50 protein-coding genes and 1 other RNA gene (1 of these 51 only partly in view) are annotated in these 55,989 nt (G+C 68.2%); 29 read left to right on the top strand and 22 right to left on the bottom strand.

Translation table 11 applies throughout. The features are described 5' to 3' along the window. Positions 1 to 508 precede the first annotated feature (508 nt). Positions 509 to 1,531, bottom strand: coding sequence for a LysR family transcriptional regulator (locus IC535_RS05110; protein WP_228885241.1), 1,023 nt, complete (start codon positions 1,529 to 1,531; stop codon positions 509 to 511). Positions 1,532 to 1,903: 372 nt separating this feature from the next. Here IC535_RS05110 and IC535_RS05115 point away from each other — a divergent pair, with 372 nt between their 5' ends. From IC535_RS05115 to IC535_RS05135, 5 genes are all read left to right on the top strand, one after another. After that, complete coding sequence (locus IC535_RS05115) at positions 1,904 to 2,677, top strand: SDR family NAD(P)-dependent oxidoreductase (RefSeq protein WP_228885240.1); 774 nt, start codon at positions 1,904 to 1,906, stop codon at positions 2,675 to 2,677. Between the two features lie 91 nt (positions 2,678 to 2,768). Next, positions 2,769 to 3,986, top strand: coding sequence for an efflux RND transporter periplasmic adaptor subunit (locus IC535_RS05120; RefSeq protein ID WP_228885239.1), 1,218 nt, complete (start codon positions 2,769 to 2,771; stop codon positions 3,984 to 3,986). Between the two features lie 106 nt (positions 3,987 to 4,092). Continuing rightward, complete coding sequence (locus IC535_RS05125) at positions 4,093 to 7,263, top strand: efflux RND transporter permease subunit (protein WP_228885238.1); 3,171 nt, start codon at positions 4,093 to 4,095, stop codon at positions 7,261 to 7,263. 25 nt (positions 7,264 to 7,288) lie between these two features. Continuing rightward, complete coding sequence (locus IC535_RS05130; protein ID WP_228885237.1) at positions 7,289 to 8,026, top strand: SDR family oxidoreductase; 738 nt, start codon at positions 7,289 to 7,291, stop codon at positions 8,024 to 8,026. Beyond that, positions 8,020 to 9,450 carry an efflux transporter outer membrane subunit gene (locus tag IC535_RS05135; RefSeq protein ID WP_228885236.1) on the top strand — a complete coding sequence of 477 codons (1,431 nt, stop codon included), beginning with the start codon at positions 8,020 to 8,022 and terminating at the stop codon, positions 9,448 to 9,450. The genes IC535_RS05130 and IC535_RS05135 overlap by 7 nt, the downstream gene beginning before the upstream one ends. A 165-nt stretch (positions 9,451 to 9,615) precedes the next feature. Here IC535_RS05135 and IC535_RS05140 read toward each other — a convergent pair whose 3' ends face one another. Together IC535_RS05140 and IC535_RS05145 are read right to left on the bottom strand one after the other, a co-directional pair. Next, positions 9,616 to 9,999, bottom strand: a complete 384-nt coding sequence (locus IC535_RS05140) for a VOC family protein (RefSeq protein ID WP_228885235.1) — start codon at positions 9,997 to 9,999, stop codon at positions 9,616 to 9,618. A gap of 76 nt (positions 10,000 to 10,075) precedes the next feature. Continuing rightward, on the bottom strand, positions 10,076 to 10,942 hold the full coding sequence (locus IC535_RS05145) for an endonuclease/exonuclease/phosphatase family protein (RefSeq protein WP_228885234.1): 867 nt from the start codon (positions 10,940 to 10,942) through the stop codon (positions 10,076 to 10,078). 287 nt (positions 10,943 to 11,229) lie between these two features. Between IC535_RS05145 and IC535_RS05150 the strand changes: the two genes are divergently transcribed. Together IC535_RS05150 and IC535_RS05155 are read left to right on the top strand one after the other, a co-directional pair. Beyond that, the gene (locus IC535_RS05150) at positions 11,230 to 11,766 is read left to right on the top strand and encodes a GNAT family N-acetyltransferase (RefSeq protein WP_228885233.1); all 537 of its coding nucleotides are present in this window, start codon (positions 11,230 to 11,232) and stop codon (positions 11,764 to 11,766) included. Positions 11,767 to 11,851: 85 nt separating this feature from the next. Then, positions 11,852 to 12,163 carry a hypothetical protein gene (locus tag IC535_RS05155; RefSeq protein ID WP_228885232.1) on the top strand — a complete coding sequence of 104 codons (312 nt, stop codon included), beginning with the start codon at positions 11,852 to 11,854 and terminating at the stop codon, positions 12,161 to 12,163. 65 nt (positions 12,164 to 12,228) lie between these two features. Here the strand turns inward: IC535_RS05155 and ssrA are convergent. The 4 genes from ssrA to smpB all read right to left on the bottom strand — a co-directional run bounded on the left by ssrA (position 12,229) and on the right by smpB (position 14,316). Continuing rightward, positions 12,229 to 12,631: a transfer-messenger RNA gene (gene ssrA / locus IC535_RS05160) on the bottom strand. Between the two features lie 239 nt (positions 12,632 to 12,870). Further along, positions 12,871 to 13,227 (bottom strand): hypothetical protein, encoded by a 357-nt coding sequence (locus IC535_RS05165; protein ID WP_228885231.1) that lies wholly within the window; start codon positions 13,225 to 13,227, stop codon positions 12,871 to 12,873. Positions 13,228 to 13,387: 160 nt separating this feature from the next. Further along, entirely contained in the window at positions 13,388 to 13,813 is a 426-nt protein-coding gene (locus IC535_RS05170; protein ID WP_228885230.1) for a GNAT family N-acetyltransferase, read from the bottom strand. After that, complete coding sequence (smpB, locus tag IC535_RS05175; protein WP_228885229.1) at positions 13,813 to 14,316, bottom strand: SsrA-binding protein SmpB; 504 nt, start codon at positions 14,314 to 14,316, stop codon at positions 13,813 to 13,815. Before smpB ends, IC535_RS05170 begins: the two co-directional genes overlap by 1 nt. A 61-nt stretch (positions 14,317 to 14,377) precedes the next feature. Here smpB and IC535_RS05180 point away from each other — a divergent pair, with 61 nt between their 5' ends. After that, a complete protein-coding gene (locus tag IC535_RS05180; RefSeq protein WP_228885228.1) occupies positions 14,378 to 14,806 on the top strand; it encodes a type II toxin-antitoxin system RatA family toxin in 429 nt (142 codons plus the stop codon). A gap of 3 nt (positions 14,807 to 14,809) precedes the next feature. Beyond that, a complete protein-coding gene (locus tag IC535_RS05185; RefSeq protein WP_228885226.1) occupies positions 14,810 to 15,067 on the top strand; it encodes an RnfH family protein in 258 nt (85 codons plus the stop codon). 17 nt (positions 15,068 to 15,084) lie between these two features. On the opposite strand, the gene IC535_RS05190 is transcribed toward IC535_RS05185, so the two are convergent. After that, positions 15,085 to 15,480, bottom strand: coding sequence for an outer membrane protein assembly factor BamE (locus IC535_RS05190; protein ID WP_228885225.1), 396 nt, complete (start codon positions 15,478 to 15,480; stop codon positions 15,085 to 15,087). Positions 15,481 to 15,583: 103 nt separating this feature from the next. Here IC535_RS05190 and fur point away from each other — a divergent pair, with 103 nt between their 5' ends. After that, on the top strand, positions 15,584 to 15,991 hold the full coding sequence (gene fur / locus IC535_RS05195; protein ID WP_228885224.1) for a ferric iron uptake transcriptional regulator: 408 nt from the start codon (positions 15,584 to 15,586) through the stop codon (positions 15,989 to 15,991). Positions 15,992 to 16,159: 168 nt separating this feature from the next. Here fur and IC535_RS05200 read toward each other — a convergent pair whose 3' ends face one another. Further along, the gene (locus tag IC535_RS05200; RefSeq protein WP_228885223.1) at positions 16,160 to 17,401 is read right to left on the bottom strand and encodes an SGNH/GDSL hydrolase family protein; all 1,242 of its coding nucleotides are present in this window, start codon (positions 17,399 to 17,401) and stop codon (positions 16,160 to 16,162) included. Between the two features lie 97 nt (positions 17,402 to 17,498). On the opposite strand from IC535_RS05200, the gene IC535_RS05205 reads away from it, so the two are divergent. Then, entirely contained in the window at positions 17,499 to 18,416 is a 918-nt protein-coding gene (locus tag IC535_RS05205) for a LysR family transcriptional regulator (RefSeq protein ID WP_228885222.1), read from the top strand. 124 nt (positions 18,417 to 18,540) lie between these two features. Here IC535_RS05205 and recN read toward each other — a convergent pair whose 3' ends face one another. Continuing rightward, entirely contained in the window at positions 18,541 to 20,202 is a 1,662-nt protein-coding gene (gene recN, locus IC535_RS05210) for a DNA repair protein RecN (RefSeq protein WP_228885220.1), read from the bottom strand. 125 nt (positions 20,203 to 20,327) lie between these two features. Between recN and hrcA the strand changes: the two genes are divergently transcribed. From hrcA to IC535_RS05240, 6 genes are all read left to right on the top strand, one after another. Further along, positions 20,328 to 21,395: a heat-inducible transcriptional repressor HrcA gene (gene hrcA, locus IC535_RS05215; protein WP_228885219.1), complete on the top strand. Its 1,068-nt coding sequence runs from the start codon at positions 20,328 to 20,330 to the stop codon at positions 21,393 to 21,395. A gap of 83 nt (positions 21,396 to 21,478) precedes the next feature. Further along, positions 21,479 to 21,994: a nucleotide exchange factor GrpE gene (gene grpE / locus IC535_RS05220; RefSeq protein ID WP_228885218.1), complete on the top strand. Its 516-nt coding sequence runs from the start codon at positions 21,479 to 21,481 to the stop codon at positions 21,992 to 21,994. A gap of 156 nt (positions 21,995 to 22,150) precedes the next feature. Beyond that, complete coding sequence (dnaK, locus tag IC535_RS05225) at positions 22,151 to 24,079, top strand: molecular chaperone DnaK (protein WP_228885217.1); 1,929 nt, start codon at positions 22,151 to 22,153, stop codon at positions 24,077 to 24,079. 161 nt (positions 24,080 to 24,240) lie between these two features. After that, positions 24,241 to 25,374: a molecular chaperone DnaJ gene (gene dnaJ / locus IC535_RS05230; RefSeq protein WP_228885216.1), complete on the top strand. Its 1,134-nt coding sequence runs from the start codon at positions 24,241 to 24,243 to the stop codon at positions 25,372 to 25,374. Positions 25,375 to 25,674: 300 nt separating this feature from the next. Then, complete coding sequence (pdxY, locus tag IC535_RS05235; RefSeq protein WP_228885215.1) at positions 25,675 to 26,583, top strand: pyridoxal kinase; 909 nt, start codon at positions 25,675 to 25,677, stop codon at positions 26,581 to 26,583. Beyond that, a complete protein-coding gene (locus tag IC535_RS05240) occupies positions 26,580 to 27,689 on the top strand; it encodes a prephenate dehydrogenase (RefSeq protein WP_228885214.1) in 1,110 nt (369 codons plus the stop codon). Before pdxY ends, IC535_RS05240 begins: the two co-directional genes overlap by 4 nt. A 147-nt stretch (positions 27,690 to 27,836) precedes the next feature. Here the strand turns inward: IC535_RS05240 and IC535_RS05245 are convergent, their stop codons facing one another. From IC535_RS05245 to IC535_RS05265, 5 genes are all read right to left on the bottom strand, one after another. Then, positions 27,837 to 28,031: a hypothetical protein gene (locus IC535_RS05245; protein ID WP_228885213.1), complete on the bottom strand. Its 195-nt coding sequence runs from the start codon at positions 28,029 to 28,031 to the stop codon at positions 27,837 to 27,839. A 69-nt stretch (positions 28,032 to 28,100) separates the two neighbouring features. After that, a complete protein-coding gene (locus IC535_RS05250; protein ID WP_228885212.1) occupies positions 28,101 to 29,867 on the bottom strand; it encodes an ABC transporter transmembrane domain-containing protein in 1,767 nt (588 codons plus the stop codon). Continuing rightward, positions 29,860 to 30,468 (bottom strand): IMPACT family protein, encoded by a 609-nt coding sequence (locus IC535_RS05255; RefSeq protein WP_228885211.1) that lies wholly within the window; start codon positions 30,466 to 30,468, stop codon positions 29,860 to 29,862. Before IC535_RS05255 ends, IC535_RS05250 begins: the two co-directional genes overlap by 8 nt. A 42-nt stretch (positions 30,469 to 30,510) precedes the next feature. Continuing rightward, entirely contained in the window at positions 30,511 to 31,449 is a 939-nt protein-coding gene (locus IC535_RS05260) for a hypothetical protein (protein ID WP_228885210.1), read from the bottom strand. Beyond that, entirely contained in the window at positions 31,446 to 31,964 is a 519-nt protein-coding gene (locus tag IC535_RS05265; protein WP_228885209.1) for an RNA polymerase sigma factor, read from the bottom strand. Before IC535_RS05265 ends, IC535_RS05260 begins: the two co-directional genes overlap by 4 nt. Positions 31,965 to 32,207: 243 nt before the next feature. Here IC535_RS05265 and IC535_RS05270 point away from each other — a divergent pair, with 243 nt between their 5' ends. Continuing rightward, complete coding sequence (locus IC535_RS05270) at positions 32,208 to 35,087, top strand: bifunctional diguanylate cyclase/phosphodiesterase (protein ID WP_429000332.1); 2,880 nt, start codon at positions 32,208 to 32,210, stop codon at positions 35,085 to 35,087. 1 nt (position 35,088) lies between these two features. On the opposite strand, the gene IC535_RS05275 is transcribed toward IC535_RS05270, so the two are convergent. Both IC535_RS05275 and IC535_RS05280 read right to left on the bottom strand, forming a co-directional pair. Further along, entirely contained in the window at positions 35,089 to 35,682 is a 594-nt protein-coding gene (locus tag IC535_RS05275) for a TIGR00730 family Rossman fold protein (protein ID WP_228885208.1), read from the bottom strand. Between the two features lie 182 nt (positions 35,683 to 35,864). Next, the gene (locus IC535_RS05280) at positions 35,865 to 37,361 is read right to left on the bottom strand and encodes an aminotransferase class III-fold pyridoxal phosphate-dependent enzyme (RefSeq protein ID WP_228885207.1); all 1,497 of its coding nucleotides are present in this window, start codon (positions 37,359 to 37,361) and stop codon (positions 35,865 to 35,867) included. A gap of 210 nt (positions 37,362 to 37,571) precedes the next feature. Here IC535_RS05280 and queA point away from each other — a divergent pair, with 210 nt between their 5' ends. The 6 genes from queA to fabV all read left to right on the top strand — a co-directional run bounded on the left by queA (position 37,572) and on the right by fabV (position 44,929). Beyond that, on the top strand, positions 37,572 to 38,639 hold the full coding sequence (gene queA, locus IC535_RS05285) for a tRNA preQ1(34) S-adenosylmethionine ribosyltransferase-isomerase QueA (protein WP_228885206.1): 1,068 nt from the start codon (positions 37,572 to 37,574) through the stop codon (positions 38,637 to 38,639). Positions 38,640 to 38,705: 66 nt separating this feature from the next. After that, complete coding sequence (gene tgt, locus IC535_RS05290) at positions 38,706 to 39,836, top strand: tRNA guanosine(34) transglycosylase Tgt (protein ID WP_228885205.1); 1,131 nt, start codon at positions 38,706 to 38,708, stop codon at positions 39,834 to 39,836. Between the two features lie 148 nt (positions 39,837 to 39,984). Beyond that, complete coding sequence (gene yajC, locus IC535_RS05295) at positions 39,985 to 40,329, top strand: preprotein translocase subunit YajC (protein ID WP_228885204.1); 345 nt, start codon at positions 39,985 to 39,987, stop codon at positions 40,327 to 40,329. A gap of 61 nt (positions 40,330 to 40,390) precedes the next feature. Continuing rightward, complete coding sequence (gene secD, locus IC535_RS05300) at positions 40,391 to 42,244, top strand: protein translocase subunit SecD (protein WP_228885203.1); 1,854 nt, start codon at positions 40,391 to 40,393, stop codon at positions 42,242 to 42,244. A gap of 15 nt (positions 42,245 to 42,259) precedes the next feature. Next, entirely contained in the window at positions 42,260 to 43,237 is a 978-nt protein-coding gene (gene secF, locus IC535_RS05305) for a protein translocase subunit SecF (RefSeq protein WP_228885202.1), read from the top strand. A 432-nt stretch (positions 43,238 to 43,669) separates the two neighbouring features. Beyond that, positions 43,670 to 44,929: an enoyl-ACP reductase FabV gene (gene fabV / locus IC535_RS05310; RefSeq protein ID WP_228885201.1), complete on the top strand. Its 1,260-nt coding sequence runs from the start codon at positions 43,670 to 43,672 to the stop codon at positions 44,927 to 44,929. 52 nt (positions 44,930 to 44,981) lie between these two features. Here the strand turns inward: fabV and IC535_RS05315 are convergent, their stop codons facing one another. Together IC535_RS05315 and IC535_RS05320 are read right to left on the bottom strand one after the other, a co-directional pair. Next, positions 44,982 to 46,187: an MFS transporter gene (locus IC535_RS05315; RefSeq protein WP_228885200.1), complete on the bottom strand. Its 1,206-nt coding sequence runs from the start codon at positions 46,185 to 46,187 to the stop codon at positions 44,982 to 44,984. Then, a complete protein-coding gene (locus IC535_RS05320; protein WP_228885199.1) occupies positions 46,184 to 47,425 on the bottom strand; it encodes an MFS transporter in 1,242 nt (413 codons plus the stop codon). Before IC535_RS05320 ends, IC535_RS05315 begins: the two co-directional genes overlap by 4 nt. Positions 47,426 to 47,557: 132 nt before the next feature. Between IC535_RS05320 and IC535_RS05325 the strand changes: the two genes are divergently transcribed. Beyond that, positions 47,558 to 48,154 carry a TetR/AcrR family transcriptional regulator gene (locus IC535_RS05325; RefSeq protein ID WP_228885198.1) on the top strand — a complete coding sequence of 199 codons (597 nt, stop codon included), beginning with the start codon at positions 47,558 to 47,560 and terminating at the stop codon, positions 48,152 to 48,154. Positions 48,155 to 48,235: 81 nt separating this feature from the next. On the opposite strand, the gene IC535_RS05330 is transcribed toward IC535_RS05325, so the two are convergent. The 3 genes from IC535_RS05330 to IC535_RS05340 form a co-directional block, all read right to left on the bottom strand. Beyond that, a complete protein-coding gene (locus IC535_RS05330; protein WP_228885197.1) occupies positions 48,236 to 50,308 on the bottom strand; it encodes a GGDEF/EAL domain-containing response regulator in 2,073 nt (690 codons plus the stop codon). 90 nt (positions 50,309 to 50,398) lie between these two features. Beyond that, positions 50,399 to 51,583, bottom strand: coding sequence for an NAD(P)/FAD-dependent oxidoreductase (locus tag IC535_RS05335; RefSeq protein WP_228885196.1), 1,185 nt, complete (start codon positions 51,581 to 51,583; stop codon positions 50,399 to 50,401). Then, on the bottom strand, positions 51,580 to 52,131 hold the full coding sequence (locus IC535_RS05340; RefSeq protein ID WP_228885195.1) for a YaeQ family protein: 552 nt from the start codon (positions 52,129 to 52,131) through the stop codon (positions 51,580 to 51,582). The genes IC535_RS05335 and IC535_RS05340 overlap by 4 nt, the downstream gene beginning before the upstream one ends. 41 nt (positions 52,132 to 52,172) lie before the next feature. Between IC535_RS05340 and IC535_RS05345 the strand changes: the two genes are divergently transcribed. The 4 genes from IC535_RS05345 to IC535_RS05360 all read left to right on the top strand — a co-directional run. Next, positions 52,173 to 53,081, top strand: coding sequence for a pseudouridine synthase (locus IC535_RS05345; RefSeq protein ID WP_228885194.1), 909 nt, complete (start codon positions 52,173 to 52,175; stop codon positions 53,079 to 53,081). Between the two features lie 376 nt (positions 53,082 to 53,457). Continuing rightward, complete coding sequence (locus tag IC535_RS05350) at positions 53,458 to 53,667, top strand: cold-shock protein (RefSeq protein ID WP_006451993.1); 210 nt, start codon at positions 53,458 to 53,460, stop codon at positions 53,665 to 53,667. Positions 53,668 to 53,817: 150 nt separating this feature from the next. Continuing rightward, positions 53,818 to 54,510, top strand: a complete 693-nt coding sequence (locus tag IC535_RS05355) for a glutathione S-transferase (RefSeq protein WP_228885193.1) — start codon at positions 53,818 to 53,820, stop codon at positions 54,508 to 54,510. A gap of 37 nt (positions 54,511 to 54,547) precedes the next feature. Beyond that, positions 54,548 to 55,989: the 5' portion of a protein adenylyltransferase SelO gene (locus tag IC535_RS05360; RefSeq protein WP_228885192.1), read on the top strand. The gene runs 124 nt beyond the window's last position; 1,442 of the gene's 1,566 nt are visible here — the first part of the coding sequence; its start codon is at positions 54,548 to 54,550; its stop codon lies beyond the right edge, outside the window.

The raw sequence follows: 55,989 nt of genomic DNA on the forward strand, positions 1-55,989 counted from the left end.
GCCGCAGGCCGAAGCAGAATGCCGCCCTTGCAGGCGGCATTCTCGTGGGTACCGGCCGTTGGCCGGTACGTCATGAACGCATCGGCCCGTTCGCGCGGCGTGCCGACCAACGGTCGGCACCTACCAAAACGACAGCGTTACTGACGCAACGCTACGGCCGCAGGCCGAAGCAGAATGCCGCCCTTGCAGGCGGCATTCTCGTGGGTACCGGCCGTTGGCCGGTACGTCATGAAGGCATCGGCCCATTCGCGCGGCGTGCCGACCAACGGTCGGCACCTACCGCGCCGCCACGATGCCGCCCTTGCAGGCGGCATTCTCGTGGGTACCGGCCGTTGGCCGGTATGTCATGAACGCATCGGCCCGTTCGCGCGGCGTGCCGACCAACGGTCGGCACCTACCGCGCACACCGGCACCACAATGCCGCCTTTGCAGGCGGCATTGTGGTGGGTACTGGTTGTCGGCCGACCACCGCTTTCCGGCAGGTGTCGACCGTTGGTCGGCACGCCGCTCAACCCGCGGTAACAGTCTCCAGGATCCGCTTGCCGGCGGCCTGCATTTCCGCTTCGGCCTGGCTGCTCTGCTGCTTGGCGAACTTCGCATTCGGGCACTGCGCCAGCATGTAGTTGGCGTCGAAGTCGAGCTTGGCCACCAGGAAGTCGACGAAGGCGCGCACCTTCGGCGAGACCAGCCGGCCGCCGGCGAACACCGCGTTGAAATCCACTTCCGGGCCGGTCCAGCCGGCCAGCACGCGGCGCACCATGCCCGATTCGACGAACGGCTTGGCCATCACATCGCCGGTCAGCAGCAGGCCTTCGCCGCACACCAGCGCACCGTTCAACGCAGACGGATCGTTGGCCACCAGCAACGGATTGACCGGGAAATCGCGCAGCTCGCCGCCATTTTCGCCCAGTTGCCAGAAGAAACGGTTGTTGTTGAGGTTGCGTGCCTTGCGCATGGCCAGGATGCGGTGGAACTGCAGCTCATCGGGGTGCAGCGGTTCGCCGTAGCGTTCGATGTAGGCCGGGCTGGCGAACACCTGGGTACGCAGGCTGCCCAGCTTGCGCGCCACCAGGTTGGAGTCGGGCAGGGTGCCCACGCGCAGGGCCAGGTCGGCCTCGCCGGCGATCAGGTCCAGCTTCTCGTTGCCCAGGTGCATGTCCAGCTGGATTTCCGGGTACTGCGCATGGAACTCGCCCAGCAACGGTGCGATCCAGGTGATGCCGATCGAATAGGGCACGGTGAAACGCAGCCAGCCGCGCGGGCCGGACTGCAACTGGTTGACCGCGCCTTCGGCTTCTTCCAGTTCGCGCGCGATGCGCTGGCAATGCTCGTGGTAGACCGAACCGGCCTCGGTCAGGCCCAGCCGGCGGGTGGTCCGGTGCAGCAGGCGGGCGCCAAGCCGGGTTTCCAGTTCCTGCACCTTGCGGCTGACCGTGGTCTTGGGCAGGCCGAGCGCATTGGCGGCGGCGATGAAGCTGCCTTGCTCGACCACTTTGACGAAGATCAGCGTGTCGTTGAGATCGTGGGCCATGACGGAGTCCGATGTCGGGGGAGGGGGAGCGGTAGGGTGCCCGAAAGATTGTGCCGGGGACGGGACGATTATTCCCCTTAATCAGGACTAATCAAGTGGGAGTTTGAGGACTAATCTGGCGCCATTCCCGAATTGAAGGACGACAACCATGTGGTTGCGGAACATTCTTGGCCGTGTACTCAGCGGCCGCAAAGCCCCTCTGGACCTGGCCATGACCGTAGAGAAGCGTGCTCCGCGCTTCTCCCACAAGGCTTTTGGTGAGTTCACCCCGCCCGCCAACCTGCAGCGCGGCGGCAGCCTGCGCCTGGGTGCCCGCCATGGTGACCGACTGGGTCGGATTGGGATTATCCCGGCGACGGGAGTGAAAGTCCCATGAGTGGGATGCTGGCCCCGGAGGTACTGGTGCTGGGCGGCACCGGCGCCGTCGGCCAGGGCATCGTGGCCGCCCTGCTGGAGGCCGGCAGCCCGGTGCTGGTGGTCGGCCGCGACCCCGCGCGGCTGGCCGCCCTGCAGGACCAGTTCGCCGATGAGCCGGGCTTGGAAACCCTGCTCGGTTCGCTCGGCGACGATGGTTCGGCGCGTACCGTGGCCGAACGCCTGCTGCTGCGCCGGCGCACGCTGGCGGCGGTGGTCGATGCGATGGGCGGGCCGTACAACCGTGGCCGGGTCACCGACCGCAGCGGCGATGCGCTGCTGCAGGCGCTGCAGGCCGACGTGATGCCGCACGTGCATGCCGGCCGCCATCTGCTGCCGTTGTTGCGCGCGGGCAAGCAGGCGCGCCGTTACGTGCTGGTCGGCGGCCCGGCCGGCTACAAGCCGTGGGCCGGCCACGGCGAGTCGTCCATCACCATGTCCACCACGCGCATGTACGCGCAGGTGCTGCACCAGGAAGCGCAGGCGCTGGGCGTGCGCGCGCAGATGCTGGAAGTGTGCAACCCGGTGTGCACCCCGGCCAATGCGGCCAATGCCTGCATCGAATGGCCCAGCGCGCTGCTGGTCGGGCGCCGCGTGGTTTCGCTGCTGGACAACTGTACGGACAACCGCGCCATCGTGCGCTGCGACGCGCGCGATGCCGAACTGCCGCGCGGGCTGCTGCACCTGGACTGGCCTCCCCCGACGTCGCGCGATACCGCCGGCGCTGCTTGACCTCTACCAAGGTTCAGGTCGCAGGCTATGCGCCCGGTTCCTCCCCCCCTTTCGTTTTCGTCTCACCACCCCTTCCGTATGGATGCATGTCATGACCTCTAACAACCCCACCCCGCACCGCTTCACCCGACGGCTGACCATGGCCAGCGTGTCCATCCTCGCCGCCGCCGTGCTGGCCGCCTGCAGTGGCGGCCACGCCGAGGAAGCCGGCATGCCGCCGCCGCCGCAGGTCAGTGCCGCCCCGGTGCTGATCAAGCCGGTCAGCCAGTGGGACGATTTCAGCGGCCGCGTTGAGGCGGTGGAGAGCGTCGAGCTGCGCCCGCGCGTGTCCGGCTATATCGACAAGGTCAACTACGTCGAAGGCGACGAAGTGAAGAAGGGCGACGTGCTGTTCACCATCGACGCGCGCAGCTACCAGGCCGAGTACGACCGCGCCCGCGCCGAGCTGGCCCGCGCCCGCACCCAGGCCGCGCTGGCGCGCAGCGAGTCCGAGCGCGCCAAGAAGCTGTCCGACCAGCAGGCCATCTCCACCGAAACCTGGGAGCAGCGCCGCGCCGCGGCCGACCAGGCCGGTGCCGGTGTGCAGGCTGCGCAGGCCGCGCTGGATGCGGCCGCGCTGAACCTGGAGTTCACCAAGGTACGTGCGCCGATCAGCGGCCGCGCCGGCCGGGCGATGGTCACCGCCGGCAACCTGGTCACCGCCGGCGACAGCGCCAGCGTGCTGACCACGCTGGTGTCGCTGGACAAGGTGTTTGTCTACTTCGATGCCGACGAAGGCACCTTCCTGCGCTATGCGCAGATGGCGCGCAACGGCGAACGCCCGAGCGAGCGCGACAGCGACCTGCCGGTGAAGGTCGGCCTGTCCGGCGAAGCGGGCTTCCCGCACGAAGGCAAGGTCGACTTCCTGGACAACCAGGTTACCCGCAGTACCGGCACCATCCGTGTCCGCGCGCTGCTGGACAACGCCGACCGCGCCTTCACCCCGGGCCTGTTCGCACGCGTGCAGCTGCTCGGCAGCGGCCAGTTCCAGGCCATGCTGATCGACGAGAAGGCCGTGTTGACCGACCAGGACCGCAAGTTCGTCTACGTGGTCGGCAAGGACGGCAAGGCCGAACGCCGCGACGTGCAGCTTGGCCGCAACGCCGAGGGCCTGCGCATCGTCGAGCAGGGTTTGAAGGCCGGCGACCGGGTGATCATCGACGGCGTGCAGAAAGTCTTCATGCCCGGCATGCCGGTCCAGGCCAAGGTGGTCCCGATGCAGCCGGCCGCCGGCACCGTTGCCCCGAAAGCCACCGCCGCACTGAACTGATCTTCCCTCGCTGACGCCCCGTGCGGGGCTGCCTGCCTCCGCTGTCGCCTGCGACAGCGGCAGGGGCCCTGCACGCCGGTGTCGGCGAACACCCAGGAATCCACCCATGGACTTTTCCCGTTTTTTCATTGACAGGCCGATCTTCGCGGCGGTGCTGTCGATCGTGATCTTCGCCGCAGGCCTGATCGCGATCCCCATGCTGCCGATCAGCGAGTATCCCGAAGTGGTGCCGCCGTCGGTGGTAGTGCGCACGGTGTACCCCGGCGCCAACCCCAAGGTGATCGCCGAAACCGTGGCCACGCCACTGGAAGAGGCGATCAACGGCGTGGAGGACATGATGTACATCAAGTCCGTCGCCGGCTCCGACGGCGTGCTGCAGATGACCGTGACCTTCCGCCCGGGCACCGACCCGGACGAAGCCGCGGTCAAGGTGCAGAACCGCGTCGCCCAGGCGCAGGCGCGCCTGCCCGAGGACGTGCGCCGCCAGGGTGTGTCCACCCAGAAGCAGTCGCCGACCTTCCTGATGGTGGTGCACCTGACCTCGCCGGACGGCAAGTACGACTCGCTGTACCTGCGCAACTATGCCCGCCTGCACGTCAAGGATGCCCTGGCGCGCCTGCAGGGCGTGGGCGATGCGCAGATGTTCGGCGGCGGCGACTACGCCATGCGCGCCTGGCTGGACCCGGACAAGATCGCCGCGCGCGGCCTGACCGCCAGCGACGTGGTGCGTGCGATGCGCGAGCAGAACGTGCAGGTTTCGGCCGGCCAGCTCGGCGCCGAGCCGATGCCGAGCAGCGACTTCCTGACCCTGATCAACGCCCAGGGCCGCCTGCGCAGCGAGCAGGAATTCCGCGACATCGTGCTCAAGGCCGGTGATGACGGTGAAGTGGTGCGCCTGTCCGATGTCGCCCGCCTGGAACTGGGCGCCGGCGACTACACGCTGCGCTCGCAGCTGGACGGCAAGAACGCGGTCGGTATCGGTATCTTCCAGGCCCCGGGCGCCAACGCGCTGGAAATCCGCGACTCGGTCATCCACACCATGGACGAGCTGACCAAGCAGTTCCCGGCCGGCGTGAAGTACGAGGCGGTGTACGACACCACCATCTTCGTGCGCGACTCGGTCAAGGCCGTGGTCTCCACCCTGCTGGAAGCCATCGCGCTGGTGGTGCTGGTGGTGATCCTGTTCCTGCAGACCTGGCGCGCCTCGATCATTCCGTTGATCGCCGTGCCGGTGTCCATCGTCGGTACGTTTGCGGCGCTGTATGTGCTGGGCTTCTCGATCAACACCCTGACCCTGTTCGGGCTGGTGCTGGCGATCGGCATCGTGGTCGATGACGCGATCGTGGTGGTGGAAAACGTCGAGCGCAACATTGAAGAAGGCCTGACCCCGCTGGCTGCGGCCCATCAGGCGATGCGTGAAGTGTCCGGGCCGATCGTGGCGATCGCGCTGGTGCTGTGCGCGGTGTTCGTGCCGATGGCGTTCCTGTCCGGCGTGACCGGTGCGTTCTACAAGCAGTTCGCCGTCACCATCGCGATCTCGACGGTGATCTCGGCGATCAACTCGCTGACCCTGTCGCCGGCCCTGGCCGCGCGCCTGCTCAAGCCGCACGGTGCGCCGAAGGATGGCCTGACCCGCGTGATCGATCGGCTGTTCGGCTGGATCTTCCGTCCGTTCAACCGCTTCTTCAAGTCCAGCTCGGAGAAGTACGAAGGTGGCGTGTCGAAGATCCTCGGCCGTCGTGGCGCGGTGTTCGTGGTGTACGCCGGCCTGCTGCTGGCCACCGGCCTGATGTTCAAGGCGGTGCCGGCCGGCTTCATCCCGACCCAGGACAAGCTGTACCTGATCGCCGGCGTGAAGCTGCCGGAAGGCTCTTCGATCGCACGCACCGACGCCATGCTGGCCAAGGTCGCCGAGATCGCGCGCAACACCGATGGCGTGGCGCACACGATCCAGTTCCCCGGCCTGAACGCACTGCAGTTCACCAACACGCCCAACACCGGTGTGGCCTTCGTTCCGCTCAAGCCGTTCAGTGAGCGCAAGGGCCGTACCGCTGCGCAGATCAATGCCGAAATCAACGCCAAGATCGCCGGGCTGCAGGAGGGCTTCGCGTTCTCCATGATGCCGCCGCCGATCCTCGGCCTGGGCAACGGCAACGGCTACCAGATGTTCATCCAGGACCGCGGCAACCTCGGCTACGGCGCGCTGCAGACGGCAGTGAGCTCGATGCAGGGTGCGGTCGCGCAGACCCCGGGCATGGCGTTCCCGATCACCAGCTACCAGGCCAACGTGCCGCAGCTGGATGCCGAAGTGGATCGGGTCAAGGCCAAGGCCCAGGGCGTGGAACTGACCGAGTTGTTCGACACGCTGCAGACCTACCTGGGTTCGGCGTACGTGAACGACTTCAACCAGTTCGGTCGTACCTGGCAGGTGATCGCCCAGGCCGACGGCCAGTTCCGCGACAGCGTGGAAGACATCAGTCGCCTGCGTACCCGCAACAACCGCGGCGAGATGGTGCCGATCGGCTCGATGGTGACCGTGAAGGAAACCTACGGCCCGGACCCGGTGCTGCGCTTCAACGGTTACCCGGCCGCCGACCTGGCCGGCGAAGCCGATCCGCGCATGCTGTCCTCGGCCGAGGCCATGGCCAAGCTGACCGACATCGCCGGCAAGGTATTGCCGGTGGGCATGACCACCGAGTGGACCGACCTGAGCTACCAGCAGGCCACCCAGGGCAAGGCCGCCTTCATCGTGTTCCCGGTGGCCATCCTGCTGGCGTTCCTGGTGCTGGCCGCGCTGTATGAAAGCTGGTCGCTGCCGCTGGCGGTGATCCTGATCGTACCGATGACTCTGCTGTCGGCGCTGTTCGGCGTGTGGGCCACCGGCGGCGACAACAACGTGTTCGTGCAGGTCGGCCTGGTGGTGCTGATGGGCCTGGCGTGCAAGAACGCGATCCTAATCGTCGAGTTCGCCCGCGAGCTGGAAATGGGCGGCAAGGGCATCGTCGAGGCTGCGCTGGAAGCCTGCCGCCTGCGTCTGCGCCCGATCGTGATGACTTCCATCGCCTTCATCGCCGGCACCATTCCGCTGGTGCTCTCGCATGGCGCCGGTGCGGAAGTCCGCTCGGTGACCGGTATCACGGTGTTCGCCGGCATGCTGGGCGTCACCCTGTTCGGCCTGTTCCTGACCCCGGTGTTCTACGTGGCCCTGCGCAAGTTCGTCAGCCGTAATGGCGGCGGGCAGCTGGTGACCCACGGCGAGCCGACCATCCACCATTGATCGCTTCCCCCGCGAGGTTTTTTACATGAATACCGCTACCCAAAAGATTGCCCTGGTCACCGGTGCCACCCGCGGCATCGGCCTGGAAACGGTGCGCCAGCTGGCCCAGGCCGGCGTGCACACCCTGCTGGCCGGGCGCAAGCGTGATGTGGCCGTGGCCGAAGCACTGAAGCTGCAGGCCGAAGGCCTGCCGGTCGAGGCGATCCAGCTCGACGTGGGCGATGCGGCCAGCATTGCCGCCGCCGTGCAGACCGTGACCGAGCGTCACGGCCGCCTGGACATCCTGGTCAACAACGCCGGCATCCTGCTCGACGACATCAAGCTGGCGCCGTCGGCGCAGACCCTGCAGACCTGGCGCGACACCTTCGACACCAACGTGTTCGCGGTGATCGCCGTGACCCAGGCCTTCCTGCCGCTGGTCAACGCCTCGCCGGCCGGCCGCATCGTCAACGTGTCCAGCATCCTCGGCTCGCTGACCCTGCACAGCCAGCCCGGTTCGCCGATCTACGGCTTTGCGGTGCCGGCCTACAACGCCTCCAAGAGCGCGGTGAACGCCTGGACCGTGCAGCTGGCCTATGAGCTGCGCGAGAGCACCACCAAGGTCAACACCGTGCACCCGGGCTATGTGAAGACCGACATGAACGGTGGCGAGGGCGAGATCGAAATCAGCGAAGGCGCACGTTCCAGCGTCGGCATGGCGCTGATCGGTGCCGACGGCCCCAACGGCAGCTTCACCTACCTGGGTGAGGTGCTGCCATGGTGATCCGCCTGTTGACCGCAGCGGTGACCAGCGCGTTGCTGGCCGGCTGCGTCAGCGTCGGCCCCAACTACCAGGCGCCACCGGCACAGCCGGTGAGCCTGCAGGGCGCCGCCGCGCCGGTGTTCAGCACCACTTCGCCGGTGGCCAGCTGGTGGGCGCAGTTCGACGACCCGGTGCTGGAACAGCTGGTGCACGACGCACTGGGCGAGAACCTGGACCTGCGCATTGCGATGGCCCGCGTGCGTGAAGCGCGCGCGGTGTTCGTCGAACAGCGCCTGGACCAGTTGCCGCACGTCACCAGTGGCGGCAGCTACGACCGCCGCAAGCAGCCCGATGCCAGCGCCGGTGGCGAACGCATCTTCAGCGAAACCTACCAGCTCGGCTTCGATGCCGGCTGGGAGCTGGACCTGTTCGGCCGCCAGCGCCGCGCCGCCGAAGCGGCGCGTGCCGACTTGGGCGCCGAGCAGGACAACCTGGCCGATGCACAGGTCACCGTGGCGGCCGAAGTGGCGCGCAACTACTTCGAACTGCGCGGTACCCAGAAGCGCATCGACGTGGCCAAGCGCACCCTGGTCAACCTGCGCGATACCCAGCGGCTGACCGAAGCGCGCTGGGAACTGGGTGCCGGCAGCGAACTGGACGTGCAGAGCAGCCGCGCACGGCTGAAGGCGATCGAGGCGGACATCCCGCTGCTGGAAGTGGCCGAAGTGCAGTCGCGGCATCGCCTGGCGGTCTTGCTGGGGCAGCGTCCGGATGCGCTGGATGCACTGCTGCAGCCGCGTGAAGTACCGGCCTATGCCAAGCAGCTGCCGTTGGGCGACACCACCGACCTGCTGCGCCAGCGCGCCGATGTGCGCAGTGCCGAACGTCGCCTGGCCGCGGCGACCGCCCGGGTGGGCGTGGCCACCGCCGACCTGTTCCCGCGGATCAGCCTGACCGGTTTCGTCGGCTTCCTGTCCGGCGATGCCAGCGGCCTGGTCAATGGTGCCAACAAGGCCTGGTCGGTGACTCCGTCGATCAGCTGGGCCGCGTTCGACTTCGGCACCGTCAAGGCGCGCCTGCGTGCCAGCAAGGCGCAGGCCGACGGCGCGGCGGCCGAGTACGAAAAGGCGGTGCTGCTGGCGCTGGAAGATACCGAGAACGCGCTGACCCGTTACGCCAAGCAGCAGGCACGGCTGGGCATCGTCGCCGAGCAGGCGCAGGCCGCGCGGCGTGCCGAGCAGCTGGCGCAGATCCGCTACCGCGAAGGCTCGGAGGACTTCCTGACCCTGCTCGACGCCCAGCGTACCCAGCTGGCCGCCGATGACGCCCTGGCGGCGGCCGAATCCACGGTCAACGTCAGCGTGGTGGGCGTGTACAAGGCGCTGGGCGGTTGGGGCCAGCAGCAGGATGCAGCGCCCCCGGCAGTTGCCGGGACGCTTCGGTAAAAAAGCCTGCGGGGGCGCGTGTCGCCCCCGCATGGCATGGCCGGTGCAGGGCACTAGCCTGATCGACGTCGCCGGTTGCCTACCTTGCGGCCCGCACCTATTAGATGCGATCAGCACGGGCGCCGTGCGGTCGGTCGATCCATTGCGCAACCGCGACGGCCTGTGTCATTCCCAGCTGTTGGCGGCTGCATGCCCGTCTTCATCGCGCATGCGCACGATGCAGAAGCGGTGCCCGGTGGGCGCTTCCATCACCCACCAGCGTTTGACGAAACCGATCCGGCGCGCGCCCAGCTTCTCCAGCCGGTCGGCCTCGGCATCGATATCGTCGCTTTCGATATCCAGGTCCACGCGCGAGGCGTGCGCCACGCGCTGCACTTCCACGTTCAGGCCGGCCGGTGCGCCTTCCAGGTCGGCATATTCGGCGCCGTCCTCGCGATACGCCGGCTGCGCCCGGTAACCCAGCGCCGCCGACCAGAAGGCGGCGGCCGCATCGGCGGGGGTGTCCTGGCAATCGATGATGAATCCGGCAAGCCGGCTGCGGTGGGCCATGGCGGGGCTCCAGGGAAGGGGCGGATGTGCTGTATCGCACCCCCGGCATCCATGCGGCGTGATGCGCCCGCCGGATTCAGCGCGTGGCCGCTGCCGGGAAGCGCAGCTCGGCCTGCACCGGGTAATGATCCGACGGCAGCACGCCGCCGGGCGTGTTGTCCAGCGTGCGGAAACGGTCCACCGTGAAACCGCGCACCAGGATCCAGTCCAGCTCCACCGTGGGCGTACCGCTGAAGTTGTGGAAGGTCAGCCGCGGGCCATCGACCTGGCCGGCCAGCCGGCGCGCATCGCCCAGCGCGGCGGTGAAGGTGGCATAGGTGTCGCTGCCCGGTTCGGTATTGAAATCGCCGGTGAGCACGACCGGGATGTCGGCCGGCAGCTTGCCCAGCCGCTCGGCGATCAACTTGGCCGCCCGCACGCGGCGCGGCTCGTCCTCCTCGCGGTAGGGCAGGTGGGTATTGAACAGATAGAAACGCCGACCATCGGCCTGGCGCTGGAACAACGCCCAGCTGACCATGCGCGGCATCAGGTTGCCCCAGGTGATGCTGCCGGCCACCTCCGGCGTATCGGACAGCCAGAAATCGCCGGACTCGACCACGCGCAGCTGCGCGCTGTCGTAGAACACGCCCATGTGCTCATCGCCGCTGCCGCCGCGCCGGCCTTGGCCGAACCAGCGATAGCCGGGCAGCTGCTCGACCAGGTAGTCGGCCTGCTTTTCCACCAGTTCCTGGGTGCCGAACACGGCCGGGTGCTGCTCGCGCAGCAGCGAGACCATCGCCTCGCGGCGGTCTTCCCAGCGCCGGCCCGGCTCGGTGTCCACCGGCGTGCGTACATTGAAGGACATCACCCGCAGCGGGGTGGACGTCTTGGCCGGCGCCGCGCCTGCCGGCAACGACAGGGCCAGCAGCGCTAGCAGCGCGGTACCACGAAAACCAGACAACATTGGAATCCCTCCATTCCATGACAGTGTTTTTCGAAGGGTCGCATGGAATACGGCACGACGGAATTGCCGGCGTTGGCCGATCGCCGTCGGTGGGCGCAGAGTTTGACCGCTGCCTCAGTTCAGCGCCGGCGCGCGTAATGCCACCGTCATCGCCCGTCGCCCCGGCCGGACGCATGGCAAGCAGGCGCAGGAATGGCATCGTGGCGCGGATCGCGCCATCAGCGCTTGCGCCGCGTCGTCGGCCCGGTCTTCAATAGCGGTTCTTGCCCACCCGGGAACTGCCAGGCATGAGCGTCCATCCCCCTCCATCGTCCGGCCACGCCGAGGTGCGCCTGCGCCCGCTGCTGCGCAACGATGCCGATGCCTGGTTCGGCTGCCTGTCGCGGCCCGGCCTGCTCGAGCACACCAGCTGGCAGCTGGCATCGGTGGCCGACCTGGCCCCGATCTTCGACGCATTGGAAGCGCCGGCGCCCACCACGCAGATCCGCCTGGCCATCGTCGACGCGGCCGGCGCACTGGTGGGCAGCATCGGCTTCCACAGCATCCATGCGCAGCACGGCAGTGCTGAAATCGCCTACGAACTGGTGCCCGAATACCAGGGGCGCGGTATTGCCAGCGCGGTTTGCCGGCAGGTCTGCGCCTGGGGCTTTTCCAGCTTCGGCTGGCAGCGCATCCAGGCCTGCGTGCTGGACACCAACGCGGCGTCGGCCGCGGTACTGCGCCGTTGCGGATTCGACTACGAAGGGCGCCTGCGCCGGCTGCGACGCGTGGCCGGGCAGTCGCGCGACTTCGATGTGTATGCGCGGCTGGCAGCGGACGGGTAGGGAGCGCGTCGGTGGGCGCGCCCGCGGTCTGGCCGAACCAGGCAGGGTATCCTTGGCAGTTCCCCTTGAGCGACAGGCACACCGCATGGATTACCAGCTTGTAATCAAGTTCTGGCGCGGCTCGCTGGACGACGAGGCGTTCCTGACCACGCTGGAGGCCGAACTCAGCACCGCCCTGGGCAGTATGGCGACGCTGGACGGCTATGACCTCAGCGCCAAGGAGATCAACCTGTTCATGTTCACCGCCGAACCGCGTCCGACCTTCCGGCGCACCAAGGATGTGCTCGAACGGCTCGGTGTACTGCGCAGCGTTTCGGCCGCCTACCGGCTGGTCGGCGGCGCGCAGTTCACCTCGGTATGGCCGCTACGCATGGCGCGGAAGTTCACCCTGCCGTGAGCGGGGCACAAAAAAGGCCGGGACCCGAGGGTTCCAGCCTTTGATGTACCGTCGAAACGGTGATTTGGTGGAGGTGGGCGGAATTGAACCGCCGTCCGAAGGCACTCCATCCCCGGTACTACATGCTTAGCTCACCGTTGGATCTCATCCTGTGGCAGCACGGTGTGCAAAGCGCACCCCAGGACCAGCCTGCTTTAGTTAAGTCGTGACTGACAGGCAGCCATCACAACCGGTTCCGTGATAATGACCCTACATCTACGAGCACGGGCACAAGTAGGTTCGGGGGTTCGCCTTAGGCGGCTGTAGAACTAAACGCTAAAGCTGTTTTTAGGCAGCGATTGCGAAGTCGTTCGAACCGTAGTTGTCGTCGTTGGCAACTAAAAGTTTGCTGCTGGATTAACGAGGAAAGCTGCCCCCTCGGCATGCACCAAGTAACTTCACAACCCCCGTCGAAACCAATGCACCCCCGGTTTCTTCAAGAACCGCAAGCGGTCTGGCGACCCAGACGCTACTTGACGGGGCTGATGCTACTCCAATCCAGCTGAACAGTCACCTGCGTCGTGGGGGCGATATCGGGTTCAGCCTGGGTGATCGCAGGGGCGGCGATAACCGTCGCTGCAGCCTAGGGCATCCGGCGAGGGCAGGGCATCCGACCATGGGTCGGACCTACAGGCGCCGGCTGTTCCAGGCCGGCGTCACCCCACCGCTTACCTGCCTTCGCGCTGGCGCTTGCTGTCGGCCTGGTGCTTGGCCTTCAGCTTGCGCTGGTGGTTCTGCTCGTTGCGCTGGGTCATGGCCTGCTTGCGTGCCTCGGGCTGTACCTGCACCGCCAGTGCGTCGATGCGGGCGACCAGGCGGCGATGTTCAAGGCTGTCGAAGGTCTGGTTTTCCGAAGCATCGCGCTTGGCGTTGCGCGCCAGGTAGGTCAGTACCTTGAGCAGGGCGGCCGGATCCATCGCACGGGTCAGTTCGGCGAAGATCGATTCGTAGGCAGCGATATCGGCCTGGAGCTCGGCGATCGGATCGGCGCTCGCGGCGGTGTCCTGGGTAATTTCCTGTGTCACGCAACGCTCCAGACGGTTAATAGGCGGGGATTCTGACACCGATCGGCGCCGCTGGCGCAGTTGGTCTGCGCGGCGTGTGCGCCGGGTCCACGCTCAGTCCTCCGGCAACTGCTCGAAACGCGGTGCCAAGTAGTCGATCCGGCTGGCCCAGATCGGGCGGTTACAGCCGCTTGCGCAGGTACAGGCGCTGGTGGCCGGGTGGGAACTCCTCCAGCCGGCCGAACACGGCATAGCCGCGCTTGAGGTAGAAGCCCTCGGCCTGCCAGGAAAACGTATCGAGCATGGCCGAATGGGCGCCCAGCGTGCGCGCCTGCTGCTCGGCATCGGCCAGCAACGCCTGGCCCAGACCGCGGCCGCGTTGGCTGTGGTGCACCCACAGGGCGTGGACCATCAGCCAGCCGCCGTAGACATCGGCCACCAGGCCGGCACAGGGCCGGCCGTGCGCATCGCGGATCACCCGGTTCACCGGCTGGTCGTCCAGGGCGTCGCCACAGGCGTCGCGATTGAACGCCTGCAGCCCCGAATACACCGCCGCCGCCTCGTCGGCGCTGGCGGTGTCGATGATCGGCGGGGTGCTGCCGGGCATCAGGCGTCGCGGTTGTGGCGGCGCATGGTGCGCGACTTTTCGCGGGCCCAGTCGCGGTCCTTTTCGGCATCGCGCTTGTCGTGGGTCTGCTTGCCCTTGGCCAGCGCGATTTCCAGCTTGATCTTGTTCTTGCTCCAGTACATCGCGGTGGGCACGATGGTGTAGCCGTCGCGCTGGACCCTGCCGATCAGCTTGTCGATCTCGCTGCGGTGAAGGAGCAGCTTGCGCTCGCGCCGATCGTTGGCCACCACGTGGGTGGAGGCCTGGATCAGCGGGGTGATCTGCGCACCGATCAGGTAGATCTCGCCATCACGCACGTAGGCGTATGCATCGACGATGTTGCCGCGCCCGGCGCGGATCGACTTGACCTCCCAGCCCTGCAGGGCCAGGCCGGCTTCGAAACGGTCCTCGATGTGGTACTCGTGGCGGGCACGCTTGTTGAGCGCGATGGTTTTGTTGGCCGTCGCGTTCTTTGCTTTATCCTTGCCGCTGTTCTTGCTCATTTCCGTATTGTCTCTGATTTGGGCCTCCCCGGTCGATTCATCAGCACACTAGTCCTGCCGTATGCCAACTATCCGCCGTAGCGCCCTGGTCGAACATTCGGCTGCCCGCATGTTCGACCTGGTCAATGATATTGACGCCTATCCGCGCCGGTTCCGCTGGTGCTCGGCCGCGCAGATCCTTGAATCGGGCCAGGACCGCCTGGTGGCGCGCCTGGATCTGGGGCTGGGCGCGTTCTCTACCTGGTTCATGACCGAAAACACCTTGCAGCGCCCCAGCAGCATCGATATGCAGCTGCGCGACGGGCCGTTCAAGCGCCTGCACGGGCGCTGGGAATTCCATGCGTTGGCCGAGGAAGCCTGCAAGGTCACCCTGACCCTGGAATTCGAGCCCAGCTCGCGCCTGCTCGGGCCGGCACTGGCCGTGGGTTTCCAGGGCCTGGCCGACCGCATGGTCAATGATTTCGTCCGCGTCGCCGATGCGCAGGACTGAGCGGTGATCCAGGTCGAGGTACTGCTGGCCTGGCCGGACCGGGTGGCGTCACGCCAGCTGTCGCTGGCACCGGGTGCCACGGTAGCCCAGGCCATTGCCGCGGCCGCGATCGAGGGCAGTGCGCAGTGCCCGGCGGTGGCCGTGCACGGGGTGCTGGCCCCGTCTACCCAACTGCTGCGCGATGGCGACCGGGTGGAACTGCTGCGGCCATTGCTGGCCGACCCCAAGGACAACCGCCGCCGGCGCGCCCGCGGCAGCTGACCCCGGGCCGTGCCGCCTCAGCGGCCGCCGCGCTTCTTCTTGTCCTTGGCCAGGTTGCGGCCGAACTGGCGCACGCTGCTCTTGGCAAGTTCGGCGTCCTGGTTCGGGAAGTACTCGCCTTCCCAACGGGTGACCAGGTCGTTCTCGAAGTAGACCGTGAAGTTCTTCACTTCGGTCTTGCCCAGGCGGTTGACCCGCTCGCTGGCGGTGTAGTCCCAGCGCTGGGCGTGGAACGGGTCCGGGATCGACGGCGTGCCGAGCAGGGCGTTGACCTGCTGCTTGCTCTGGCCGGCCTGCAGCTGGCCGACGGCCTGCTCCCGGATCAGGTTGCCCTGATAGATGGGTTGCTTGTAAATGATGCCGCAGCCTGTGGTGGACAGGGCAACGGCGGCGACCAGCAGGAGATTGCGCATCGGGAATGGCGTTTTGGGAAATCCAGTCGATGATACACTCCCGCCGTGTCGCCGCGACCCAATCCGAGGCAGCTGGCGCTAAATCGCCAATGAACGGAGAACTATGGAAACCCACGACCTGCGCAAAGTCGGCCTGAAGGTGACCCATCCGCGGATGCGGATCCTGGCGCTGCTAGAACAGCGCACCGCCCACCACCACATGACCGCCGAAGACATCTACCGCCAGCTGCTCGAGCACGGTGACGAGATCGGCCTGGCCACGGTGTACCGGGTGCTGACCCAGTTCGAGGCGGCTGGCCTGGTGCTCAAGCACAACTTCGAAGGCGGCCAGGCCGTCTACGAACTGGACCGCGGCGGCCACCACGACCATATGGTCGATGTGGACAACGGCAAGATCATCGAGTTCGAAAGCCACGAGATCGAAGAGCTGCAGCGCAAGATCGCCGCCGATCATGGCTACGAACTGGAAGAGCATTCGCTGGTGCTGTACGTGCGCAAGAAACGCAAGTAAGGGCGTAGCCGGTCGCAGGACCGGCCTGGGCCACGCCGGCTGCAGATCAACAACCCCCGGGTCCTGGCCCGGGGGTTTTTTTGTGGATGCGAAGGCATCCGGCCATGGTCGCTCGACAGCGGTAGGCCCGGGCCATGCCCGGACACCAGGTGGGATGACCGGAAGGCGTCAGCGCGTGGCGGCCGGCACCGCCCCGGGCAGCACGGCCTGCAGATCCACTGCCGCGGCCATGGCCCGGTTGCCGGCATCGCCGGGGTGCAGGTGGTCGCCGGAGTCCAGCGCGGCGGCCATCCGGCCCGGATCGGCGGGGTCGCGCAAAGCCGCATCGAGGTCGATGACCGCATCGAACGGGCTGTCGTGGCGCAGCCAGGCGTTGAGCTGGCCGCGCAGTGCGTCCTTGGCGGGCTGGTAGTAATCGTTCAGCGCGGTGCCGGGCAGGGCGCCGGCAAACGGCGGCAGGGTGGCGCCAAGGATGCGCACGCCACGGGCATGGGCGCGCTCGACCAGGCGGCGGTAGCCGGCCTGCAGCTCGGCCAGCGACGGGCGCGGCTGATCGCGGGCGAAGGCGGTGCCCGGCCAGGCGATGTCGTTGATGCCGATCAGCACGATCACGCTGGCCACGCCCGGCTGCTCCAGTACGTCGCGGTCGAACCGTGCGATGGCCGCCTGGCCCATGCCATCGCGCAGCAGGCGACCGCCGGAAATGCCGGCGTTGACCACCGCCACCCCCTGCGGCGCCAGCCGCGCGGCCAGGTGGTCGGTCCAGCGCTGGTCGCGGTCCAGGCTGGCGGTGGCCCCGTCGGTGATCGAATCGCCGATCACCACCACGCTGCGGGCACCGGCGCGCCCCTGCACCTCGATGCCCGACACGAACAGGCGGGCCGTGGTGGTGGCCGCAGCATCGAACCGCGGGGCCAGGGTCTGGTTGCCGGCGCCGATCGATGCGGTCTGCCGACCGTCCCAGTGGAAAGTGTGCAGTGGCGTGAGGTCGGGAACATGGACGCTGACCTGTACGGCCTGCAGGTCGGCGGTCGGCAGGGCCAGCGGGTCGCTCAGGCGCGCCTGGCCGGGGGCGATGCGGGTGGCGGCTTGCCCGTCGAAGGTGAGCTGCTGCGGCGGCTGGCCGGCCGCCCCGGCCACGCTGGCCGCGCCGATGTGCAGGGGCTGCCGGCCATAGGCGTTGCTCAGGCGCACCCGCAGGCGCTCGCCGCCCAGGCTCAGGCGGGCGGTCTGGCGGAACGTCTGGCCCTGCAGGTGGGCGGGGACCAGGCTGGGGAACAGGAACGTTTCGGCCCAGACCGGCTGCGGGCTGGCCTGCCAACTGGCGACCCAGGGCGCCGGCGGGGAAGCGGCCGTGGCGGCCGAGGTACTGAGCAGGGCAAGGCTGGCAAAGCGGGCGAGGGTGTGCATCGGGGTGGTCCGTGGGCAGGGAAGCGCCATGGTGATCCGGCCTGCAGTTGTGAACTAGACTGCCCGTGGACAATCATCTGTGAATTGGATTCATCGCATGGCTAGCACCGATATCAATCGTTCCGGGGAGCTGGAAGTGTTCGTGCGGGTCATCGAAACCGGCGGCTTTTCCGCGGCGGCGCGCTCGCTGGAGCTGAGCCCGTCGGCGGTCAGCAAGCTGGTGTCGCGGCTGGAGCAGCGGTTGGGCACGCGCCTGCTGCAGCGGTCCACCCGCCAGCTGCAGCTCACCCAGGAGGGCTGCGCGTTCTACGAGCGGGGGCTGCGGGTGCTGGCCGACCTGAACGAGGCCGAACGCTGCGCCAGTGCCCACGCCGCACCGCGCGGGCGGCTGCGGGTGAACGCCAACGTGCCGTTCGGGCAGCATTTCCTGCTGCCGTTGCTGCCGGAGTTCCTGGACCGGCATCGGCAGGTTGAGGTGGACCTGGTGCTCACCGACGAGGTCATCGACCTGCTCGAGCAGCGCACCGATGTGGCGGTGCGGGCCGGGCCGCTGAAGAATTCCAGCCTGGTCGCGCGGCGGCTGGGCGCGACCCGGATGATGATCGTGGCCGCGCCCGCCTATGCGGCCCGGCACGGACTGCCCGACAGCGCCGATGCGCTGCTGGCGCACAACCGGCTGGATATCGGCCACCCACGCACCCAGGCCGGCTGGCCGCTGGCGGTGGATGGCACGCGGCAGGTGGTGCCGACCCAGGGCAATGCACGCGCCAGCGACGGCGAGGCGCTGCGCCGGTTGGTGCTGGGCGGGGTGGGGCTGGCGCGGCTGGCGGCCTTCCAGGTGCAGGCCGATGTCGCCGCCGGTCGCCTGCTGCCGGTACTGGAAAGCGCCAACCCCGGGGATCTGGAAGAGGTGCACGCGGTGTTCCAGGGGCAGGGCGGCTACCTGCCGCTGCGGGTGCGCGCGCTGCTGGATTTCCTGGTCGAGCGGGTGGACCTGGGCAAGCCGTTGGGGTGATGGCGGAGCCGGCCAGCGGCCGGTGATGGCAGGGCGGGCCGGCATCCAGAGGAGCCGGCCAGCGGCCGGTGATGGCGGGGCGGGCCGACATCCGGAGGAGCCGGCCAGCGGCCGGCACTACCCGTCAGACCTGGAGCAGCTTTCGCGCGGCCGCCCGGGCTTCCTTGCTCACTTCCACTCCGCCCAGCATGCGCGCCAGTTCTTCCTCGCGGGCCTTGGGGTCCAGCTTCTCCACCGCGCTCTGGGTCATGCCGTCCACCGGCGCCTTGCTGACCCGGTAATGGGCGTGGCCCTTGGAGGCCACCTGCGGCAGGTGGGTGACGCACAGCACCTGACGTTTCTCGCCCAGGGCGCGCAGCTTCTGCCCGACGATGTCGGCCACCGCGCCGCCGATGCCCGAGTCCACTTCGTCAAAGACCATGGTCGGCACCGCATCCAGGCCCAGCGCGGCGACCTCGATGGCCAGCGAGATACGCGACAGTTCGCCGCCGGAGGCCACCTTGCGCAGCGCCCTCGGTGGCTGGCCGGCATTGGCGGCGACCAGGAATTCGACCCGCTCGGCGCCGTTGGGGTCCGGCTTGGCCACCGCCTGCGGTTCGATCTCGATGCGGAACTGGCCGCCGCCCATGCCCAGCTCGCCGATCAGGGTGGTGGTGGTGTCCGACAGCGCGGCGGCGGCGGTGCGGCGGCTGGCGCTGAGCACCTCGGCCACGGCCTGCCACTGCGCGGCGGCGCGCTCGATCTCGCCGGCCAGCTTCTGCAGGCGTTCGTCGGCGCCGCGCAACTGCTCGACCTCCGCCTCCATCGCATCGCGATGCTCGCCCAGCGCTTCCATCGGCACCCGGTGCTTGCGCGCCAGGTCGTGCAGGCGGCCCAGCCGGCGTTCGATGTCCTCGAACTGCTCCGGGTCGGCATCCAGGTCGTCATGCACCCGGTCCAGCAGCGCCAGCGCCTCGTCCAGCTGGATGGCGGCACTGTCCAGCAGCGCGTCCACCTCGCCCAGGCGCGTGTCGTGTTCGGCCACCCGGGACAGTTCATGGCGGGTCTGCTGCAGCAGCTGCAGCACCGAGACCTCGTCATCGCCATTGAGCCGGCCGACGGCCACGTCGCAGGCGCTGATCAGCGCGCTGGCGTGGGCCTGGCGGCGGTGGCTGCTGCCCAGCTGGGCGATCGAGGCCGGCTCGAGGTCCTCGCGCTGCAGTTCGCCCAACTGGTGCTCCAGGTAACCGATTCGGTCGCTGACATCGCCCTGGCGCGACAATGCCTCCGCTTCGTCGACCAGCGCCTGCCAGCGCGCAGCGGCCTGGCGGACCTGGGCGCGCTCGGCGTCGTTGCGGGCGAAGGCGTCCAGCAGCGAGAGCTGCGAGGGACGCGAGAGCAGCGCCTGCTGTTCGTGCTGGCCGTGGATCTCCACCAGCATGCCGGCCAACTCGGTCAGCTGGGACAGCGTGACCGGGCGCCCATTGATGAAGGCCCGCGAGCCGCCGTCGGCGCGGATCACCCGGCGCAGCTGGCACTGTTCTTCGTCGTCCAGCTCGTTGTCGCGCAGCCATTGGCGGGCGGGGGCATCGGCCGGCGGCGCGAATTCAGCCGAGAGCTCGGCACGGGCGGCACCGTGGCGGACCACGCCGCTGTCGGCGCGCAGCCCGGACAGGAAGCCGAGCGCGTCCACCATCAGCGACTTGCCGGCGCCGGTTTCGCCCGAGACCACGGTCATGCCGGCGCCGAATTCCAGCTCGGTGGCGCGGACGACCGCGAAATCCTTGATCGATAGATGTCTAAGCATGGTCTAGGTTGTACACGAGGGGCGTCTCCAAGCCGCGCACGCTAGCATGGGCGGGGGGCGGCTCCAATGACTTGCCATCGCCCCGCACAGCCATTATCTAGGTGGGCGTCTCACAGGCTGATTCCATGCACCCTTCCACGTCACATCTCGCCCCGCGCGCCCGGCACCTGCTGCGCACGCTGATCGCACGCCACATCCAGGACGGCGAGCCGGTCGGCTCGCAGACCCTGGCGCGGCTGGCCGGGCTGGATGTCAGCCCGGCCACCATCCGCAACATCCTGGGCGACCTGGAAGACCTGGGCCTGCTCAGTTCGCCGCATACCTCGGCCGGCCGGGTGCCGACCGCGCACGGCTACCGGGTGTTCGTGGACAGCCTGGTCAAGATGCAGCCGCCCGGGGAGGGCGAACTGAGCCGGCTGCGCAGCGAACTGGCCACCGGCAGCGGCACCCAGGCCCTGCTTGGCAGTGCCTCGGAGCTGCTGTCGGCGATGAGCCACTTCGTCGGGGTGGTCAGCGCGCCGCGCCGGGAGCAGTTCGCCTTCCGGCATATCGATTTCGTGGCGCTGGATGCGCGCCGGGTGCTGGCGATCCTGGTGTTTGCCGACAATGAAGTGCAGAACCGGGTGATCGAGCCACGCCGCAGCGTCGAGCCGGCCGAGCTGGAGCAGGTGGCCAATTACCTCAACGCGCACTGCGCCGGCCGGCCGCTGGCCGAGATCCGCGCCCGGCTGCTGCTGGAGCTGCGCGATGCGCAGTCGGAGATGGAGCAGCTGCTGGCGCACAGCATCGAACTGGCCGAGCAGGCCATGGTGCCGCCGGCCGACGACATGGTGCTGGCCGGGCAGACCCGGCTGATGGGGGTGCAGGACCTGTCCGACCTGGAGCGGCTGCGCGAGCTGTTCGAGGTGTTCGCCAGCAAGCGCGAGATCCTGCAGCTGCTGGAACGCACCATCCAGGCTCCGGGCGTGCGCATCTTCATCGGCGAGGAGACCGGGGTGATGCCGCTGGAGGGGGTGTCGCTGGTCACCGCGCCGTACTCGGCCGACGGCCAGGTGCTGGGCGTGCTCGGGGTGATCGGCCCCAAGCGGATGGCCTACGACCGCATGATTCCGCTGGTGGAGGCCACCGCGCAGGTGCTGGGCGCCGCGTTGGGTTCGCCCGCCGCCGGCGGATTGTCCCGCGATCGGGACTAAAGCGCCCGGTGCACTCTTGAATCCACCCGCCGCGCCCATATAGGGGTGGGTGGAGGCGGAGAGTCACCGCCAAGGATCCGGAAATGAACCAAGACCAGCCAGATATCGCACCCCAGACCCCGGCAGCCGCTGAACCGGCCGCCGATTCGCTGCAGCAGCAGCTGGACAGCCTGCACAACGAGCTGGCGCTGCTGCGCGCCGAGTCGCTGCGCGAGCGCGCCGACCTGGACAACCAGCGCAAGCGCGTGGCCCGCGACGTCGAGCAGGCCCGCCGTTTCGCCAATGAAAAGCTGCTGGGCGAGCTGCTGCCGGTGTTCGACAGCCTCGACGCCGGGCTCAATGCCGCCGGCAGCGAGCCCAGCCCGCTGCGCGAGGGCCTGGAGCTGACCTACAAGCAGCTGCTCAAGGTGGCCGCCGACAACGGCCTGACCCTGCTGGACCCGACCGGCCAGCCGTTCAACCCCGAACACCACCAGGCCATCAGCCAGGCCGACGCGCCCGACGCGGCGCCGGGCAGCGTGGTCCAGGTGTTCCAGAAGGGCTACCTGCTCAACGACCGCCTGCTGCGGCCGGCGCTGGTCGTGGTCGCCCGCGATTGAGTAGAGCCGGGCTCTGCCCGGCTGTGATGAACAATATGGCCGGGCAGAGCCCGGCTCTACGCCGGGGATGGCTTGAAAGTCCCGGCAGCGTCCCACACATCCCATTCATAACCCGGCAACTGCCGGATGTTCCCAGAACTTTCAGGAGTCTCCCTCATGGGCAAGATCATTGGTATCGACCTCGGCACCACCAACTCGTGTGTGGCGATCATGGACGGCGGCAAGGCCCGCGTCATCGAAAACGCCGAAGGCGACCGCACCACCCCGTCCATCGTGGCCTACACCAAGGACGGCGAAGTGCTGGTCGGCGCCTCGGCCAAGCGCCAGGCGGTGACCAACCCGAAGAACACCTTCTACGCCGTCAAGCGCCTGATCGGCCGCAAGTTCACCGACGCTGAAGTCCAGAAGGACATCGCGCACGTGCCCTACGGCATCATGGCCCACGACAACGGCGATGCCTGGGTGCAGACCAGCGACGCCAAGAAGATGGCGCCGCAGGAAATCTCCGCACGCGTGCTGGAGAAGATGAAGAAGACCGCCGAAGCCTTCCTGGGCGAGACCGTCACCGAGGCGGTGATCACCGTGCCGGCCTACTTCAACGACAGCCAGCGCCAGGCGACCAAGGACGCCGGCCGCATCGCCGGCCTGGAAGTCAAGCGCATCATCAACGAGCCGACCGCCGCGGCCCTGGCCTATGGCCTGGACAAGGGCGACGGCCGCGACCGCAAGATCGTGGTGTACGACCTGGGCGGCGGCACCTTCGACGTGTCGATCATCGAGATCGCCAACGTGGACGGTGAGAAGCAGTTCGAAGTGCTGGCCACCAACGGCGACACCTTCCTGGGCGGCGAAGACTTCGACAACCGCGTCATCGAGTACCTGGTCGACGAGTTCAACAAGGACCAGGGCATCGACCTGCGCAAGGATCCGCTCGCCCTGCAGCGCCTGAAGGACGCCGCCGAGCGCGCCAAGATCGAGCTGTCCACCAGTCAGCAGACCGAAGTGAACCTGCCGTACGTCACCGCCGACGCCTCCGGCCCGAAGCACCTGAACATCAAGCTGACCCGCGCCAAGCTGGAAGCCCTGGTGGAAGACCTGATCAAGAAGTCGATCGAGCCGTGCCGCATCGCGTTGAACGATGCCGGCCTGCGTTCGAGCGACATCGGCGAGGTGATCCTGGTCGGTGGCCAGACCCGCATGCCGAAGGTGCAGCAGGCGGTGACCGAGTTCTTCGGCAAGGAACCGCGCAAGGACGTCAACCCGGACGAGGCCGTGGCGCTGGGCGCGGCGATCCAGGGCGGCGTGCTGGGCGGCGACGTCAAGGACGTGCTGCTGCTGGACGTGACCCCGCTGTCGCTGGGCATCGAAACCATGGGCGGTGTGTTCACCAAGATCATCGAGAAGAACACCACCATCCCGACCAAGGCCTCGCAGGTGTTCTCCACCGCCGAGGACAACCAGTCGGCAGTGACCGTGCACGTGCTGCAGGGCGAGCGCGAGCAGGCCCGCTTCAACAAGTCGCTGGCCAAGTTCGACCTGTCCGGCATCGAACCGTCTCCGCGCGGCATGCCGCAGGTGGAAGTGTCCTTCGACATCGACGCCAACGGCATCCTGCACGTGTCGGCCAAGGACAAGAAGACCAACAAGGAACAGAAGGTCGAGATCAAGGCCGGTTCGGGCCTGTCCGAGGACGAGATCGCGCGCATGGTCGCCGATGCCGAAGCCAACCGTGAAGAAGACAAGAAGTTCCATGAGCTGGTCCAGGCCCGCAACCAGGCCGACGCGCTGATCCACGGTACCCGTACCGCGATCACCGAGCACGGCAGCAAGGTCGGCGGCGATGTGATCGGCAAGGTGGAAGCGGCGCTGGCCGACCTGGAAACGGCGATGAAGAGCGACGACAAGGCGCAGATCGAAGCCAAGTCGAAGGTGCTCGAAGAAGCCGGCCAGGCGCTGTTCGCCGCCTCGGCGGCGGCCGAGCAGGGCGGTGCCGCCCCGGGCGCCGACGCTGGTGCCGGCAACGGCGCCCACGACGATGTGGTCGACGCCGAGTTCACCGAAGTCAAGGACGACAAGAAGTCCTGATCCGGACAAGACGCGGGGCGTTGCGCAGGCAACGTCCCGTTGTCGTTTTCCCCAGGTCCTGGCAGCCGTAGTACGGCTTGTCGGGGCGCACGACGAAAGAGCGGACCTGGTTCCGCTCTTCCGCTTTGACGAATCCCGACTTCCGGATACCGATTCAAGCTATGAGCAAGCGCGATTACTACGAAGTGCTGGGCGTGTCCCGCACCGCCACCGACGAAGAACTGAAGAAGTCCTACCGCCGTTGCGCGATGAAGTTCCACCCGGACCGCAACCCCGGTGACAGTGCCGCCGAAGCCGCCTTCAAGGAGTGCAAGGAGGCCTACGAGACCCTGTCGGACGGCAACAAGCGGCGCATGTACGATGCCCACGGCCACGCGGCGTTCGAGCATGGCATGGGCGGCGGTGGTGGCGGCCCGGGCGGCCCGGACATGGGCGATATCTTCGGCGACATCTTCGGCAACATCTTCGGAGGTGGCGGCGGTGGCGGCCAGCGCCAGGCGCGTCGCGGTGCCGACATCGGCTATGTGATGGAGCTGGACCTGGAAGAAGCGGTGATGGGCGTGGAACGCCGCATCGAGATTCCGACCCTGGCCGAGTGCGACGACTGCCACGGCAGCGGTTCCGAAGACGGCAAGGTGGATACCTGCAGCGTGTGCAACGGCCATGGCCAGGTGCGCATCCAGCGTGGCATCTTCGCCATGCAGCAGGCCTGCCACAACTGCAACGGGCGCGGCAAGATCATCCAGAACCCGTGCAAGACCTGCCACGGCAACGGCCGTGTCGAGGAAGACAAGGTGTTGTCGGTCAAGGTGCCAGCAGGCGTGGACACCGGCGACCGCATCCGGTTGTCCGGCGAAGGCGAGGCCGGCCCGGCCGGGACGCCGCCGGGCGATCTATACGTGGAAGTGCGGGTGCGCGAGCATGCGATCTTCCAGCGCGACGGCGACGACCTGCACTGCGAAGTGCCGATCCGGATCTCGCAGGCCGCGCTGGGCGACACCGTGCGCGTGGCCACCCTGGGCGGTTATGCGGAAATCCGCATCCCGGCCGAAACCCAGACCGGCAAGCTGTTCCGCATGCGCGGCAAGGGCGTGCGCTCGGTGCGCAGCCGCAGCGAAGGCGACCTGTACTGCCGCGTGGTGGTGGAAACCCCGGTCAACCTCACCCCCGAGCAGCGCAAGCTGCTGGAGCAGTTTGAAACCACCTTCACCGGCGAGGAAGCGCGCAAGCATTCGCCGAAGTCGGCGACCTTCATCGACGGGGTCAAGGGCTTCTGGGATCGGATGACCTCGTAAAAAACACATCCAGGCGTGATGCGTCCGAGCATGGGTCGGACCTATCGGCCGTACGGCATGTGCTCTACCGTCCGCACTCCTGATTCTCACCAGAGGAGGGCGGGCGGCCCCATGCGGGACTGTCGAAAACATGGATGTTTTCGCCAAGCCCCCAGGGATGGGTTTACGGCGTGTCCCGCATGGGGCCGCCCGTCCTCCTCCCATGCGGAGAAGCAAGACGCTGCTCTTGGTTCAGACGTTCATGAGGTTGCCGGCCAGCGGCCGGCACTACCGGTGCCATGGCAGGCGTAAAATGCCCGCATGAACGAATCCCTCGAAAGCCACCTGGTCCACGGCCGCCGCCAGCGTCCGGACGGTCCGTCGCCGGTCGACGTCATCTCGGTACAGTCGCAGCTGGTCTACGGCCATGCCGGCAACAGCGCGGCGGTGCCGCCGCTGCGCGCGCTGGGCGTGCGCGTGGCCGAAGTGCCGACCACGCTGCTGAGCAATGCGCCGTTCTACCCGACCACGCGCGGCCGCGTGCTGCCGGCGGACTGGTTCGCCGAACTGCTGCAGGGCGCCGCCGAGCGCGGCCTGCCGCAGCGGGCACGGATGCTGGTGTCCGGGTACTTCGGCAGCGTCGGCAATGGCGCGGCCTTCGCCGACTGGCTCGACCAGGTGCTGCCGGCCTGCCCGCAGCTGCGCTACTGCCTGGACCCGGTGATCGGCGATACCCACACCGGCCCCTATGTGGAGCCCGGGTTGGAGGCCATCTTCGCCGAGCGGCTGCTGCCGCATGCCTGGCTGGTTACCCCCAATGCGTTCGAACTGGGCCGGCTGACCGGCATGTCCAGCCTGGCCGAAACCGATGCGATCGCCGCCGCCCAGGTACTGCTGGCGCGCGGCCCGGAATGGGTGCTGGCGCACAGCGTCGGTGGCCAGCCGGGCCAACTGGTGACCCTGGCGGTCAGCCGCGGCGCGATCTGGCGCTGGACCTCGCCGCACCTGCCGGTGGACGTGGCCGGTACCGGCGATGTGCTGATGTCGCTGCTGGTCGCGTTCCTGCTGCGTGGCGAAACCATCGAACAGGCGATCTCGCGGGCGATCGCCGGCGTGCACGTGGCACTGGAGACCACCCTGGCCAACGGCCATGAAGAATTCGACGTGCTGGCCGCCGCCCCGGCCGCGCTGGCACTGCCGGCGCGCTTCGTGCCCGAGCGCATCGCGTGAGCGCAGTGGTCGTTGGCATCGTCGGCAGCGCCGGTGCCTACGGGCGCTGGCTGCGCCGGTTCCTGGAGCAGCGCCTGGGTCTGGAGGTGATCGGCCACGATCCAGCCGATCCGCAGTCGGACAGCCCGGAGACCCTGCTCGAACGCGCGCAGGTGCTGATCTTCTCCGCACCGATCCGGCACACGCCCGCGCTGATCGCCGCGTACGCCGCGCGATCGGCGGGTCGTGAAGCCGGTCGCCTGTGGCTGGATGTCACCTCGGTCAAATCCGCACCGGTGGAGGCGATGCTCGCCTCGCAGGCCGAGGTGGTGGGCCTGCATCCGATGACGGCCCCGCCCAAGGCGCCCACGCTGAAGGGCAGGGTGATGGTGGTCTGTGAGGCGCGCCTGTCGCAGTGGCAGCCGTTCGTGCAGCAGCTGTGCGACGCACTGGAAGCGGAGTGCGTGCGCGCCACGCCCGAGCATCACGATCAGGTCATGGCGCTGGTCCAGGCGATGGTGCATGCCACGCATTTGGCCCAGGCCGGCGTGTTGCGCGAGTACGCGCCGATCCTGGGCGCGTTGCCGGCGCTGATGCCGTACCGGTCGGCATCGTTCGAGCTGGATACCGCGATCATCGCGCGCATCCTCTCGCTCAATCCGGCGATCTACGAAGACATCCAGTTCGGCAATCCGCATGTGGCACCGATGCTGGACCGCCTGCTGGCGCAGCTGCAGCAGCTGCGTGCGCAGGTCGGGCAGGGCGACGATGCCGCGCGCGCCGCATTCCGCCAGCAGCTGCTGCTGGACAACCGCGCCAGCCAGGGCGAGGCGGTGCTGGCCGCCGGCAACTACACCTTCGAGCGGGTCGGTTACCTGCTGGCCGACCTGACCGAGCGCAACGCGATCAGCGTGCACCTGCCCGAGGACCGCCCCGGTTCGCTGCGCGAACTGCTGCACGTGTTCGAACGCCATCGGGTCAGCCTGGCCTCGATCCATTCCTCGCGCACGCCCGGCGGTGAAGTGCACTTCCGGGTCGGGTTCGTGGCGGGCAGCGATGCCCTCGCGTTGCAGGCGGCCGCGATCGAAATCGACGCCTCCGGCATCGGCCGCGTGCTTCCGCGCTGACACGGTGCATTGCAACATTCATCCACAGGGGGTGTGGATGATCTGCGCACAAACATGTGGATAAGTGCGCAGGCGCCTTGCACTGAAAGGCTGTCAAGATGCTTGGTCAAAATTTGACCAACATCCGTGCAACTTTTTTCGACCGCCTCAGGTGACGAGGGTGAGCTCACCGCCGGCGGTGCGGAACTCCCGGCCGTCGCGGATCAGGTGGCGGCCATCGGCCAGTTCGTAACGCGCGCCCTGGCCGTTGCCTGCGGCCGCATCGGCCGGCTCATCCTTGAATTCGATGATGACGTAATCGTCGCCGTTGGCGTCGGTGGCGGGGAACTGTCGGAACGACATGAAACACCTCCTGCAGCGCATCTTGGTGATGGGCTGCAGGATGCGATGCCAGGTGTTACCGGCCCGTCATCAATCGATGAATTGCAGGCGTGCCAGTTCGGCGTACAGCCCGCCCTCGGCCAGCAGCTGCGCGTGGGTGCCCTGGGCGACGATGCGGCCATGGTCCATCACCACGATGCGGTCGGCCTTGAGCACGGTGGCCAGGCGATGGGCGATCACCAGCGTGGTACGCCCGGCCATCAGCCGCTCCAGCGCCTGCTGCACGGCGCGCTCGCTCTGCGCATCCAGCGCGCTGGTGGCTTCGTCCAGCAGCAGGATTGGGGCATCCTTGAGCAGGGCGCGCGCGATCGCGATGCGCTGCTGCTGGCCACCGGACAGGCGCGCGCCGCGTTCGCCCAGTTCGCTCAGGTAGCCCTCGGGCAGGGCTTGCAGGAATTCGTCGGCCTCGGCTGCGGCCGCCGCGCGCTGCACCTGCTCATCGCTGGCTTCCAGGCGGCCATAGCGGATGTTGTCCAGCGCGGTGCTGGCAAACAGCGTGGGCTGCTGCGGCACCAGCGCCATCTGCGCACGCAGCTGGGCCGGGTCGACCCGGCGTACATCCACGCCATCGACCAGGATGCGGCCAGCCGACGGGTCGTGGAAGCGCAGCAGCATCGACAGCACCGTGCTCTTGCCGGCACCGGACGGGCCGACCAGGGCCACGGTCTCGCCCGGGCGCACGTGCAGGTCGAAATGCGCCAGCGCGGCGGTGTCCGGGCGCTGCGGATAATGGAAGACCACGTCTTCGAAGCGGATCTCGCCGCGCAGCGGCTGCGGCAGCGGCTGCGGATCGGCCGGGGTGGTGATCTCGATTTCTTCCTGCAGCAGTTCGGCGATCCGGCCCATGCCGCCGGAGGCGCGTTGCAGTTCGTTCCAGACCTCGGCCAGGGCGCCGACCGAACCGCCGCCGATCAGCGCATACAACACGAACTGGCCCAGCGTGCCCGGGCTCATGCGGCCGTCGATGACGTCATGCGCGCCCAGCCACAGCACCCCGACGATCGCGCCGAACACCAGCACGATCGCGCTGGCGGTGACGATCGACTGCGCGCCGATGCGGCGCCGGGCGGCCTTGATCGATTCGCCCAGCGCGGCATTGAAGCGGCCACGCTCGTAGGGTTCGCGTGCATGCGCCTGCACGGTGCGCACCGCGCCCAGGGTTTCGGCGGCCAGGGTGTTGGCATCGGCGATGCGGTCCTGGCTGGCGCGCGAAATCTTGCGCAGCCGGCGGGCGCCGATGATGATCGGCAGCACCGCCAGCGGGATGCCGACCAGCGACCAGGCCGCCAGTGTCGGGCTGGTCACAAACAGCATCACCAAGCTGCCGATCACGGTGACGCTGCTGCGCAGGGCCACCGACATGGTCGAGCCGATCACGCTGCGCAGCAGTTCGCTGTCGGCGGTCAGGCGCGAAACCAGTTCGCCGCTGCGGCTGCGGTCGTGGAAGCCGGCGCCCAGCGCGATCAGGTGCGCGTACAGGCGGCTGCGCAGGTCGGCCACTACCTTTTCGCCGAGCAGCGACACGAAGAAGAACCGCGCCGCGGTGGCCAGGGCCAGCAGCACCGCCACCAGGAACAGCAGCGCGAAGGCGCGGTTGATCTGGCCGTTGTCGTTGAAACCGTGGTCGATCATCAGCTTGACCGCCGGCGGCAGGCTCAGCGTGGCCACCGAAGACAACGCCAGCGCCACCAGCCAGGCAGCGAACAGCCCGGAATGGCGGCGCACGAACGGCCACAGCGTGCCCAGGCTGCCAAGCCGGCGCATGGCCGGGGCCTGCGGGGTGGGGGTATCAGTCATTCAGGTGGCCTGGTTCGGTGCATGTTTCGATGCGGATACGATTACGGGTGGCGTCGCGCAGGCGGTTTTTCAACGGGTCGATCTGATCGGCGGGCAGGCGCACCTGCAGTTCCACCCCTGCGGCGGTGAAGGTTTCGGCCAGTTTTTCGGCGGTATGGCTGGCCAGGGCGGCGTGCAGGATGCCCAAGTCATCGAAGCTGGCCTGCACGCTCAGCTCGGCCAGCGCGATCAGTTGTTGGCGTGGCGCGGTGCGCAGGCATTCGGCGGCGGTACCGCCATAGGCGCGGACCAGGCCGCCGGCACCCAGTTTGATGCCGCCATACCAGCGGGTCACCACCACCATCACCCGGTCCAGGCCCTGGCCATCGATGGCGGCCAGGATCGGCCGCCCGGCGGTACCGGCCGGCTCGCCATCATCGCTGGAACGGTACGCGCCGCCATGGCGGTAGGCCCAGCAGTTGTGGGTGGCATCGGCCACGGCGACCTGCTGCAGGAACGCCAGCGCATCGGCGGCATCGGCGATCGGCGCGGCCTGGGCGGTGAAGCGGCTGTGCTTGATTTCCAGGCTGTGGCTGACGGGGCTGGCGAGCGTATCGGGCATTCCCACCATTGTAGGGGACGACCGTTGGCCGTCACATGCCCCTCAGTTGTCCAGCAGCTGGCGCAGATCGTGCGGCACGCGCACTTCGGGGTGGTGCTGCAGGTAGCGTTCCAGGCTGGCGCGCGCGGTATCCACGTCACCGGCATCGCGACGTTCGCGGATGCGCTTGAGCCATTGCTTGCGCGGCAGCGCGGCGTCGGCGGCGACGGCGGCCTCCACCGCATGGGACGACAGCATTCCCTGGGGCGCGACTGAGGCCTCGGCCCGGCGCATCGTACTGGCCGTGCGCGCGGCCTGGCCGCTGGCGGCCGGCGCGGCCTCGGCGTGCTTGAGCCGGGCGGTATCGGCTGCCGCCTGCGCGGCAGTGAGCTCGACCTGGTCATGCGCAGGCGCAGCCATGCTGTCCATCGCATCGGCCTGCACCGGTGCTGGCGGGGCGGCCATCGGAGCCGGCAACGGTGCAGGCCTGGGCGGTGCCTGCCGGGCCAGTGGCGCCGCCGCTGGCGGCGCGACCGGTGCTGCGACCGGCGCCGGTGCCGGCAAGGCCTCGGCCACCGGCGCCTGCGCGGCCTGGGGCCGGGCGCGGGCCGCGGCGGGCGCCCGGTCGGCGGCGTCGACGTCTTCAGCGGTTTCAACGGCCGGGGCTGGTGACGGTGCCGTTGTCGGGGCCGGTGCCGTGGCTTCCAGCGCCGGCACCTGCGGGGGTTCGGGCTTGAGCTGCCAGGCGATACCGACCGCGAACACCACCGAGGCGGCCAGGCCCAGGGCGGCCGGCAGGCGCGAGCGCGGGCGTGCGGAGCGCTTGCCCGACGCCACGGCAGCGGCCGGCACGATGCTGGCCGCCGGCGGCGCCTGCACGGCGGCGCGCGCGGCGGCCAGCACGGCGTCATCCAGCGCCGCTGGTGGCGCGACCGGCGTGGCGCGGCCGAGCAGGCGCGCCAGCTCGCGTTCTTCGGCGGTCAGCGGTTCGATCCGGTTCATTCGCTCAACCCTGCGCGTAGTTTGTCCATCGCATAGCGCAAGCGCGATTTGACCGTTTCGCGGCCCACGCCGGTGATCTCTGCGATGTCCTCCAGGCTCAGTTCCTGCTCCAGGCGCAACTGCAGGACCTGGCGCTGTTCTTCAGGCAGCTGTTCCATCGCCAGCTGCAGTCGGCGCCGTTGTTCGAAGTCCGACAGCTGCGTCTCCGGGGTGCGGGTATCGCTCATCCGCGCCACCCGCTCGTCGGCGTCACCGGGCGCCGGCGGCCGGTGCCGCGCGGCACGCCAGTGATCGTTGAGACGATTGTGGGCGATCCGGAACAGCCAAGTGGTGAAGGCGGCCTCGGGCTGCCAGCCGGCACGGGCGGCAATCACCCGCTGCCAGACGTCCTGGAACATTTCATCGGCCAGCGCCGCATCGCGCAGCTGGCGCAGCAGGAAGCTGTACAGGCGGCTGCGGTGGCGCGCATACAGCGTTTCGAACGCGCGCAGCTCACCGCCGGCCCAGGCCAGCATCAGTGCTTCGTCGGTTGGCAGGGCAGCGGCGTCCACGGCGCACAGAGTAAGCGCTGGGCGGGATTTGGCATAGCGGACCGGGACGGGCAGGGGGGCGGGCAGCGGCATGGCCGGGGCAATGGCAAGGGACACCTCCAACAACGTCCATCGGCGATGATCGGGGTTGCCGCTCTTCCATTGCCCCCCGGTGCGCGCGCTATGCTCGGGGCCAGGGGAGGTGCCGGACATCCGGTGCCACAAGAGATCAACGACGTGTCCAGCCATACCGTGACGCCCGCAGGGCTTGCCGACCGTGACGCCGTGGTATGCGCGGCACTGGCGCGGGCGTTGTGCGCGTTGCTGCCGGCCGGCGCACAGGTGGCGCTGGCGTGGTCCGATCCCGGCCTGGGCGAGGGCTGCCAGGCCGAGCCGGCGCTGCCGCAGGACGCCACGGCGACGCTGGAGGCCCTGCTGGGCGGCGCGCTCGGGCCGCAGCAGCCGGCCCTGCGCCGTTGGCAGCACCATGGCAGCGAGTTGGCCGTGCGGGCATTGGGCGCCGGTGCACAGGGGCCGGACGAGGGCTGGTGGACGGTGGCCCGGCAATGGCTGCAGGATGCGGTGGCCCTGGCCCGGCAGCGCGAGCAGATCCGCTCGCTGGAAACCTCCAAGCGGCTGCAGCAGGCCTTGTACGAGATCGCCGACCTGGCCGGCGCCGACCTGGAAATGGCCGAGATGCTGCGCCACTTCCACCGCGTGCTCAACACCCTGATGTATGCGCAGAACTGCTACATCGTCGAGTACGACGACGTGCGCCGGCGGGTGCGTTTCCTGTATTTCGCCGACCAGCGCGACAATTTCGTGGCCGACCCGGACCGCAGTTACGAAGAGCACGAAATGCCGCGCAGCCTGACCTTCGCGCTGCTGCGCCATGGCCAGCCACTGAGTGGCCCGTCCAACGAACTGCTGGCGGCGCTGAACGACCAGTACGACCCGCTGCACGGCCCGGAAAGCCTGGACTGGCTGGGCGTGCCGATGCTGCGCGAGGGCCGGGTGTGCGGCGCGATCGTGGTGCAGAGCTATGAACAGCGCGTGCGCTACAACGAGGCCGACCGCACCCTGCTGGGCTATGTGGCCCAGCACATCCTGACCGCGATGGACCGCCGCCAGGCGCAGGTGCAGCTGGAGCGCCAGGTAGAGCGGCGCACGCTGGAACTGCAGCGGGCCAACCGCAGCCTGCAGGACGAGGTGGTCGAACGCCGCCGCGCCGAGAAGCTGCAGCTGGCGCTGTTCAACATCGCCGAAATGGCGATGAGCGCGGCCAGCCTGGCGCAGTTCTACGTGCAGGTGCACGGGGTGGTCGGGACCTTGCTGGACGCGCGTAATTTCTACATCGCGCTGGTCAACGAGGGCGGCGACGGGCTGGATTTCGTCTACTCGGTGGACGAGTACAACCCGGCGCGTGCGCCGCGTCCGTTCAGCCAGGGCCTGACCGAATTCATCGTGCGCAACCGCCAGCCGCTGCTGGCCACGCGTGCGCACATCGACGCGTTGCGCGATGCCGGGCACGTGCGCGAATTCGGCGCGCGCTCGCACTGCTGGCTGGGCGTGCCGCTGCTCAGCGACGACGACGTGGTCGGGGTGATCGTGGTGCAGAGCTATTCGCCGGAAGTGAGCTTCACCGCGCACGACCAGCGGCTGTTGACCTTCGTGGCGCAGAACATCGGCAACGGGCTGGCCCGCCAGCGCGACCAGGAGCGGTTGCGCAATGCGCACGCCGAGCTGGAAAAACGCGTGGAAGAGCGCACCCGCGAGCTGGCCGAAGTCAACGACAAGCTGCTCGGCCAGATCGGCGAGCGGCTGCGCGCCGAACAGCGGCTGACCCACCAGGCCATGCACGATGCGCTGACCGGCCTGCCCAACCGGCTGCACCTGCTGGACCGGCTGGAGGATGCGATCGTGCGGGCGCGCACCCCGGGCGGCCCGCCGTTCGCGGTGCTGTTCCTGGACCTGGACCGCTTCAAGCTGGTCAACGACAGCATCGGCCATGCGGCCGGCGACAAGATGCTGGTGGAGGTGGCCAAGCGCATCGTGTCGATGGTCGACGCCGATGACGTGGTCGCGCGCCTGGGCGGCGATGAGTTCGCGATCCTGCTGCGATGCGAGCGCGGGTTGGAATCGGCACGCGATTTTTCCCGGCGCATGCTGGTGGCGCTGGAAGAATCGATGTGGGTGCAGGGCCGCGAACTGTTCCCGTCCGGCAGCCTGGGCATTGCGATGTGGAACCCGCGCTACCGCAATGGCGAAGAGCTGGTGCGCGACGCCGATGCGGCCATGTACCGGGCCAAGGCCCAGGGCAAGGACCGCTGCGCGGTGTTCGACGAGGCCATGCGCGAGGAGGCGATGCGCAGCCTGGACCTGGAAGCGGACCTGCGCCGGGCGATCATCAACCGCGATTTCCTGCCGTACTACCAGCCGATCGTGCGCCTGGGCGATGGCCGGGTGATCGGCTACGAGGCGCTGCTGCGCTGGCAGCATGAGCGGCGCGGGCTGTTGCTGCCCAGCGCCTTCCTCGACCTGGGCGAGGAGAGCGGCCTGATCGAGCAGGTCGACTGGTTGCTGTACGAACAGGTGATCGAACAGCTGGCGCGCGGCGGCGAGGGCTACCTGTCGGTGAACGTGTCGCCACGGCATTTCCGTTCGGCCGATTTCAGCAGCCGGCTGTTCGGCCTGATCGACGCCGCCGGCGCCGACCCGCAACGGCTGCGGCTGGAAATCACCGAGGTGGCGCTGCTGGACGATGGTCCGCGCACGCTGCGCGTGCTGCAGACCCTGCGCGAACGTGGGGTGCTGGTGCAGCTGGACGATTTCGGGACCGGTTTCTCGGCACTGTCCTACCTGCACCGCTTCCCGATCTCGACCCTGAAGATCGACCAGAGCTTCATCGCCGGCCTGCATGGCCAGGAGCTGCAGAGCACCTATGCGCTGGTGCAGGGCGTGCTGTCGCTGGCGCGTACGCTGGGCATCGAAACGGTGGGCGAGGGCATCGAGACCGATGCCCAGCGCCAGACCCTGCTGCAGCTGGGCTGCGACTACGGCCAGGGCTACCTGCTCGGCCGGCCGGCGCCGATGGATACGTTCGCCTGAATCAAACCAGCGCGTTGCGCCGCTTCTCATCGATCCACTTGGACGCCTGCGCCGGCTGGTAGGCGCCCATCCAGTCCAGCATGGCGTCGATGTCCGCGCCGTACCACAGGTCGGCACGCTGCTCGGGGTGCAGGAAACGCTCCTCGACCATGCGGTCGATCATGCCGATCAGCGGCGCGTAGAAGCCGTCCACATCCAGGAAGGCGCAGGGCTTGTTGCCGATGCCCAGCTGGCGCCAGGTCAGCATCTCGAAGATTTCCTCCATGGTGCCAAAGCCGCCGGGCAGGGCGACGAAGGCATCGGAGAGCTCGAACATGCGCGACTTGCGTTCGTGCATCGAGCCGACGATTTCCAGCTCGGTCAGGCCACGGTGGGCCACTTCCCAGTCGGCCAGCTGCTGGGGGATCACCCCGGTGACCTCGCCGCCGGCGGCCAGCACGGCATTGGCCACCGTGCCCATCAGGCCGACGTTGCCGCCGCCATAGACCAGGCGCAGGCCGTCACGGGCGATGCGGTCGCCCAGGGCGATGGCGCGTTCGGTGTAGATGGGCTTGCTGCCGGCGTTGGAGCCGCAATAAACGCAAATCGACTTCATGGAATCTTCCTGTGTTCACAAGGCGTAGCGGCGGAAACGAAAAAGCCCCGCCGATGACCGCTGTTCCGGTCTCGTGACGGGGGTTTGGTTCCGCGCAGGCGGGCGCCGATGTTAGCCCGTGCGCCCGGCCGGGACCAAGCCCGGCCCGACCGGCGGCGCCGGGCCCGGTGTGGCTGGCGGCCTCAGGCGGCCTGCGACTGCTGCCGGCGCGGGCCTTCCTTCAGTGCCCGCCCGACCAGCCCCACCAGCAGGTCCAGCTCCTCGCTGTCCATGCCGAAATGCGGGGTGAAGCGCAGCGAGTTCTCGCCGCCATGGATCACGTTGATGCCGTGGTTGCGCAGCCATTCCTCGGTGGAACCGGCGCCGTAGCACTTGAACTGCGGGGCCAGTTCGCAGGAGAACAGCAGGCCGGTGCCCTGCACCTTGGTGATCAGCCCGCCCAGCTCGCCCTTGAGCTGCTCCAGCTTGCGCACCGCTTCGGCGCCGCGTACGCGGATGTTCTCGCGCACCTGCGGGGTCAGCAGCGACAGCGTCGCGCAGGCCACGTCCAACGCCCGCGGGTTGGAGGTCATGGTGTTGCCGTAGATGCCCTTGCGGTACAACTGGGCGGCGTGTTCGGTCACGGCCAGCACCGACAGCGGGAACTGGGCGGCATTGAGCGCCTTGGAATAGGTTTCCATGTCCGGCGGGGCCAACTGCTCGAAACCGGGGTAGTCCACGATCGACAGCACGCCATGGGCACGCAGGCCGGCCTGGATCGAATCGAGCAGCAGCAGGCTGCCGTGCTGGCCGGTCAGCTCGCGGGCCAGCGCGTAGAACGCCGGCGGTACCGAGCGGCCCGGGTCGCCTTCGCCCATCACCGGCTCCAGGAACACCGCCTCGATGAACCAGTGGTTCTGCTCGGCCTCGGCGAACACGCGCTTGAGCGCCTCTTCGTCGTAGGGGGCGATGGCGATCACGCTGTCTTCGCCGCGGTAGCTGGCCAGGTGCTGCATATAGGTCTTGCGGCTGGAATCCGAATACAGGCCGGGGCGGTCGGTGCGGCCATGGAAGCTGCCCTTGACCACCACCCGCTTGATCTTCGCGCCGGCATGGCGGGCGCCCGGGTCGGTCTGCAGCTTGGCGTTGACATCGGCGATGCGCGCGGCCAGGCCGACCGCCTCCGAGCCGGAGTTCAGGCACATGAAGTGGGTGTAGGGGCAGCCGCCGCGGCGGTGGCCGATCTCCTGGCGCAGCGCCTGCACGAAGCGGTGCTGGGACAGGTTGGGGGTCATCACATTGGCCATCACCTGCGGGGCGGCCATCGCCGCCATCACCGCGTCGGGGGTGTGGCCGAAGCCGAGCATGCCGTAGCCGCCGGCGTCGTAGAGCACCGCGCCCTTCAGGGTTACCACCCAGGCGCCGCGGGCGGCCAGGGCGACGTACGGGGTGACCGCATCGTCGGCGTAGAAATTGACGAAACCGTCCTGCATGGCCTCGATCTGGGCGCGCTCGTCCAGGGCCAGCAGGTCGCCCAGATCGGCGCGCACGCGCTCGAACTCGGCGGCGGCGGCATCGATGGCGGCGACCACGGCAGGGTGGCCGGTGGCCAGGCGTTCGAGGGTGGCGTCATCCAGGCCGGTGGTAAGACGGGTGCCGGGCTGGGCGCGAAGCGGGGCGAGACGTTCGATGAAGCTCATTGCAGATCTCCTGAAACGATGGCGGCACGACGGAAAAGCAAAACGCGCGTCTATTCGCGCGCGCTTCGGGCATTCCTGCTCGTGCATCAGACTTCCGGCTCGATGCTAGCACGCGGCTTTTGGCGCGATAACCCCGTCAAAACTGTTGCAAAGCAGCATTTTGCGCGACGTTCGGTCAACGCTGCCTCGCTGCCGGGAGCCGGCCGTACAATGGCCGGCATTGTCGACCTGTTGCCGTGCGCTGCCTTGAAGAAGTCCGATTTCAACTACGAACTGCCGCCTGAACTGATTGCCCAGGCCCCGCTCGCCGAGCGTTCGGCCAGCCGTTTGCTGGTGGTGCCGCCGGCCCCGGCCGGCTTTGCGCACCGGCAGGTGCGCGACCTGCCGGACCTGCTCAACCCCGGCGACCTGCTGGTGTTCAACGATACCCGGGTGATTCCGGCGCGCCTGTTCGGCCACAAGGCCAGCGGCGGGCGGGTGGAGATCCTGATCGAGCGCCTGCTCGGCGGCCAGCAGGCCCGTGCCCAGGTCGGCGCCAGCAAGTCGCCCAAGGCCGGCAGCCGGATCGACCTCGATGCCGGTGGCCAGGCCGAAGTGCTGGGCCGCGACGGCGAGTTCTATGTGCTGCGCTTCGAGGTGGCCGAGGCGCTGGAACAATGGCTGTTGCATGCCGGGCGGCTGCCGCTGCCGCCCTACATCCAGCGCGAGCCGGGCGTGGACGACCGCGAGCGCTACCAGACCGTGTTCGCCCGGGAGGTCGGCGCGGTGGCTGCCCCCACCGCCGGCCTGCACTTCGATGAGGCCCTGCTGGCCGCGCTGAAGGACAAGGGCGTGGCCTTCGGCCATGTCACCCTGCACGTGGGCGCCGGCACCTTCCAGCCGGTGCGGGTGGACGACCTGAGCGAACACGTGATGCACCGCGAGTGGCTGAACGTGGGTGCCGAACTGGTCCAGCAGGTACGCCGCACGCGCGCCGCCGGCGGCCGGGTGATCGGCGTGGGCACCACGGTGGTGCGGGCCCTGGAAAGCGCGATGCGTGACGGCGAGCTGCTGCCGTATGCGGGGGAAACCCAGATCTTCATCACCCCCGGTTACCGGATCGCCAGCGTGGATGCGATGGTGACCAACTTCCACCTGCCCGAAAGTACCCTGCTGATGATGATCTCGGCGTTTGCCGGCAAGGACCGCGTATTCGAGGCCTACCGCGCCGCCATCGCCGAGAAATACCGGTTCTTCAGCTACGGCGACGCGATGCTGCTGTTCCCGCAGGCCGAATGACCGACGCGGGGCAGCGGCGGTCGTTTTCGGCGACAATGGGCAATTATTTGCCCGAATGACCGCTCCATGTCCCGACTCCAGTTCCAGCTCCAGACCACCGATGGCCGCGCCCGCCGCGGCCGCCTGACCTTCCCGCGCGGCACGGTGGAAACCCCGGCCTTCATGCCGGTGGGCACCTATGGCTCGGTCAAGGGCATCCTGCCGGAACAGATCCGGGCGCTGGGCGCGGAGATCATCCTGGGCAATACCTTCCACCTGTACCTGCGCCCGGGCCTGGACGTGATCGCCGACCATGGCGGCCTGCATGGCTTCGCGCGCTGGAACGGGCCGATCCTGACCGATTCGGGCGGCTTCCAGGTGTTTTCGCTGGCCCACCGCCGCAAGATCACCGAACAGGGGGTGACCTTCTCCTCGCCGACCGACGGCGCGCGGGTGTTCCTGGGGCCCGAAGAGAGCATGCGCATCCAGAAGGTGCTCGATTCGGACGTGGTGATGATCTTCGACGAGTGCACCCCGTACCCGGCCACCGAGCCGGTGGCGCGCACCTCGATGGAACTGAGCCTGCGCTGGGCCCAGCGCAGCCGCAACGCGCACGATGAGCTGGGCAACGACGCGGCGCTGTTCGGCATCGTCCAGGGCGGGGTGCACCACGACCTGCGCAGCCGCTCGGCCGCGGGCCTGCAGCAGATCGGTTTTGACGGGTATGCCATCGGCGGGCTGGCGGTGGGCGAACCCGAGCACGAGCGCAACGCCATGCTCGACCACCTGCACCCGATCCTGCCGGCCGACCGCCCGCGCTACCTGATGGGGGTGGGCCGGCCGGAAGATCTGGTCGAAGGCGTCGCCCGCGGGGTGGACATGTTCGATTGCGTGATGCCCACCCGCAACGCCCGCAACGGCCACTATTTCACCTCCTTCGGCACCGTCCGCATCCGCAATGCGCGCTACGAGCGCGACATGGACACCATCGAGCCGGGCTGCGGCTGCCACGCCTGCACCAGCGGCTATACCCGGTCCTACCTGCGCCACCTGGACCGCTGCAACGAGATGCTGGCCCCGATGCTGGGCACCATCCACAACCTGTATTACTACGAGAAGCTGATGGCCGACATGCGCGCGGCGATCGCGTCGGGAACCTTTGCCGCCTTCCGCGAGTCCTTCTACGCGGCCCGTGGCGCGGCCACCCCGGCCCTGTAAGGCCTTCACGCAGCACCGGATGCCGCGCCGACCCTGCCAAACGGCCCGAGGACGAACCCCCGGGGCCATGGCATACTTCCAGGCTGACCACCGTTTCGCGGCGCGCCCGGCCTTTCCAGCGGGGCGCCTCCCAACCCAAGGACACCAAATGAACCTGACCGCTTTCCTGATTCCTGCCGCCCACGCCCAAGCCGCTGGCGGCCAGCCGGGTGGCATGGGTCTGACCACGCTGCTGTTCCCGATCATCCTGATCGCGATCATGTACTTCCTGATGATCCGCCCGCAGATGAAGCGCCAGAAGGAACACAAGGCGATGCTGGAGAAGATCAAGCGCGGCGACGAAGTGCTGACCAACGGCGGCATCGCCGGCACGGTCACCGACATCGGCGACAACTTCATCACCATCGAAGTGGCCGACAACGTGCGCATCCGCGTGCAGAAGGGCGCCGTGGGCAACGTGCTGCCGACCGGCACGCTGAAGTCGGCCAACTGAGCCACCCCTTTCTCGAAGCACAACCGCGGCGCCGGGACGGGCGCCGCGCGGGACCCAAGCAATGCTCGAATTTCCACGCTGGAAGTACTTCGTCATCCTGATCGTGCTGGCGCTCAGCGCGCTGTACGCACTGCCCAACATCTACCAGAAGGACCCGGCCGTCCAGATCACCGCCAACCGTGGCGGGCAGATCGACGATGCGCTGCGCGACCGTGTTCTGGCCGATCTGAAGCAGGCCGGGATCACCACCCTCGGTGCCGAACAGGAAGGCGACAGCCTGATCGTCCGGCTGGCCGGCCTACAGTCGCAGGCCGCCGCCAGCGACACGCTGCGCGACAGCGTGGGTGAGAACTATGTGGTGGCGCTGAACCTGGCCTCGACCGTGCCGGACTGGCTGGCCAAGCTGGGCGGCCGCCCGATGGTGCTCGGCCTGGATCTGCAGGGCGGTGTGCACTTCGTGCTGCAGGTCGACCAGAAGGCCGCGCTGGACAAGCGCCTGGACGCCTACGCCGAAGACGTGCGCACCAGCCTGCGCGATGCCCGCATCGCCTACCAGTCGGTGGAGCGTCGTGCCGACAACAGCATCCTGGCCACCATCAGCCCCTCGGCCGGTGCCGATGCAGTGGCCCGTGCCCGCGAGGTGATGGCCAAGGCGCAGCCCACGCTGGGCTATGAGGTGACCGACAACCGCATTGCGGTGAAGGTGCCCGAGACCGAGCTGAGCCAGATCGCCAACGGCGCGATCGAGCAGAACATCAATACGCTGCGCAACCGCGTCAACCAGCTTGGCGTGGCCGAGCCGATCATCCAGCGCCAGGGCGCCGACCGCGTGGTGGTGCAGTTGCCGGGCGTGCAGGACACCGCCGAAGCCAAGCGCATGATCGGTGCCACCGCCACGCTGGAATACCGCGCCGTGGTCGATGGCAACGCGCAGGACGCGATCGCCAGCGGCCGCATCCCGCCGGAGGCCAAGGTCTACCAGCAACGCGACAACCGTGGCCCGATCCTGCTCAACAAGCGGGTGATCGTCACCGGCGACCAGATGGTCGCCGCCCAGGCCGCCACCGACCAGAACGGCGCGGCGGCAGTCAGCGTGACGCTGAACAACGTCGGCGGCCAGCGCATGTTCGACTTCACCAGCGCCAACGTGAACAAGCCGATGGCGGTGGTCTACACCGAGCGCATCCCGACCGTGAACATGGTCGACGGCAAGGAAGTGCGCAGCTTCCGGGTCAAGGAGGAAGTGATCTCGGTGGCCAACATCAACGGGGTGTTCGGCAAGAACTTCCAGACCACCGGCCTGGAGAAGAAGGAAGCCGAAGACCTGGCCAAGCTGCTCAAATCCGGCTCGCTGGCCGCGCCCATGGACTTCGTCGAAGAGCGCGTGGTCGGCCCGAGCCTGGGTGCGGAGAACGTCAAGAACGGTATCACCGCGGTGGTCTACGCGTTCCTGTTCACCCTGGTGTTCTTCAGCATCTACTACCGCATGTTCGGCGTGATCACTTCGCTGGCGATGCTGTTCAACCTGCTGATCGTGGTGGCGGTGATGTCGATGTTCGGCGCCACCATGACCCTGCCGGGCTTTGCCGGCCTGGCGCTGTCGGTGGGCCTGTCGGTGGACGCCAACGTGCTGATCAACGAGCGCATCCGCGAGGAGCTGCGTGCGGGTGTGCCGGGCAAGCTGGCCATCGTCACCGGTTACGAACGCGCCAGCGGCACCATCCTGGACGCCAACCTGACCGGCCTGATCGTGGGCGTGGCGTTGTTCGCCTTCGGTACCGGTCCGCTGAAGGGCTTCGCGCTGACCATGATCATCGGTATCTTCGCCTCGATGTTCACGGCGATCACCGTGTCGCGCGCATTGGCGACGCTGATCTACGGCCGTCGCAAGAAGCTCCAGAACGTGGCCATCTAACGGGACGACTCGCACATGAAACTGTTTCCGCTGCACATCCTCCCGAACGACACCAAGATCGACTTCATGCGGTGGCGTCATGCCGCGCTGGTCGTAACCCTGCTGCTGTTCGTGGGTTCGATCGCGTTGATCGCGACCAAGGGCTTCAACTACGCGCTGGACTTCACCGGCGGCACCCTGATCGAGGCGCGCTTCGAGCGTCAGGTCGATGTCGAAGGCGTCCGCGCCAAGCTGGAGGGCAATGGCTTCGACGGCGCCCAGGTGCAGAGTTTCGGTGGCAACACCGACCTGCTGATCCGTCTGGCACCGCACGGCGAACATGCCCCGGGCACCGGCAATGCGGCCAGTGACCAGCGCACCGCCGATGCCGTGGTCAAGGCGATCTCCACCGGCGACAACAAGGCCACCATCCTGCGCAACGAGTTCGTTGGCCCGCAGGTCGGCAAGGACCTGGCGATGAACGGCCTGTACGCCACCTTGTTCATGCTGGTGGGCTTCCTGATCTACATCGCGTTCCGCTTCGAGTGGAAGTTCGCCATCACCGCCAGCATCGTGGCCCTGTTCGACCTGCTGGTCACGGTGGCCTACGTGTCGGCCACCGGCCGCGAGTTCGACCTGACCGTGCTGGCCGGCCTGCTGTCGGTGATGGGCTTTGCCATCAACGACATCATCGTGGTGTTCGACCGCGTCCGCGAAAACTTCCGCAGCCTGCGCGTGGAACCGCTGGAAGTGCTGAACCGTTCGATCAACCAGACGCTGTCGCGCACGGTGATCACCGCGGTGATGTTCTTCCTGTCGGCACTGGCGCTGTACATGTACGGCGGCACCTCGATGGAAGGCCTGGCCGAGACCCACATGGTGGGCGCGGTGATCGTGGTGCTGTCCTCGATCCTGGTGGCCGTGCCGATGCTGACCATCGGCGCACTGCGGGTGACCAAGCAGGACCTGCTGCCCAAGGCCAAGGACATCGAGGCGCTCGAGCGTCGTCCGTAAGCCACCGGCAACATGAAGCACCTGAGAAGCCGCGCCCTGCGCGGCTTTTCTTTTTGGGGCGATCTGCGGACAGGCGCGGCAGCGCCTCCGTTGCGCGGCGGGAGGCTGGCGGGTAAAGCCAAGCCATGCTTGGCAGCTCTTCCATCCGCCAGCAACCAACTGTCGGGCGAGCGGCGGGATGGGAGTGGCGGGACCGTTGGGCGGCATGGATGCCGCCCACGAGCCCCCAGGGATGGGTTCACGGCGTGTCCCGCCACTCCCATCCCGTCGCTCGCAACACCGGTGGCAGGCAACTCGCCATACACCCCCGTCGGTTGTGCTGCGCGGCGCCGCGCACTACGATCCCATGCGTTCGGCGCAGCCGCCCCGGTGGCGCGCGTTGCCCCCTTTCATCGCGCAGGCCCGGCCTGCGCCAGTCCACTCGAGGTCTTCATGGTCATCAAACCGCGTGTGCGCGGCTTCATCTGCGTCACCACCCATCCCGTCGGCTGCGATGCGGCCGTCAAGCAGCAGATCGACTATATCCAGGCCCAGCCGAAGATCGTCAACGGCCCCAAGAAGGTGCTGGTGCTCGGCGCGTCCACCGGCTATGGCCTGGCCGCGCGCATCACCGCCGCCTTCGGCAGCGGTGCGGCCACGTTGGGCGTGTTCTTCGAGCGCCCCGGCACCGAGTCCAAGCCCGGCACCGCCGGCTGGTACAACTCGGCAGCCTTCCACAAGTATGCCGGGCAGGCCGGGCTGTATGCCAAGAGCGTCAACGGCGATGCCTTCTCCGATGAGGTCAAGGCCAAGGTCATCGAGCTGATCAAGCAGGACCTGGGCCAGGTCGACCAGGTGGTCTACAGCCTGGCCGCACCGCGCCGCAAGCACCCCAGGACCGGCGAAGTGATCAGTTCCACGCTCAAGCCGATCGGCGCGCCGATCACCCTGCGTGGCCTGGACACCGACAAGGAACGGATCACCGAAACCACGATCGAACCGGCCACCCCCGAAGAGATCGCCGGCACGGTGGCGGTGATGGGCGGCGAAGACTGGCAGATGTGGATCGATGCGCTGCTGGAGGCCGGTGTGCTGGCCGATGGCGCCACCACCACCGCCTTCACCTACGTGGGCGAAGAAATCACCCAGGCGATCTACTGGAACGGCTCGATCGGCGCGGCCAAGAAGGACCTGGACAACAAGGTGCTGGGCCTGCGCGAAAAGCTGGAAAAGATCGGCGGGGATGCCCGCGTGTCGGTGCTCAAGGCGGTGGTCACCCAGGCCAGCTCGGCCATTCCGACCATGCCGCTGTACCTGTCGCTGCTGTTCAAGGTGATGAAGGCCAAGGGTACCCATGAGGGCTGCATCGAGCAGCTCGACACCCTGTACGACATCCTCTACGGCGGCAAGGCCGATGGCACCGCCAGCGAGCGCCTGCGCCATGACCTGGTCACCGATGGCGGCGGCAAGGTCGAGCTGATCGACACCGACGGCCGCCTGCGCGCGGACTACAAGGAAATGGCGCCGGAAGTGCAGGGTGAGGTCGTTGCCCTGTGGCCGCAGGTGACCGATGAGAACCTGTACCAGATCAGCGACCTGGCCGGTTACAAGGCCGATTTCCTGCGCCTGTTCGGCTTTGGCGTGGAAGGCGTGGATTACGACGCCGACGTGGCCACCGACGTGCAGATCCCGGACCTGGTCGATCTGACCTGATCCAGGGCGCCCAACCGGGCGCCTGCGTACAGCAGCACAGCAAACGCCGGGTTTACCCGGCGTTTGTCGTTGCCTTGGCGCTTGGCCGCTCCCTTGCAGCAAGTACTGCCGCAAGCACCAGGGCGGCGGCGCAGGTCCCGGCCGACAGCCACAGCACCGCGGCCAGGCCTGGCCCGTCCACCAGCTGCCCCCCGGTCCACGACCCCAGCGCGATCCCGACGTTGAACACGCCCACGTAAAGCGCGCTGGCGATTTCAACGGCATGGGGTGCGGCCCGCATCACCCAGGTCATCAGTGCGACCGATACCCCGCCATATGCCAGGCCCCAGACCAGCAGTGCGGCGGCACCACCGACGGCGGTGTCGCCGATGGTGAGGAACAGCGCCGGGGTGAGCAGCAGCCCCAACGCAATCGTACCCAGGATGGGCGCAGTGCGGCGTGCCGCCGCGGTACCGGCCAGGAAGTTGCCGGCGATGCCGGCGACGCCATAGCCGAACAGCAGCGCACCGACCCAGTCGGGATCGACGCCGGCGACGCCGACCAGCAGTGGGCGCACGAAGGTGAAGCTCATGAAGTGGCCGCCGACCAGCAGCAGTGTCATCAGCAGGCCTGCCTGCAGTGCGCGGTTGCCCAGCTGCCCGCGCAGCTGGCGCAGCGTGGGCGAGATCGCCACCGGCAGCGCGGGCATGGCCACGATGTGCAGGGCCAGGACGGCTGCACTGAACAGCGCCATGCCGGCGAAGGCCCAGCGCCAGCCCGCAAGATCGCCGACCGAGGTGCCCAGTGGCACGCCCAGCACCGATGCGGCAGCAACGCCACCGAAGATGATCGAGGTGGCCACCCCGACCGCCCCGGCCGGCACCAGCCGGGCGGCCAGGCCGCCGGCGATGGCCCAGATGCCGCCCATGCAGAACCCGACCAGCACGCGCGCGGCGAGCAGCCAGGTGATGTCCGGCGCCAGCGCCGAGGCGAGGTTGGCGACCACCAGCAGGGCCAGCAATCCGGCCAGGATCCAGCGCCGGTCCGCGCCACCGGAGGCGATCACGGCGATCGGGGCGAACACCGCGGCCAGCAGCGCGGGCAGCGAGAGGGTCAAACCCACCGTGCCGGTGCGGATGCCCAGTTGCTCGGCGATGTCGGTCAACAGGCCGACCGGCAGCATTTCGGTGGTCACTACCGAGAACGTGGCCAGGCCGGCGGCAACCACCGCCAGCCACGGCCGCGTGGCAACGGGACGCGCAGCGGAAGAGGTTTTCATTGATCGGATCCTGCAGAAGGAACGTGGGTGCTGGCGGGTTGCAACGAGATGGCCGGGGTATGCGCGGGCCGGCGGCGATGCGCCCACAGCGCGGTAAGCGCCACCAGTGCACCGCCGCCCAGTGCGACGGTGAATCCGGCGCGGGCACCGATGAGGTCGACGACCTGTCCGGCGCCGGCAGCGCCCAACGCCACGCCCACGTTGAGCCCGGCCAGCAGCCAGGTCATGCCTTCGGTAAGCCGGTGCGCAGGCACCAGCCGCTCCACGATCGACATCGCTACGATCATGGTCGGGGCGAAGAACAGGCCAGCCACCAGGACCGCCGCGGCAAGCCCAGCGATGCTGTCCACCAGCAGCAGGGGCAGGGTGGACAACGCGGTAGCCACGCCACCGAACAACAGCAGCCGGTGCAACGGCACGCGCAGTTGGGTGGCGCCAAACACCAGCCCGGCCACGCACGAGCCGATCGCATAGGCCGACAACACCGCGCTGGCAGCGCCCGGGGCGCCGCGCTGGTCGGCAAAGGCTACGCTGGCGATATCCACGGTGCCGACGATCACGCCCATCGCCACCATCAGCAGGGCCAGCAGGCGCACGCCGGCCACCCCGATCGCCGACCCATCGCGATCGCCCGGATCGAGCGGGTGCAACGCGGGTTCGCTGCCGCGCTGTACCACCAGTGCCGCCACGCCCAGCGCCAGCAGCACTGCAGCGGTAAGCAGGCCGGCCAGGGGATCGACCGCCACCGACAGCCCCACCGCCAGCGGCGGGCCGACGATGAAGGTGACTTCGTCCAGCACGGTTTCAAGCGAGTACGCCGTCTGCAGGCGCGGTTGCCCCCGGTACAGCGCGGCCCAGCGCGCGCGCACCATCGCCGACATGCTGGGCATGAACCCGGCCAGCGCCGCACCGGCGAACAGCGTCCAGGCCGGTGCCTGGCGCCAGGCGGCGGCCAGCAGCAGCGCCATGCCGACCACGCTGACCGTAGTGACCACCGGCAGCACGTGGGATTGCCCGTAGCGGTCCACCTTGCGCGAAATCTGCGGTGAAAGCAGGGCGTAGGTCAGCACGAAGGTGGCGGCCACCGCGCCGGCCAGGGCGTAGCTGCCACGCAGTTGCGCGAGCAGGGTGATGATGCTGATCCCGGTCATCGGCAGGGGCAGCCGCGCCAGCACGCCGGCCAGCGCGAAGCGGCCGGTGCCGGGGGCGGCGAACAGGGTTCGGTACGGGTTGTGCATCATTTTCTCCAGGACCATGTCGCCAGCCCGCATGGGCTGGCGCACATACATACGGTGTGTATGAATAAAATCCTATATACATACGCAGTGAATGTAAACAATCATACGGAATGTATGTAAGGAGTTGACTGGATGGCACGTCGTACCCGCGCCGAGATGGAACAAACCCGCGCCGCCCTGTTGGCGACCGCGCACGCGGTGTTCACCGAGCGCGGTTATGCCGATACCTCGATGGACGATCTGACCGCGCAGGCAGGGCTTACCCGTGGCGCGCTGTATCACCACTTCGGCGACAAGAAGGGATTGCTGCAGGCTCTGGTGGCGCAGATGGACGCGGCCATGGATGCACGGCTGCAGGCCATCTCGGCCACTGCCACCGATCCGTGGGAAGGGTTTCGCAACCGCTGCCAGGCGTACCTGCACATGGCCCTGGAACCGGATATCCAACGGATCGTGCTGCGCGATGCGCGCGCGGTGCTGGGCGGGGCATCACCGGAGGCGCAGCGCCACTGCGTGGCCTCGATGCAGGGCCTGATCGAGAACCTGGTGCGCCTGGGCGTGGTGGCCGATGCCAACCCCCAGGCGCTGGCGTCGCTGATCTATGGCAGCCTTGCCGAAGCGGCGTTCTGGATCGCCGAGGGGCCCGACGCCACGGTCCGCCTGACCCAGGCACTGGCCGCGCTGGACCTGCTGCTGCATGGCCTGCGGGCGGCCCGCCCGCGGCAATGATTCGCCCGGCCCACGCGGTGGATCACGATCGTTGGCGGTAGGTCACGACCGGTAGGTCACGACCGTTGGTCGTGACGCGTCTTAAGCGAAATCGAAGTTCATCAGCGGCCCGGCCGGGCCGACGAACTCGCCCTGCACGTAGTCCACCCCGGCACTGAACAGCAGGCTCATCGAGTTGGCATCGGCGACGAACTCGGCGATGGTGCGGATGTTGGCGGCCTGCGCGCGTGCGGTGATCTCGCCGATCTTCTCGCTGTGCTCGCGGGCGCGGGCGAAATCGCAGGTGAAGTCGCGGTCCAGCTTGAGGAACTGCGGCTGGAAGTGCGCCAGCAACTGGAAAGAATCCAGCCCCGAGCCGAACTGCTCCAGCCCGATCCGGCAGCCCAGCGGGGCCAGCTCGGCCAGGAACTGCTGGGCATTGCGCAGGTGGGTGAACACCTTGGCCTCCGGTGCGTGCAGCCACAGCCGTTCGCCGGGCACGCCGTGGGCCAGCAGTTCGCGGCGCAGGGTGGCGATCATCTGCGGGTCGCTGAACGATTCGGGGGTGATCCTGACCATCATGTGCGTGGCATGCCCGGCGCGCTCGCGCTGGCCAAGCACGCCGATCGCATGGGCCACCACCCAGCGGTTGATATCGGCCAGCAGCCCGTGTTCCTCGGCGATGCCCAGGAACGCGGTCGGGCTGAGCAGCTCGCCGTTGTTCTCCAGGCGCAGGTAGGCCTCGTACAGCTCCAGTGGCTCGCCCTGCAGGTTCAGCACCGGCTGGTAGTGCAGTTGGAAGCCGTCGCCGGCCAGCGCCTCGCCGATCCGCGCCACCCAGCGCTGGATGCGCTCCTCCTCGACCCGGTCGACCGCGGCCGGATCGAAGATGCGGCAGGTATTGCCCAGCTCGGAGGCGGCCTGCTGGCACTCGGTGGCACGGGCCAGCACCTGGCCGATGCTGGCGATCTTCTCGCCGACCTGCACCCCGCCGATGCTCACCGTGACCGTGGCCGAACGCTCGCCGATGCTGAACACCTGCGCGGCGAAGGCCTCGCGGATCTGCTCGGCCAGCGCCACCGTCTGCGCGTAGGCGCCTTCGGTCAGTACCGCGAAGCTGTGCTCGCCAAAGCGCGCCACCTGCGCGCGGTCGCCGACGCTGCCGGCCAGTACCTGGCCCAGCGCGCCGATCAGGGCATCGGCCGAATCCAGGCCGATGTCCGGCAGCAGCCGCGCATAGTGGTCCGGCTCGATCAACAACAGGCCGAACTGGCCCTCGCTGCGCCCGGCCTGGGCCACCGCGTTTTCCACGTGCAGCATGAAGGTGGGGCGGTTGAGCAGGCCGGTGACCTGGTCGCGCTGGCGCAGGTCTTCGACCTCGCGCGCCAGTTCCGGGTCGAACTCCATGCGCCGGCGGCGGAACACCACCTGCAGGCAGGATTCGCCCTCGTAGCTGGCCTGGGTGAATTCCATGGTGGCCGGGAACACCGCGCCATCCTGGTTGCGTGCGTCCACCTGGTACTGCGGTGGCGGCGCCTCGCCCTTGCTCATCGACTTGAGCAGCTGCTTGAAGCCGTCCACGTGCTGCGGGGCGACCATGTCCAGCAGCGAAATGCCTTCGACATCGTCGAACGACTCGTAGCCGAACATCTCCAGGTAGGCCTCGTTGGCCCGGATGTGCATGCCCTCGTGCACATAGGCGATCGGGTCGCGCGAGGAGGAGATCAGCGCGTCGCAGCGGCGCTCGGTTTCGCGCATCTGCGCTTCGATCCGGCGCAGCCCGCGGCGCGCCTGCAGATCGGTCCATTCGTTGCGCACCACCGCCAGCAGGTGCTCCGGGCGGTGGCGCAGGGCGATGGCGCGGATGCCGTTGGCCCCGGCCTCGACCCACTCGGTCTCGTCGATCGACTCGGCCAGCAGGATCATCGGAATGTCCTTGCCGCTGGCCGCGATCTGCTGGGTCACCTGCAGCAGCGGAATGCTCTGCGCCGGTGCCACCAGCACCAGGTCGATCGGCTGGCTGCCCAGCATCTGGGCCAGCTCCTGGCTGTGCTGCGGGCGCGCCGGGCGCACCGCGATGCCGCTGTTGCGCAGCGTGCTGACGATGGTTTCAGCGTTCTCACCGCTGTCGTCCACGATCAGCAGGCGGACGGTGATGTCATTGGCGTTCTGCATTCACTAACTCCCCGGACTGCAAACTTGATACACGATGCGGGTGACGGCGTCCATGCGCCTACGGTCGCCGATCACGGAACCTGCGCCCGCTCAGACCACCTGGCCGGCCGCGTGCCCGCAGGCCCACGCCCATTGGAAGTTGTAGCCCCCCAACCAGCCGGTCACATCCAGCACTTCCCCCACGAAGTGCAGGCCCGGCACCAACTGCGATTCAAACGTACTGGACGATACCTTGCGCGTGTCCACCCCGCCCAGGGTGACCTCGGCGGTGCGGTAGCCCTCGGTGCCGCTGGCCACCAGCGGGAAGCTGCCCAGCAGTGCCGCGGCCTGACGCAGCTGCGGCTCATCGATCTGGCGCACCGGGCGGTCCGGCAGCCAGTGCTCGCACAGGCGCAGCGCCAGCCGCCGCGGCAGCACCTCGGACAACACCGTGCGCAGTTCGGCCGCGCCACGGTCGCGCTTCATCGCGCGCAGCCAGGCCTCGGCGTCCTGGCCGGGCAGCAGGTCCAGGCGCAGGTCGTCGCCGGGCTGCCAGTACGAGGAGATCTGCAGGATCGCCGGGCCGCTGATGCCGCGGTGGGTGATCAGCATCGAGTTGCGGAACTCGACCTCGTTGCAGCGCGCCGTCACCGGCAGCGCCACCCCGCTCAGGTCCTGGAAACGCTCCTGGTGCCTGCCGCTCAAGGTCAGCGGCACCAGCCCGGCACGGGTCGGCAGCACCTCGTGGCCGAACTGGCGGGCCAGCTCGTAGCCCAGGCCGCTGGCGCCCATGCTGGGAATGGACAACCCGCCGGTGGCCACCACCAGCGAGGCGGCATGGAAGTGCCCCTGCGCGGCGTGCACGTGGAAGCCGTCGGCGCCGCGTTCGACCGTGCTTACCGCGCAGTCGGTGCGGATCTGCACCCCGGCGGCCTGGCACTCGTCCAGCAGCATGCGCACGATCTGCTTGGAGGACACATCGCAGAACAGCTGGCCCAGTTCTTTTTCGTGATAGGCGATGCCGTGGCGCTCGACCATCCCGATGAAGTCGTAGGGCGTGTAGCGGGCCAGTGCCGACTTGCAGAAATGCGGGTTGGCCGACAGGAAGTTGGCCGCGGTGGTGCCGGTGTTGGTGAAGTTGCAGCGCCCGCCGCCGGACATCAGGATCTTCTTGCCGACCTTGTTGGCATGGTCGATCACCTGCACGAGGCGGCCACGCTGGCCCGCGGTGAGCGCGCACATCAGCCCGGCCGCACCGGCCCCGATGACCAGCACGTCACAGCGGATCACACTCATGCCTGCGGTTTGCGCTTGCGCCAGACGGGGGTGACGGTCAGGTGCGCCTTGTCCGAGATCAGCTGTACTTCGCTGTCCTGGATCATCACGTCCCAGCGCATGGTGCGTTCGATCTGCTCGCCCCACTGGCCGACGAACTCGGCCGGCAGGTCCATCACTTCCAGCGCCGACAGCTTGTTGGCCGCCGAGGCGTTGCGCTCCCACCAGATATCGGTGGCACGGCCGGCATAGGTGATCAGCTGCACCGCGCGGGCACGCCCGGCGGCCTTGCGCAGGCGCGATTCGTCCGGCGCGCCCAGCTCGATCCACAGTTCGATGTCGCCGGTGTAGTCGCGGCGCCACAGGTCCGGTTCGTCGTCCACGCTGAGGCCGCGGCCGAACTCCAGCCGGTCATCGGCGTTCAGCGCGAAGGCCAGCAGCCGCACCATCAGGCGCTCGTCGGTTTCCGACGGATGCTGGGCCAGGGTCAGCGCATGATTGGCGTAGTAGCCGCGATCCATGTCGCTGATCTGCAGTTCGGCCTTGCGGATGGTGGCGGTGAGGGCCATGGGGGTACCGTGAACAAAGAGCGCCATGATAATGGTTCGCCATGGTCCCGTCCGATCCGATCCCCGTTGCCCCCACCCCCAGCCGCCTGCAGTTGCCCCCCGGTGACTGGGCCACGCTGCTGGACGGGCTGTGCGCGCGGTTCCCGCGCATCGGCCGCGCGCAGTGGCTGGACCGCTTCGCGCGCGGCCGGGTGCTGGACGCGCAGGGCAGGGCGCTGGCCCCTACCCGGGCCTGGCAGGTGGGCCTGGAGATCCAGTACTTCCGCGAGGTGGCCGCCGAGCCATCGATTCCCTTCCAGGAGGCCGTCGTCTACCAGGACGCGCACCTGCTGGTGGCCGACAAGCCGCATTTCCTGCCGGTGACCCCGGCCGGGGCCTATGTGCAGCAGACCCTGCTGGCGCGGCTGGTGGCGCGCACCGGCAACACCGCCCTGGTGCCGCTGCACCGGCTGGACCGGCTGACCGCCGGGCTGGTGCTGTTCTCGGCCCGGCCCGATTCGCGCGATGCCTACCAGCGCCTGTTCCGCGAGCGCCGCATCACCAAGACCTACCAGGCCCTGGCGCCGGCACTGCCGGGGCTGGATTTTCCGCTGGAGCGGCACAGCCGGCTGGTGCCGGGCGAACCGTTCTTCCGCATGGCCGAGGCGCCCGGCCAGCCCAATGCACAGACCCGGATCGAGGTGATCGACGCCGCCGGCCCGGTCTGGCACTACCGGCTGCACCCGCATACCGGGCGCAAGCACCAGCTGCGTGTGCACATGGCCGCGCTGGGCGCGCCGATCCTGGGCGACGACCTGTACCCGCAGCTGCGCGGCGACGGGCAGGACGGCGATGGGCCACCGCTGCAGCTGCTGGCGCAGGCCCTGGCGTTCGACGACCCGCTGACCGGGCAGCCGCGCCGGTTCAGCAGCGGCCTGGCGCTGGGCGGTCCGGAAGGCGGGGAAGGGTAGGGCCGGCCGCTGGCGAGGCCCTGCTGGATGCCCGGGTGCAGCCGCGTCAACAATCCGGCGCTTTGGACCGGCCATTTGGCTGAACTTAAGGTAGGAAAAATCTGAATGGGGGCCCCGAATTCTGTCAGGATGGCCCCATCCCTTGCAGTGTCAGGCGGGACGGGCTGGACGACTGAATTGACCAGCTATCGCTTTTTCCCGCAAACACGCGTATCGTCCTCCTTACTGTGTTTGCTAGGGTCACCGTGAATCGTGGCCTGGTGCAGTTGATCTCACGATCTGCTCATCGATCCGCTTTACCAACGCCTGCAACTCAGTCTCGGCTCCGATACGCGGTGGCCGCGATTATTTCAACTATTGTTTCAGGAGTTTGTACATGTCTGATCGTCAGAGCGGTACCGTCAAGTGGTTCAACGATGCCAAGGGCTTCGGCTTCATCACCCCGGAAAGCGGCCCGGACCTGTTCGTGCATTTCCGCGCCATCCAGGGCACCGGCTTCAAGTCGCTGCAGGAAGGCCAGAAGGTCACCTTCGTCGCCGTCCAGGGCCAGAAGGGTATGCAGGCTGATCAGGTGCAGGCGGTCTAATCGACCCCTGTAACCGTCAGGTTGCTTGAAACGCCGGGAGCGAAAGCTTCCGGCGTTTTTATTTGTGCCGCCGCCGGCGCCCGGCGCGCAACGCCGTCGGCAGAACCCGCATGCGCGGTTACGATGCTGCTTTGACCATGTGGACTGTCGATGATCAAGGTGCACCATCTGGACCACTCGCGCTCGCAGCGCGTGCTGTGGATGCTCGAAGAACTGGGGCTGCCGTATCAGCTGGTCAACTACCAGCGCGACCGGGCCACCTGGCTGGCACCGCAGGCATTGCGCCAGGTGCACCCGCTGGGCAAGTCGCCGGTGCTGCAGGACGACACCCTGGTGCTGGCCGAATCCGGCGCGATCCTGGAATACCTGGCCGACCGCTACGACAGCGGCCGCCAGCTGTCGCCCGAGCCGATGCCGGCCCAGGCCCCCGAGCGGCTGCGCTACCGCTACTGGATGCACTACGCCGAAGGCTCGGCGATGCCGCCGCTGTTGATGAGCCTGGTGTTTGCGCGGGTACGCAAGGCGCCGATGCCGTTCTTCGCCAGGCCGATCGCGCGTGGCATCGTCGACAAGGTGATGAAGGGGTTCATCGGCCCCCAGCTGACCCTGCACCTGGACTGGATGGAAAGCGAACTGGAGCAGGCGCCGTGGTTTGCCGGCGAACGCTTCACCGCCGCCGACATCCAGATGAGCTTCCCGATCCAGGCCGCCGCCGCGCGCGCCGGCAGCATGGACGCCTACCCGCGCCTGCAGGCCTACCTGGCGCGCATCCAGCAGCGCCCGGCCTACCAGCGGGCGGTCGAACGCGGCGGCGCGCTGAACCTGGGGGCCGGCGCCGGATGAGCTTGCACCGGCGCCGCGGCGGCCCCATCTGAAGCGGATGAGTACCGACCCGCTGCGCTTTGACAATCGTTTCATCCGTGAACTGCCCGGCGACCCGGAAACCGGCCCGCGCGTGCGTGAAGTGCGCGACGCGGCCTGGTCCGCGGTCATGCCCACGCCGGTGGCCGACCCACGGCTGCTGGCTCGTTCGGACGAGGTCGCCGACCTGCTGGGCCTGGGCCGGGACCTGCTGGACAGCGACGATTTTGCCCGGGTGTTCGGCGGCAACGCGCTGTATGACGGGATGCAGCCCTGGGCGGCCAATTATGGCGGGCACCAGTTCGGGCACTGGGCCGGGCAGCTCGGCGACGGCCGCGCGATTTCGCTGGGCGAGCTGATCGCCGCCGACGGCGCGCGCTGGGAACTGCAGTTGAAAGGCGCAGGGCGCACCCCGTACTCGCGCGGCGCCGATGGCCGCGCGGTGCTGCGCTCGTCGATCCGCGAGTTCCTGTGCAGCGAGGCGATGCACCACCTGGGCGTGCCGACCACGCGCGCGCTGAGCCTGGTCGGCACCGGCGATGCGGTGGTGCGCGACATGTTCTACGACGGTCATCCCCAGGCCGAGCCGGGCGCGATCGTGTGCCGGGTAGCGCCGTCGTTCATCCGCTTCGGCAGCTTCGAACTGCCGGCATCGCGCGGCGATGTGGCGCTGCTGCGGCAGCTGGCCGATCTCTGCATCGCCCGCGATTTCCCGCAGCTGGCCGCTGCCGGGCCGGCCCGCCATGCGCAGTGGTTCGCCCAGGTCTGCGAGCGTACCGCGGTGATGGTCGCGCACTGGATGCGGGTCGGCTTCGTGCATGGGGTGATGAACACCGACAACATGTCCATTCTCGGCCTGACCATCGACTACGGTCCGTATGGCTGGGTAGAGGACTACGATCCGGACTGGACCCCCAACACCACCGATGCCCAGGGCCGCCGCTACCGTTTCGGCACCCAGCCGCAGGTGGCGTACTGGAACCTAACCCGCCTGGCGCAGGCGCTGGCCCCGCTGCTCGATGACGTGGCCCCGCTGCACGAGGGCCTGGCGCGTTTCCAGCAGGTGCATGGGCAATGCGAGCGCGCCGACATCGCCGCCAAGCTGGGCCTGGAGGCCTGCGGCGATGATGACGTGGCGATGATGGCGGCCTGGCAGGACATCCTGCACGAGGGCGAGATGGACATGACCATCGCCTTCCGCAGCTTGATGGAACTCGACCCGGCATCGCCTTCGGTGGCGGTGCTGGAGGATGCGTTCTACAGCCCGGCACGCCGCGAGGCGGTGCTGCCGTCGCTGCAGGCATGGCTGCAGCTGTACGCCGCCCGCCTGCGCGCCGATGGCCTGGGCGCGCAGGTGCGGCGGCAGCGGATGGGCCGGGCCAATCCGCTCTACGTGCTGCGCAACTGGCTGGCGCAGGAGGCGATCGAGCAGGCCGAGCAGGGCGATCCGGGCGGGGTACA

The organism is Stenotrophomonas rhizophila, from assembly GCF_020857975.1.
In the GTDB taxonomy this organism is placed as follows: Bacteria; Pseudomonadota; Gammaproteobacteria; order Xanthomonadales; family Xanthomonadaceae; genus Stenotrophomonas; species Stenotrophomonas rhizophila_C.

What these genes read in the sequence shown, in the direction of transcription:
- IC535_RS05190 (WP_228885225.1), bottom strand. Translation starts at nt 15,480, where the DNA reads ATGCGCAATCTCCTGCTGGTCGCCGCCGTTGCCCTGTCCACCACAGGC.
- IC535_RS05245 (WP_228885213.1), bottom strand. Translation starts at nt 28,031, where the DNA reads ATGTCGTTCCGACAGTTCCCCGCCACCGACGCCAACGGCGACGATTAC.
- IC535_RS05205 (WP_228885222.1), top strand. Translation starts at nt 17,499, where the DNA reads ATGGCTAGCACCGATATCAATCGTTCCGGGGAGCTGGAAGTGTTCGTG.
- IC535_RS05260 (WP_228885210.1), bottom strand. Translation starts at nt 31,449, where the DNA reads ATGAACCGGATCGAACCGCTGACCGCCGAAGAACGCGAGCTGGCGCGC.
- queA (WP_228885206.1), top strand. Translation starts at nt 37,572, where the DNA reads ATGGCCGGCATTGTCGACCTGTTGCCGTGCGCTGCCTTGAAGAAGTCC.
- IC535_RS05130 (WP_228885237.1), top strand. Translation starts at nt 7,289, where the DNA reads ATGAATACCGCTACCCAAAAGATTGCCCTGGTCACCGGTGCCACCCGC.
- IC535_RS05110 (WP_228885241.1), bottom strand. Translation starts at nt 1,531, where the DNA reads ATGGCCCACGATCTCAACGACACGCTGATCTTCGTCAAAGTGGTCGAG.
- IC535_RS05150 (WP_228885233.1), top strand. Translation starts at nt 11,230, where the DNA reads ATGAGCGTCCATCCCCCTCCATCGTCCGGCCACGCCGAGGTGCGCCTG.
- IC535_RS05280 (WP_228885207.1), bottom strand. Translation starts at nt 37,361, where the DNA reads ATGAGCTTCATCGAACGTCTCGCCCCGCTTCGCGCCCAGCCCGGCACC.
- IC535_RS05170 (WP_228885230.1), bottom strand. Translation starts at nt 13,813, where the DNA reads ATGCCCGGCAGCACCCCGCCGATCATCGACACCGCCAGCGCCGACGAG.
- IC535_RS05140 (WP_228885235.1), bottom strand. Translation starts at nt 9,999, where the DNA reads ATGGCCCACCGCAGCCGGCTTGCCGGATTCATCATCGATTGCCAGGAC.
- smpB (WP_228885229.1), bottom strand. Translation starts at nt 14,316, where the DNA reads ATGAGCAAGAACAGCGGCAAGGATAAAGCAAAGAACGCGACGGCCAAC.
- tgt (WP_228885205.1), top strand. Translation starts at nt 38,706, where the DNA reads ATGTCCCGACTCCAGTTCCAGCTCCAGACCACCGATGGCCGCGCCCGC.
- IC535_RS05120 (WP_228885239.1), top strand. Translation starts at nt 2,769, where the DNA reads ATGACCTCTAACAACCCCACCCCGCACCGCTTCACCCGACGGCTGACC.
- IC535_RS05115 (WP_228885240.1), top strand. Translation starts at nt 1,904, where the DNA reads ATGAGTGGGATGCTGGCCCCGGAGGTACTGGTGCTGGGCGGCACCGGC.
- IC535_RS05125 (WP_228885238.1), top strand. Translation starts at nt 4,093, where the DNA reads ATGGACTTTTCCCGTTTTTTCATTGACAGGCCGATCTTCGCGGCGGTG.
- IC535_RS05345 (WP_228885194.1), top strand. Translation starts at nt 52,173, where the DNA reads ATGGTCCCGTCCGATCCGATCCCCGTTGCCCCCACCCCCAGCCGCCTG.
- dnaJ (WP_228885216.1), top strand. Translation starts at nt 24,241, where the DNA reads ATGAGCAAGCGCGATTACTACGAAGTGCTGGGCGTGTCCCGCACCGCC.
- IC535_RS05330 (WP_228885197.1), bottom strand. Translation starts at nt 50,308, where the DNA reads ATGCAGAACGCCAATGACATCACCGTCCGCCTGCTGATCGTGGACGAC.
- fur (WP_228885224.1), top strand. Translation starts at nt 15,584, where the DNA reads ATGGAAACCCACGACCTGCGCAAAGTCGGCCTGAAGGTGACCCATCCG.
- dnaK (WP_228885217.1), top strand. Translation starts at nt 22,151, where the DNA reads ATGGGCAAGATCATTGGTATCGACCTCGGCACCACCAACTCGTGTGTG.
- IC535_RS05200 (WP_228885223.1), bottom strand. Translation starts at nt 17,401, where the DNA reads ATGCACACCCTCGCCCGCTTTGCCAGCCTTGCCCTGCTCAGTACCTCG.
- IC535_RS05350 (WP_006451993.1), top strand. Translation starts at nt 53,458, where the DNA reads ATGTCTGATCGTCAGAGCGGTACCGTCAAGTGGTTCAACGATGCCAAG.
- grpE (WP_228885218.1), top strand. Translation starts at nt 21,479, where the DNA reads ATGAACCAAGACCAGCCAGATATCGCACCCCAGACCCCGGCAGCCGCT.
- IC535_RS05355 (WP_228885193.1), top strand. Translation starts at nt 53,818, where the DNA reads ATGATCAAGGTGCACCATCTGGACCACTCGCGCTCGCAGCGCGTGCTG.
- pdxY (WP_228885215.1), top strand. Translation starts at nt 25,675, where the DNA reads ATGAACGAATCCCTCGAAAGCCACCTGGTCCACGGCCGCCGCCAGCGT.
- secD (WP_228885203.1), top strand. Translation starts at nt 40,391, where the DNA reads ATGCTCGAATTTCCACGCTGGAAGTACTTCGTCATCCTGATCGTGCTG.
- yajC (WP_228885204.1), top strand. Translation starts at nt 39,985, where the DNA reads ATGAACCTGACCGCTTTCCTGATTCCTGCCGCCCACGCCCAAGCCGCT.
- fabV (WP_228885201.1), top strand. Translation starts at nt 43,670, where the DNA reads ATGGTCATCAAACCGCGTGTGCGCGGCTTCATCTGCGTCACCACCCAT.
- IC535_RS05325 (WP_228885198.1), top strand. Translation starts at nt 47,558, where the DNA reads ATGGCACGTCGTACCCGCGCCGAGATGGAACAAACCCGCGCCGCCCTG.
- IC535_RS05180 (WP_228885228.1), top strand. Translation starts at nt 14,378, where the DNA reads ATGCCAACTATCCGCCGTAGCGCCCTGGTCGAACATTCGGCTGCCCGC.
- IC535_RS05145 (WP_228885234.1), bottom strand. Translation starts at nt 10,942, where the DNA reads ATGTTGTCTGGTTTTCGTGGTACCGCGCTGCTAGCGCTGCTGGCCCTG.
- IC535_RS05340 (WP_228885195.1), bottom strand. Translation starts at nt 52,131, where the DNA reads ATGGCCCTCACCGCCACCATCCGCAAGGCCGAACTGCAGATCAGCGAC.
- secF (WP_228885202.1), top strand. Translation starts at nt 42,260, where the DNA reads ATGAAACTGTTTCCGCTGCACATCCTCCCGAACGACACCAAGATCGAC.
- IC535_RS05335 (WP_228885196.1), bottom strand. Translation starts at nt 51,583, where the DNA reads ATGAGTGTGATCCGCTGTGACGTGCTGGTCATCGGGGCCGGTGCGGCC.
- recN (WP_228885220.1), bottom strand. Translation starts at nt 20,202, where the DNA reads ATGCTTAGACATCTATCGATCAAGGATTTCGCGGTCGTCCGCGCCACC.
- IC535_RS05255 (WP_228885211.1), bottom strand. Translation starts at nt 30,468, where the DNA reads ATGCCCGATACGCTCGCCAGCCCCGTCAGCCACAGCCTGGAAATCAAG.
- IC535_RS05265 (WP_228885209.1), bottom strand. Translation starts at nt 31,964, where the DNA reads ATGCTGGCCTGGGCCGGCGGTGAGCTGCGCGCGTTCGAAACGCTGTAT.
- IC535_RS05155 (WP_228885232.1), top strand. Translation starts at nt 11,852, where the DNA reads ATGGATTACCAGCTTGTAATCAAGTTCTGGCGCGGCTCGCTGGACGAC.
- IC535_RS05320 (WP_228885199.1), bottom strand. Translation starts at nt 47,425, where the DNA reads ATGCACAACCCGTACCGAACCCTGTTCGCCGCCCCCGGCACCGGCCGC.
- IC535_RS05135 (WP_228885236.1), top strand. Translation starts at nt 8,020, where the DNA reads ATGGTGATCCGCCTGTTGACCGCAGCGGTGACCAGCGCGTTGCTGGCC.
- IC535_RS05250 (WP_228885212.1), bottom strand. Translation starts at nt 29,867, where the DNA reads ATGACTGATACCCCCACCCCGCAGGCCCCGGCCATGCGCCGGCTTGGC.
- hrcA (WP_228885219.1), top strand. Translation starts at nt 20,328, where the DNA reads ATGCACCCTTCCACGTCACATCTCGCCCCGCGCGCCCGGCACCTGCTG.
- IC535_RS05275 (WP_228885208.1), bottom strand. Translation starts at nt 35,682, where the DNA reads ATGAAGTCGATTTGCGTTTATTGCGGCTCCAACGCCGGCAGCAAGCCC.
- IC535_RS05315 (WP_228885200.1), bottom strand. Translation starts at nt 46,187, where the DNA reads ATGAAAACCTCTTCCGCTGCGCGTCCCGTTGCCACGCGGCCGTGGCTG.